The 56,825-nt window shown below is 71.5% G+C and carries 50 protein-coding genes and 2 pseudogenes (2 of these 52 only partly in view); 22 read left to right on the top strand and 30 right to left on the bottom strand.

The genetic code is table 11. The annotated features are described in order from the left end of the window. The 3 genes from ACSMXX_RS04385 to ACSMXX_RS04375 form a co-directional block, all read right to left on the bottom strand. Positions 1-422 carry the 5' end (the start) of a class I adenylate-forming enzyme family protein gene (locus ACSMXX_RS04385; protein WP_473182717.1) on the bottom strand. Its footprint begins 1,096 nt before the window's first position, so 422 of the gene's 1,518 nt are visible here — the first part of the coding sequence; the start codon lies at positions 420-422; its stop codon lies off the left edge, out of view. Positions 423-605: 183 nt separating this feature from the next. Beyond that, complete coding sequence (locus tag ACSMXX_RS04380; RefSeq protein WP_473182716.1) at positions 606-1,394, bottom strand: TetR family transcriptional regulator; 789 nt, start codon at positions 1,392-1,394, stop codon at positions 606-608. 97 nt (positions 1,395-1,491) lie between these two features. Next, positions 1,492-3,276, bottom strand: coding sequence for a 3-hydroxyacyl-CoA dehydrogenase family protein (locus ACSMXX_RS04375; RefSeq protein ID WP_473182715.1), 1,785 nt, complete (start codon positions 3,274-3,276; stop codon positions 1,492-1,494). Positions 3,277-3,666: 390 nt separating this feature from the next. Here ACSMXX_RS04375 and ACSMXX_RS04370 point away from each other — a divergent pair, with 390 nt between their 5' ends. Further along, positions 3,667-4,299 (top strand): HEAT repeat domain-containing protein, encoded by a 633-nt coding sequence (locus ACSMXX_RS04370; protein ID WP_473182714.1) that lies wholly within the window; start codon positions 3,667-3,669, stop codon positions 4,297-4,299. Here the strand turns inward: ACSMXX_RS04370 and ACSMXX_RS04365 are convergent. Next, the gene (locus tag ACSMXX_RS04365; RefSeq protein WP_473182713.1) at positions 4,277-4,870 is read right to left on the bottom strand and encodes a GNAT family N-acetyltransferase; all 594 of its coding nucleotides are present in this window, start codon (positions 4,868-4,870) and stop codon (positions 4,277-4,279) included. The genes ACSMXX_RS04370 and ACSMXX_RS04365 overlap by 23 nt on opposite strands. Before the next feature lie 150 nt (positions 4,871-5,020). Between ACSMXX_RS04365 and ACSMXX_RS04360 the strand changes: the two genes are divergently transcribed. Next, a complete protein-coding gene (locus ACSMXX_RS04360) occupies positions 5,021-5,530 on the top strand; it encodes a pyridoxamine 5'-phosphate oxidase family protein (protein WP_473182712.1) in 510 nt (169 codons plus the stop codon). Positions 5,531-5,579: 49 nt separating this feature from the next. Here the strand turns inward: ACSMXX_RS04360 and ACSMXX_RS04355 are convergent. Further along, positions 5,580-6,009: pseudogene (locus tag ACSMXX_RS04355) on the bottom strand (RidA family protein). Between the two features lie 200 nt (positions 6,010-6,209). After that, positions 6,210-7,268, bottom strand: coding sequence for an Rv2578c family radical SAM protein (locus ACSMXX_RS04350; RefSeq protein WP_473182711.1), 1,059 nt, complete (start codon positions 7,266-7,268; stop codon positions 6,210-6,212). 161 nt (positions 7,269-7,429) lie between these two features. Between ACSMXX_RS04350 and ACSMXX_RS04345 the strand changes: the two genes are divergently transcribed. From ACSMXX_RS04345 to ACSMXX_RS04315, 7 genes are all read left to right on the top strand, one after another. Further along, on the top strand, positions 7,430-7,873 hold the full coding sequence (locus tag ACSMXX_RS04345) for an SRPBCC family protein (protein ID WP_473182710.1): 444 nt from the start codon (positions 7,430-7,432) through the stop codon (positions 7,871-7,873). A gap of 262 nt (positions 7,874-8,135) precedes the next feature. Continuing rightward, positions 8,136-10,697, top strand: a complete 2,562-nt coding sequence (locus tag ACSMXX_RS04340) for an MFS transporter (protein ID WP_473182709.1) — start codon at positions 8,136-8,138, stop codon at positions 10,695-10,697. Between the two features lie 200 nt (positions 10,698-10,897). Further along, the gene (locus ACSMXX_RS04335; RefSeq protein WP_473182708.1) at positions 10,898-11,731 is read left to right on the top strand and encodes a M55 family metallopeptidase; all 834 of its coding nucleotides are present in this window, start codon (positions 10,898-10,900) and stop codon (positions 11,729-11,731) included. Then, the gene (locus ACSMXX_RS04330; protein WP_473182707.1) at positions 11,724-13,052 is read left to right on the top strand and encodes a M20/M25/M40 family metallo-hydrolase; all 1,329 of its coding nucleotides are present in this window, start codon (positions 11,724-11,726) and stop codon (positions 13,050-13,052) included. Before ACSMXX_RS04335 ends, ACSMXX_RS04330 begins: the two co-directional genes overlap by 8 nt. 56 nt (positions 13,053-13,108) lie before the next feature. Next, the gene (locus ACSMXX_RS04325) at positions 13,109-15,133 is read left to right on the top strand and encodes a S9 family peptidase (protein WP_473182706.1); all 2,025 of its coding nucleotides are present in this window, start codon (positions 13,109-13,111) and stop codon (positions 15,131-15,133) included. Beyond that, on the top strand, positions 15,130-16,134 hold the full coding sequence (locus tag ACSMXX_RS04320; protein WP_473182705.1) for a S66 peptidase family protein: 1,005 nt from the start codon (positions 15,130-15,132) through the stop codon (positions 16,132-16,134). The genes ACSMXX_RS04325 and ACSMXX_RS04320 overlap by 4 nt, the downstream gene beginning before the upstream one ends. Continuing rightward, the gene (locus ACSMXX_RS04315; protein ID WP_473182704.1) at positions 16,131-16,670 is read left to right on the top strand and encodes a DinB family protein; all 540 of its coding nucleotides are present in this window, start codon (positions 16,131-16,133) and stop codon (positions 16,668-16,670) included. Before ACSMXX_RS04320 ends, ACSMXX_RS04315 begins: the two co-directional genes overlap by 4 nt. A gap of 97 nt (positions 16,671-16,767) precedes the next feature. Here the strand turns inward: ACSMXX_RS04315 and ACSMXX_RS04310 are convergent, their stop codons facing one another. Then, positions 16,768-17,718, bottom strand: a complete 951-nt coding sequence (locus ACSMXX_RS04310) for an aminoglycoside phosphotransferase family protein (protein WP_473182703.1) — start codon at positions 17,716-17,718, stop codon at positions 16,768-16,770. Positions 17,719-17,885: 167 nt separating this feature from the next. Here ACSMXX_RS04310 and ACSMXX_RS04305 point away from each other — a divergent pair, with 167 nt between their 5' ends. The 6 genes from ACSMXX_RS04305 to ACSMXX_RS04280 all read left to right on the top strand — a co-directional run bounded on the left by ACSMXX_RS04305 (position 17,886) and on the right by ACSMXX_RS04280 (position 25,224). After that, positions 17,886-19,934, top strand: a complete 2,049-nt coding sequence (locus ACSMXX_RS04305) for a DUF5107 domain-containing protein (RefSeq protein WP_473182702.1) — start codon at positions 17,886-17,888, stop codon at positions 19,932-19,934. Positions 19,935-20,165: 231 nt separating this feature from the next. Then, positions 20,166-20,927: a DeoR/GlpR family DNA-binding transcription regulator gene (locus ACSMXX_RS04300; RefSeq protein ID WP_473182701.1), complete on the top strand. Its 762-nt coding sequence runs from the start codon at positions 20,166-20,168 to the stop codon at positions 20,925-20,927. Positions 20,928-21,024: 97 nt separating this feature from the next. Beyond that, positions 21,025-22,386 (top strand): ABC transporter substrate-binding protein, encoded by a 1,362-nt coding sequence (locus ACSMXX_RS04295; protein ID WP_473182700.1) that lies wholly within the window; start codon positions 21,025-21,027, stop codon positions 22,384-22,386. After that, positions 22,383-23,351, top strand: coding sequence for a carbohydrate ABC transporter permease (locus ACSMXX_RS04290; RefSeq protein ID WP_473182699.1), 969 nt, complete (start codon positions 22,383-22,385; stop codon positions 23,349-23,351). The genes ACSMXX_RS04295 and ACSMXX_RS04290 overlap by 4 nt, the downstream gene beginning before the upstream one ends. Beyond that, the gene (locus ACSMXX_RS04285; RefSeq protein WP_473182698.1) at positions 23,348-24,238 is read left to right on the top strand and encodes a carbohydrate ABC transporter permease; all 891 of its coding nucleotides are present in this window, start codon (positions 23,348-23,350) and stop codon (positions 24,236-24,238) included. Before ACSMXX_RS04290 ends, ACSMXX_RS04285 begins: the two co-directional genes overlap by 4 nt. After that, entirely contained in the window at positions 24,235-25,224 is a 990-nt protein-coding gene (locus tag ACSMXX_RS04280) for a zinc-dependent alcohol dehydrogenase family protein (RefSeq protein ID WP_473182697.1), read from the top strand. The genes ACSMXX_RS04285 and ACSMXX_RS04280 overlap by 4 nt, the downstream gene beginning before the upstream one ends. Positions 25,225-25,661: 437 nt before the next feature. Here ACSMXX_RS04280 and ACSMXX_RS04275 read toward each other — a convergent pair whose 3' ends face one another. From ACSMXX_RS04275 to ACSMXX_RS04255, 5 genes are all read right to left on the bottom strand, one after another. Next, positions 25,662-26,018 (bottom strand): VOC family protein, encoded by a 357-nt coding sequence (locus tag ACSMXX_RS04275; protein ID WP_473182696.1) that lies wholly within the window; start codon positions 26,016-26,018, stop codon positions 25,662-25,664. A 33-nt stretch (positions 26,019-26,051) separates the two neighbouring features. Next, positions 26,052-26,921 (bottom strand): methyltransferase domain-containing protein, encoded by an 870-nt coding sequence (locus ACSMXX_RS04270; protein WP_473182695.1) that lies wholly within the window; start codon positions 26,919-26,921, stop codon positions 26,052-26,054. Positions 26,922-27,021: 100 nt separating this feature from the next. Beyond that, positions 27,022-28,665, bottom strand: a complete 1,644-nt coding sequence (locus ACSMXX_RS04265; protein WP_473182694.1) for a phosphatase PAP2 family protein — start codon at positions 28,663-28,665, stop codon at positions 27,022-27,024. Between the two features lie 428 nt (positions 28,666-29,093). Next, a complete protein-coding gene (locus ACSMXX_RS04260) occupies positions 29,094-29,492 on the bottom strand; it encodes a DUF2795 domain-containing protein (RefSeq protein WP_473184624.1) in 399 nt (132 codons plus the stop codon). Continuing rightward, on the bottom strand, positions 29,479-30,705 hold the full coding sequence (locus ACSMXX_RS04255; RefSeq protein WP_473182693.1) for a baeRF2 domain-containing protein: 1,227 nt from the start codon (positions 30,703-30,705) through the stop codon (positions 29,479-29,481). Before ACSMXX_RS04255 ends, ACSMXX_RS04260 begins: the two co-directional genes overlap by 14 nt. 73 nt (positions 30,706-30,778) lie before the next feature. Between ACSMXX_RS04255 and ACSMXX_RS04250 the strand changes: the two genes are divergently transcribed. After that, positions 30,779-31,000 carry a DUF6158 family protein gene (locus ACSMXX_RS04250; protein WP_473182692.1) on the top strand — a complete coding sequence of 74 codons (222 nt, stop codon included), beginning with the start codon at positions 30,779-30,781 and terminating at the stop codon, positions 30,998-31,000. Positions 31,001-31,136: 136 nt separating this feature from the next. Here the strand turns inward: ACSMXX_RS04250 and ACSMXX_RS04245 are convergent, their stop codons facing one another. Then, positions 31,137-33,020 carry a thiamine pyrophosphate-requiring protein gene (locus ACSMXX_RS04245; protein WP_473182691.1) on the bottom strand — a complete coding sequence of 628 codons (1,884 nt, stop codon included), beginning with the start codon at positions 33,018-33,020 and terminating at the stop codon, positions 31,137-31,139. Between the two features lie 287 nt (positions 33,021-33,307). Between ACSMXX_RS04245 and ACSMXX_RS04240 the strand changes: the two genes are divergently transcribed. After that, positions 33,308-34,147, top strand: coding sequence for a SigB/SigF/SigG family RNA polymerase sigma factor (locus ACSMXX_RS04240; protein ID WP_473182690.1), 840 nt, complete (start codon positions 33,308-33,310; stop codon positions 34,145-34,147). Positions 34,148-34,237: 90 nt separating this feature from the next. Here the strand turns inward: ACSMXX_RS04240 and ACSMXX_RS04235 are convergent, their stop codons facing one another. After that, positions 34,238-35,641 carry a PAS domain-containing protein gene (locus ACSMXX_RS04235; RefSeq protein WP_473182689.1) on the bottom strand — a complete coding sequence of 468 codons (1,404 nt, stop codon included), beginning with the start codon at positions 35,639-35,641 and terminating at the stop codon, positions 34,238-34,240. Positions 35,642-35,831: 190 nt separating this feature from the next. On the opposite strand from ACSMXX_RS04235, the gene ACSMXX_RS04230 reads away from it, so the two are divergent. The 3 genes from ACSMXX_RS04230 (at position 35,832) to ACSMXX_RS04220 (ending at position 39,208) form a co-directional block, all read left to right on the top strand. After that, complete coding sequence (locus ACSMXX_RS04230) at positions 35,832-36,563, top strand: GAF and ANTAR domain-containing protein (protein ID WP_473182688.1); 732 nt, start codon at positions 35,832-35,834, stop codon at positions 36,561-36,563. A gap of 174 nt (positions 36,564-36,737) precedes the next feature. Further along, positions 36,738-37,865 (top strand): aminotransferase class I/II-fold pyridoxal phosphate-dependent enzyme, encoded by a 1,128-nt coding sequence (locus ACSMXX_RS04225; protein WP_473182687.1) that lies wholly within the window; start codon positions 36,738-36,740, stop codon positions 37,863-37,865. 248 nt (positions 37,866-38,113) lie between these two features. Next, positions 38,114-39,208, top strand: coding sequence for an MBL fold metallo-hydrolase (locus tag ACSMXX_RS04220; RefSeq protein WP_473182686.1), 1,095 nt, complete (start codon positions 38,114-38,116; stop codon positions 39,206-39,208). Between the two features lie 46 nt (positions 39,209-39,254). Here ACSMXX_RS04220 and ACSMXX_RS04215 read toward each other — a convergent pair whose 3' ends face one another. Together ACSMXX_RS04215 and ACSMXX_RS04210 are read right to left on the bottom strand one after the other, a co-directional pair. Beyond that, entirely contained in the window at positions 39,255-39,941 is a 687-nt protein-coding gene (locus ACSMXX_RS04215; protein WP_473182685.1) for a DedA family protein, read from the bottom strand. Next, positions 39,941-40,714 carry an MBL fold metallo-hydrolase gene (locus ACSMXX_RS04210; protein WP_473182684.1) on the bottom strand — a complete coding sequence of 258 codons (774 nt, stop codon included), beginning with the start codon at positions 40,712-40,714 and terminating at the stop codon, positions 39,941-39,943. Before ACSMXX_RS04210 ends, ACSMXX_RS04215 begins: the two co-directional genes overlap by 1 nt. A gap of 247 nt (positions 40,715-40,961) precedes the next feature. On the opposite strand from ACSMXX_RS04210, the gene ACSMXX_RS04205 reads away from it, so the two are divergent. Further along, positions 40,962-43,130 (top strand): phage holin family protein, encoded by a 2,169-nt coding sequence (locus ACSMXX_RS04205; RefSeq protein ID WP_473184623.1) that lies wholly within the window; start codon positions 40,962-40,964, stop codon positions 43,128-43,130. Between the two features lie 17 nt (positions 43,131-43,147). Here the strand turns inward: ACSMXX_RS04205 and ACSMXX_RS04200 are convergent, their stop codons facing one another. From ACSMXX_RS04200 to ACSMXX_RS04165, 8 genes are all read right to left on the bottom strand, one after another. Beyond that, entirely contained in the window at positions 43,148-44,260 is a 1,113-nt protein-coding gene (locus ACSMXX_RS04200; protein WP_473182683.1) for a fatty acid desaturase family protein, read from the bottom strand. Between the two features lie 158 nt (positions 44,261-44,418). Next, a complete protein-coding gene (locus ACSMXX_RS04195) occupies positions 44,419-44,754 on the bottom strand; it encodes a YrhK family protein (protein WP_473182682.1) in 336 nt (111 codons plus the stop codon). 28 nt (positions 44,755-44,782) lie between these two features. Continuing rightward, the gene (locus ACSMXX_RS04190) at positions 44,783-45,829 is read right to left on the bottom strand and encodes a PHP domain-containing protein (protein WP_473182681.1); all 1,047 of its coding nucleotides are present in this window, start codon (positions 45,827-45,829) and stop codon (positions 44,783-44,785) included. Positions 45,830-46,013: 184 nt separating this feature from the next. Further along, positions 46,014-47,033, bottom strand: a complete 1,020-nt coding sequence (locus ACSMXX_RS04185; RefSeq protein WP_473184622.1) for a glycoside hydrolase family 130 protein — start codon at positions 47,031-47,033, stop codon at positions 46,014-46,016. Between the two features lie 76 nt (positions 47,034-47,109). Continuing rightward, complete coding sequence (locus tag ACSMXX_RS04180; RefSeq protein WP_473184621.1) at positions 47,110-47,916, bottom strand: carbohydrate ABC transporter permease; 807 nt, start codon at positions 47,914-47,916, stop codon at positions 47,110-47,112. 42 nt (positions 47,917-47,958) lie between these two features. Further along, positions 47,959-48,951: a carbohydrate ABC transporter permease gene (locus ACSMXX_RS04175; RefSeq protein ID WP_473182680.1), complete on the bottom strand. Its 993-nt coding sequence runs from the start codon at positions 48,949-48,951 to the stop codon at positions 47,959-47,961. 17 nt (positions 48,952-48,968) lie between these two features. Next, positions 48,969-50,255: an extracellular solute-binding protein gene (locus ACSMXX_RS04170; RefSeq protein WP_473182679.1), complete on the bottom strand. Its 1,287-nt coding sequence runs from the start codon at positions 50,253-50,255 to the stop codon at positions 48,969-48,971. Then, positions 50,252-51,424 (bottom strand): LacI family DNA-binding transcriptional regulator, encoded by a 1,173-nt coding sequence (locus tag ACSMXX_RS04165; protein WP_473182678.1) that lies wholly within the window; start codon positions 51,422-51,424, stop codon positions 50,252-50,254. Before ACSMXX_RS04165 ends, ACSMXX_RS04170 begins: the two co-directional genes overlap by 4 nt. 269 nt (positions 51,425-51,693) lie before the next feature. On the opposite strand from ACSMXX_RS04165, the gene ACSMXX_RS04160 reads away from it, so the two are divergent. Beyond that, positions 51,694-51,999 (top strand): 4a-hydroxytetrahydrobiopterin dehydratase, encoded by a 306-nt coding sequence (locus ACSMXX_RS04160; protein WP_473182677.1) that lies wholly within the window; start codon positions 51,694-51,696, stop codon positions 51,997-51,999. 50 nt (positions 52,000-52,049) lie between these two features. Here ACSMXX_RS04160 and ACSMXX_RS04155 read toward each other — a convergent pair. The 6 genes and pseudogenes from ACSMXX_RS04155 to ACSMXX_RS04130 all read right to left on the bottom strand — a co-directional run. Further along, a pseudogene (locus tag ACSMXX_RS04155) lies at positions 52,050-52,453 on the bottom strand (helix-turn-helix domain-containing protein); the annotation flags it as partial. A 35-nt stretch (positions 52,454-52,488) separates the two neighbouring features. Further along, positions 52,489-53,370, bottom strand: a complete 882-nt coding sequence (locus ACSMXX_RS04150) for an alpha/beta fold hydrolase (RefSeq protein ID WP_473182676.1) — start codon at positions 53,368-53,370, stop codon at positions 52,489-52,491. Between the two features lie 17 nt (positions 53,371-53,387). Continuing rightward, the gene (locus ACSMXX_RS04145) at positions 53,388-54,053 is read right to left on the bottom strand and encodes a TetR/AcrR family transcriptional regulator (protein ID WP_473182675.1); all 666 of its coding nucleotides are present in this window, start codon (positions 54,051-54,053) and stop codon (positions 53,388-53,390) included. An 84-nt stretch (positions 54,054-54,137) separates the two neighbouring features. Next, positions 54,138-55,370, bottom strand: coding sequence for a S1 family peptidase (locus ACSMXX_RS04140; RefSeq protein ID WP_473182674.1), 1,233 nt, complete (start codon positions 55,368-55,370; stop codon positions 54,138-54,140). Positions 55,371-55,677: 307 nt separating this feature from the next. Then, a complete protein-coding gene (locus ACSMXX_RS04135; RefSeq protein ID WP_473182673.1) occupies positions 55,678-56,514 on the bottom strand; it encodes an aldo/keto reductase in 837 nt (278 codons plus the stop codon). 113 nt (positions 56,515-56,627) lie between these two features. Beyond that, positions 56,628-56,825, bottom strand: the 3' end of a protein-coding gene (locus ACSMXX_RS04130) for an AMP-dependent synthetase/ligase (RefSeq protein WP_473182672.1). It continues 1,629 nt past the right edge of the window; the window shows 198 of its 1,827 coding nt (coding positions 1,630-1,827); its start codon lies beyond the right edge, outside the window; the stop codon is at positions 56,628-56,630.

Raw genomic sequence — 56,825 nt, 5'->3', positions numbered from 1 at the left:
CCGTGTCCGTTGTGCCCGACGTGCCCACCGCGCCCGGTGACCAGGACGCGGACGCCGGCCAGAACCGTCGGGTCCACGCCGTCGAGCCGGTACGCGCGGCTCTCGTCGACGATCAGCCAGCGGGGGCGTGCGCGCCTGAGCGCCCGCTCGACCTCGGGTGGCGCGTAGCGCGTGTTGAGCGGTGCGGCGACGGCGCCCGAACGGAAGCAGGCCAAATACGTCAGGACCGCCTCGGGACAGTTCGGCAGCATGAACGCCACCCGCTCGCCCGCCAGTTGGTCCATTTCCGCCGCCAGGGCGCCGGTCGCGGCGGCGACGTCGCCGTACGTCCAGTGCCGTCCTTCGTGTACCAGGGCCGTCGGCTCGGGCGGACGGCCTTCGAGCAGGCGGCTGAGCGGGGGCGCGGCGACATTGCGGGGCATGACGACCTCCTCGGGCCTTTCCAGGCCGGTCACGCCTTCCGGCTTCCCCGCTGACGCCCGATATGCCAGGGAATCTCCGGATGCCCCCACCGAGTGTCCGGAGGTGTGCGGAGCGTCCTCAGGGGCGGGACCACCCGGCCGCGAGGCCCAGGGGGCTGCGCTCGGTCAGCGCCCGCGCGCGGCTCAGTCCCGGAGCGCCTGCTCGATCGTGCGCATGATCTCGCCGATGGGTGTGTCCGTGCGGGCGACGGTGACCAGCACCTCGTCCTCCCGGGTGGTCTCGGCGCCTCCGCCGCCCGCCGCGACCCCGCCCGGTTCCGGCGCGGCGAGGCGGTTCGCCCCGAAGCCCGTACCGAAGGTCCTGCGTACGATCGCGAACGCGTGGTCCAACTGCGCCTCCACGTCGCCGACTCCGCCGCTGCGCAGCCAGCGCCGCAGCACGTGGTTGTGCGCCGTGACGACCGCGGAGGCGGCCACCTCGGCGAGCAAGGGGTCGTCGTCGCCGTCGCGGTGGGCCGCCTCGTCGAAGTGGCCCAGCAGATAGCGCGTGAAGAGCCGCTCGTACCGTGCGACGGAGGCGATCTCGCGCTCGCGCAGCGCCGGCACGTCACGGGTCAGCTTGTAGCGCTCGACGCTTCCCTTCGGGGACGCCGCGTACATCCGCATGACTTCCTTGATGCCCCGGCACACCGTGTCGAGAGGGTTCTCGTGGGACGGCGCGGCCTCCAGCACCGCCTGGGCCCGCACCAGCGTGTCGTCGTGGTCGGGGAAGATCGCCTCTTCCTTGGCACGGAAGTGCCGGAAGAAGGTACGGCGGGCCACTCCGGCCGTCGCCGCGATCTCGTCCACCGTCGTCGCCTCGTAACCCTTCGTCGCGAAGAGTTCCATGGCCGCCGCCGCCAACTCGCGGCGCATCCTGAGGCGCTGGGAGGATGCGGCAGGCGAACGGGACGGCTTCGCGGAGTCTGACATGCGGGGAACGTTACATGCCGTGACGGACTCGGGGGGCGGGCTGCCGCCCGGCGGCTCAAGCAGCCCGCCCCACCGGTTGTCCCGCTTCACAGAAGCGTCACCGCCGTGCGTACTCGCGGAAGCCCCGCCCCGTCTTGCGGCCCAGGCACCCAGCCGCGACCAGGTGTTCCAGCAGCGGCGCGGGCGCCAGACCCGGATCGCGGAACTCCCTGTGCAGCACCTGCTCGATGGCGAGCGAGACGTCCAGGCCGACGACGTCCAGCAGTTCGAAGGGCCCCATCGGGTAGCCGCCGCCGAGCCGCATCGCGGCGTCGATGTCGTCGAGCGAGGCGTAGTGCTGCTCGACCATCTTCACGGCGTTGTTGAGGTACGGGAACAGCAGCGCGTTCACGATGAAGCCCGCACGGTCCCCGCAGTCGACGGGGTGCTTGCGTATCGCCCCGCACACCTCGCGCACCGTGGCGTGGGCCTCGTCGCCGGTCAGCACCGTACGCACGACTTCGACGAGCTTCATCGCCGGTGCCGGGTTGAAGAAGTGCATGCCGATGACGTCCTGCGGACGGGACGTGGCGCGGGCACAGGCCACGACCGGGAGGGAGCTCGTGGTCGTGGCCAGCACGGCACCGGGCTTGCACACCTTGTCGAGGGTCCCGAAGAGCTCCCGCTTGACCGCGAGGTCCTCCGCGACGGCCTCGACGGCCAGGTCGACGGCGGACAGCGCGTCCAGCGAACCGGCCGGGGTGACGCGGGCGAGTGCCGCGTCGCGGTCCTCCTCGCTCATCCGGCCCTTCTTCACGGCCCGTTCGAAGGACTTGGCGATACGGGCCTTGGCGGCCTCCGCCTTCTCCTCGCTGCGTGCCGCGAGCACCGTGTCGTATCCGGCCTTGGCGAAGACCTCGGCGATGCCGCTGGCCATCGTGCCCGATCCTGCGACCCCCACGGCGGAGACGGGACGGCCGGGCGTACGGGCGCTGCCGCCGTCCGGGGTCTCGGAGTCGGCGATGGTGACGGACGAACCGGGCGCGTCGTAGGAGTAGAAGCCGCGGCCGGCCTTCTGGCCCGTCAGACCGGCGTCGCTGAGCTGCCGGAGGATGGGCGCGGGGGCGTGGAGACGGTCGTGGGAGTCGGCGTACATGGCGTCGAGCACGGTGCGTGCCGTGTCTATGCCGATGAGGTCGAGCAGCGCCAGCGGACCCATCGGGAGGCCGCATCCGAGGCGCATGGCGCTGTCGATGTCCTCGCGGCTGGCGTAGCGCGACTCGTACATCGCCGCGGCCTGGTTGAGGTAGCCGAACAGCAGCCCGTCGGCGACGAATCCGGGCCGGTCGCCGACCGCGACGGGCTCCTTGCCCAGCTCCCGGGCCAGTTCGGTCACCGCGGTCACGGCCTCCGGCGAGGTGAGCACCGAGGAGACGACCTCGACGAGCTTCATCGCCGGCGCGGGGTGGAAGAAGTGCAGCCCCAGCACGCGTTCGGGGCGGTCGGAATCGGCCGCGAGGCGGGTGACGGAGAGCGCGTTGGTGCCCGTGGCCAGGATCGTGTCGGGCTTCACGACGGTGTCGAGCGCGGCGAACACCTGGCACTTGGTGTCGTAGTCCTCCGGCACCACCTCGATGACGAGGTCCGCCTCGGCGGCGGCCTCCAGTTCGCTGTAGGTGCGGAAGCGGGCGAGTGCGTCCCGCCGTTCGTCCTCCGTCATCCGCTCGCGCTCGACGGCGCGCGCGGTGGAGGCCTCGAAGGCGGCGGTGGCGTGCCGTGCCGCGGCTTCGCTGATGTCGATGCCGACGACTTCGCGGCCCGCGCGGGCGAGCACGTCGGCGATGCCGGTGCCCATGGTGCCGAGGCCGACGACGGCGATGGTGTGCAGAGGCGGACGGTCCATCACGGGACTCCTCTGTGTGACGACTGACGATGAGGGTGTGCCGTGCCGCGCGCACGGCTCGGAGCCGGGCGCGGCGACGGGCAGGGAAAAGAGGAAGCGGAAAGCGAGGAAGAGAGAAGCGAAGAGGAAGTCGGGAGGAGAGACGGGTCTGCCGGCCCTGTCCCGGGGCCGTTCCGTACTGCGCGGTGCCGCCCGGGCGGAGCCGCGGCGATGCGTACGCCACGGGCCCGGACCCCCGCCGAACCGACTTCACTCTCAGGCGGCTGCGTCACCAGGCCGCCTGAGCGGGGGTGCCGCTCTGACGAGCAGCTTAACTCGTGGGTAACCAATGCGCCAGGGGTATGGCACTTCCAGGGCTGTGGGACGGAGCACGTGGGGGAGGGAGCGGAAGTGGGCGACGCATTCCGATCGTTGATCGATCGCGTACGGGCGGAGGCTGACCCCGTCGAGTACGAGCGGCTGGTAGCGCTCGCCAGGGAGGACACTCCTGCGGCGCGCGACGAGCTGGCGTCCGTACTGGCGGAGAGCCAACGCCCGTTGTGGGCGCGGGAAGTGGCGGCGTTCGCCCTCGGCAGCGCGGGGGACAGGCGCAGCTTCGAGACGTTGATCTTCATGCTGAACTACCGCGATCCCGTGCGCTGTGCCACTGCCGCCCACGCTCTGGCACGCCTGCGCGACCCCCGTACGGCGCGTGCCGCCGCGGCCCTCGCGACGAACGAACTGCGCACCGGTTACGCGCTGCACGCCGTGCGGCTGCTCACGGCGTTACGGGCGCCGGAGTCCGTCCCCACGCTGATCTCCGTGCTGCAGCGGCTGCTGATGGGGCCCGTGCACTACTGGCCCATCGCGGAGGCCTGCGTACAGGGCTTGGGCGCGCTGGGCGACCGGCGCGCGGTCGCGGTGCTGGGCGCGGCGGCCGAGCACCACCGGCTGTCGCCGTTCGCGAAGGCGGCGCTCGCGCGGATCCCGGTACAGCAGGGGAGAGCCCGCAGAAGACCGGTCAGACCGCACCGCTGTCCGTGAGCGGCTGCGGCGGCAGCGGCGGCCGGGGCGGTGCGAGCGGCCGCGTGTAGTGCACGATCGGGATCTGCGTGCCGTGGCCGTCGATGTCGAAGGTGTCCTCCGTGCCGTCGGTGGTGAAGCCGGCGAGTTCGTAGAAGCGGCGGGCGCGCGCGTTGCCCTTGAGCGTCCACAACACGACGCGTGTGAAGCCCCGTTGGGCGGCGCGTTCCAGGCAGGCCGTCGTCAGGGTCCGGCCGAGGCCCGTGCCGAGCAGGCCCGGCCGCACGTAGATCGCGTAGAGCTCCGCGACCTCGGTCGCCCGCGGTACGGCGTGAGTGTGTGCGCCACCGGGCCGGTCGGGGCCGATGGCCGCCCAGCCGGAGACCGTGCCGTCGGCGCTCTCGGTGACGAGGTCGACGACCGTGCCGTCCGCCCTCGCGAACCTCTCGCGCCCGCGGGCTGCGTCCTCCTCCACGGACATCGCATCGAGGAACGGACGCGGCAGCAGATCCGCGTACGCCGACTGCCATGCCCGCACCCGCAGTTCGGCGACGGCGCCGACGTCCGCCGCGGTCATGTCCCGTACGCCCATGAACGGATGGTGGCAGAGCCGGAAGCGCATCACGACGGGTTTTCGCGGGGGTGGGCGGGTGCGGTGTCCGGCCGGGTGCCGCGCACCTCCTGCGGCGCGCCCGGCGCAATCCGGACAGCAGATGTCGGGAATCGGCGCCAGCATGAGCGTATGACAGAGAGATGGGCGGCCTTCCGTGCCGCCGAACCCGAGTTCGCCGACCTCGTACGGGCCCGCTTCGGGGCCTTCCAGCACCACGTGCTCGCCACGCTGCGCCCAGACGGCTCGCCCCGCCTGACCGGTCTGGAGGGCGACTTCCGCGGCGACGAGCTGTGGCTCGGCATGATGATCGGCTCCCGCAAGGCCCTCGACCTCCGCCGCGACCCGCGCTTCTCGATGTACGCGAACCCCGGCACGGGCACCGGCATGAGCGGTGGCGACGTCCGCGTCTCGGGGCGTGCCGTCGAGGTGACCGCTCCGGAGGAGTTCGAGCGCTACGCGGCCGGTGCGGCGCAGGGCGAGGCGCCGGAGCGCTTCCACCTCTTCCGGGCCGAGCTGTCGGAGGTCGTACGGATCACCATCGAGGAGCCGCACATCGTCTTCCAGGTCTGGCACCCGGGCCGCCCGCTGCGCACGATCCGCCGCGAGAACGAGGACAGCACGGTGTACGAGGACGCGTGAGCGGCCGCCGCCAGGAGTGAGCAGCCGCCGCGGGCGTGAACGACCGCGGCTATGCGGGCACGACCGCGAACGCCTCGACCTCCAGCAGCAGATCCGGGTGGATGAGCGAGGCGACCTGAACCGCCGTACTGGCGGGCGGCCGGGTCACGTCGATGCTGGGGGCACCTCCCGAGCCGCCAGGCTCAGGGGGAATCAAGCGCCTCGCGGACGGCGGGCAGGATGCCGACGTCGGTGGTGAAGAACGTGAACTTCACGACGTCGTCGAAGCCGGCGCCCGCCGCGGCGAGGCAGCGGCGCAGATTGGCGAAGACCTGTTCGGCCTGTGCTGCGGGGTCGCCGGGGCCGACGACGTCGCCGTTCTCGTCCAGGGCGATCTGCCCGGAGACGGCGACGAACCGGCCCTCGCCCCACACGACGTGGCTGTACCCGTTGCCCGGGGCTACGCCATGCGGGGCCCTGATGTGAGTGAGTTCGGACATGGAGGGATGCTCGCGCCCCGGGTACGGCGGCGCGAGCGGTTTTCGGCCGCCCGCACCGTTGCGGACGCCGCCTGGTGCCCCTCCCGGCAAGCTTTGCCCTGTCGCGCCGCCCTGCACGCACTCCCCAGGGGGCACCTCCCGGGCCGCCAGGCCCAGGGGGACTTCGGCCGGGGGGAGGGCAAACATTGCCGGTCACGGCACTAGAGCAGCGTCAACTGCGTGCAGTGCGGGGCGTCGGGCTCCTCCGCCTGCGTCCTGCCGGTGTCAGGTGCTCTGTCGGGGTGCACCTCGATGCGGCGGTGGGTGCCCGCAGAGGCGGGGCCGATGCCGTACTCGTCGGCCAGTTCGTGGACCTGCCGGGTGATGCGGCGCTGGTACCACTTCGGGGCGTACGCGCCGTCCGCGTACAGCCCTTCGTAGTGCCGGACCAGGCCGGGGTGGTGCTTCGCGAGCCACTGCATGTACCACTCGCGTGCGCCGGGCCGCAGATGCAGGGCGAGCGGGGTGACGGAGGTGGCTCCGGCGGCGGCTATCGCCCGCACCGTGGTGCGCAGTTGGGCCGGCGAGTCGCTGAGGAACGGGATGACGGGTGCCATCAGCACGCCGCAGGGGATGCCCTGGCTGCTGAGCGTACGTACGACGTCGAGCCGGCGTTCCGGCGCGGGGGTGCCCGGTTCGACGGTGCGCCACAGCTCCTCGTCGGTGAATCCGACGGAGACCGAGATCCCGACGTCCGTGACGGCTGCCGCCGAGCGCAGCAGGTCGAGGTCGCGCAGGATGAGCGTCCCCTTGGTGAGGATCGAGAAGGGGTTGGTGTAGTCGCGCAGCGCCGTGAGGATGCCGGGCATCAGGCGGTAGCGGCCTTCCGCGCGCTGGTAGCAGTCGACGTTGGTGCCCATCGCGATGTGCTGGCCGCGCCAGCGGCTCGACCCGAGCTCACGGCGGAGCAGCTCGGGGGCGTTCACCTTGACGACTATCTGGGAGTCGAAGCCCGCTCCGGTGTCGAGGTCGAGATAGCGGTGTGTGCCGCGCGCGAAGCAGTACACGCAGGCGTGCGAGCAGCCGCGGTACGGGTTGACCGTCCATTCGAACGGCATGCGGGAGGCACCCGGCACGCGGTTCACGACCGATCGCGCGCGCACCTCGTGGAAGGTGATGCCCGAGAACTCAGGGGTGTTGAACGTGCGAGTGACCACGTCGGTGCCGAAGAGGGCGGGATTCACCGCCGACCCGTCGCCGCTCAGATTCTCCCAGCGCATGGACCCTCCTCGTGCCTCGTGCTGTTCGTACGCAGAGAATAGAACATCTGTTCCCACGCACTCTGTCAAGCCGATTTGGGCCCCGGTCCGCGGGGTGATTGGGTTGCTTGGCGCCTGGGCCCGAGGGGCGCAACTGATGTGCCGATGAGCAGGAGGACCAAATGGCGCAGGTCGAGTCGAACACCCATCGCGAGATCGCCGCGGAACCCGAGGCGGTGCGCAGGGCTCTCGCCGACTACAGCGAGACCCGGCCGAAGCTGCTGCCCGGCCACTACAGCGAGTACGAGGTGCACGAAGGCGGCAACGGCGCGGGCACCGTCGTGCACTGGAAGATCCAGGCCACCAGCAAGCGGGTCCGTGACTGCCTGATCGACGTCACGGAGCCGGCCGGCGGGGAGCTGGTCGAGAGCGACCGCAACTCCTCGATGGTCACGACCTGGCAGGTCGCGCCGGGTGCCGGCGGAGGCGCCCGCGTCACCGTGAAGACGACCTGGCAGGGCGCAGGGGGCGTCGGGGGCTTCTTCGAGCGGGCCTTCGCGCCCAAGGGGCTGGCCCGTATCTACGACGAGATGCTCGTCAAGCTCGCAGCCGAGACGGAGAAGTAGAAGAGGGACGGTGCGGGTGGGCGGCCGCAGGGCCGCTCACCGGATCGGGTGGTTTTCGCGGTGGGACGGGCTGCGTGCAGCGGAACCCGTCCCACCGTCGCCCGTCGTCAAAGCCGCAGTTGAGGGCCCGACAGGCGCCCGGGGCAACGGACTGGGCGCTTCGGCGGACTTCTGCCGGCGCTCGGTGTCTGACTTGCTCATCCTTGTCGCGTAATGCGAGAAATGCTCCCCGAAGACGGGTGCACGCGACCAGGGGAGTGCGATGAGCGGGACGGCTCTGGGGCGCTCGGACCCTTCCCCTTCCCCTGGGCCTGGCGGCCCGGGCGATGCCCCTGCGCCCGCGGTCGTCGAAGTGAGCCTGGAGATTCCCGCGCCGGGCCGTGCAGACAACCCGCCAGGCCCCGGCGGCGATTCCCGTACCGAGCCCGGAACCGAGCCTGGAACCGAGTCCGGAACCGGGCCCTCCCCGGCCCACGAGCCGCAGCACCAGGACGGCGCCGCCGGGCTCAGCCCGCGCCGCGTACGGCTGGTCTTCCTCGGACTGATGCTCGCGCTGCTGCTGGCCGCGCTCGAACAGACCATCGTCGCAACGGCGTTGCCCGAGATCGTCGGTGAACTGCACGGCCTGGACCGGATGTCGTGGGCCGTGACCTCCTACCTCCTCGCCGCCACCATCGGCCTGCCCGTCTACGGAAAACTCGGCGACCTCTTCGGCCGCAAAGGGATCTTCCTCTTCGCCATCGCGGTCTTCGTCGCCGGATCGGCGCTCGCGGGCTGGTCGCGCACGATGACCGAACTGATCGCCTACCGGGCGCTGCAGGGCGCCGGCGCCGGCGGAGTCATGATCGGGGTGCAGGCGATCATCGCGGATGTCGTGCCGCCCCGCGCACGCGGCCGCTACATGGGTCTGATCGGCGCCGCGTTCGGCCTCGCGTCCGTGGCGGGACCGCTGCTGGGCGGCTGGTTCACCGACGAACTCTCCTGGCGCTGGTGCTTCTACATCAACGTCCCCTTCGGCCTCGTCACGCTGCTCGTCACCGCGTTCGTGCTGAAGCTGCCCCGTCCGCGCGGCCGTCCGAAGCTGGACGTGGCCGGGACCGTCCTGCTCGGTGCCTTCTCCACCTGCCTGGTGCTGCTGACGAGCTGGGGCGGCACGGAGTACGAGTGGGACGACACGGTGATCCTCGGGCTGGCGGCCGGCGGCGCACTGAGCGTGGTGCTCTTCCTCGCCGTCGAACGCCTGGTGAGCGAACCCGTCCTGCCGCTGCGCCTCTTCCGCGACTCCGTCTTCAACGTCACGGGCGTCGTCGGAGTGGCCCTCGGCGTCGCGCTGTTCGGCGCAGCGAGCTATCTGCCCGGCTTCCTGCAGATGGTCGACGGAGTGACCGCCACGGAGTCAGGCCTGCTGATGCTGCCCATGATGGGCGGCGTCGTGCTCTCCTCCACCGTCTCGGGCCAGCTCATCTCCCGTACGGGGCGCTACCGGATCTTCCCCGTGCTGGGCTGCGCCCTCTCCGCCGTGGGCATGTGGCTGCTGTCGCGGCTGGAGACCGGCACGTCCCGCACGGACTACAGCATCTGGATGGGCGTCTTCGGCCTCGGGATCGGGCTCGTGCTGCCGGTGCTGGTCCTCGCCGTGCAGAACTCCGTGCCGGTCCGCGACCTCGGCGCGGCGACCAGCGCGAACAACTACTTCCGGCAGATCGGCGGCAGCGTCGGCGCCGCCGTCTTCGCCACCGTCTTCATCCAGCGGCTCACCGACTCCCTCGCGGACAGGCTCCCGCACGACGTGCCGCGGGGGCTGCCCGACCCGTCGTCGCTGACCCCGGCGGCGGTGCACGCGCTGCCCGGCCCGCTGCGTGAGATCTACGTACAGGCCTACGCCGACGCCATGCCGCGCATCTTCCTCTACCTGGTCCCGGTGCTCGTACTCGGGCTGCTCTTCAGCTTCTTCCTCAAGGAGAAACCGCTCGTGACCGAGAACGCTCCCGTGCCCGAGGCACGTACCCCCGCGCCCGCACACGCCCTCGCGCCCGAGGCGGCCACGGCAAGTGCCCCGCACGTGACGGGAGTTCCCGTGTGCGGAAGCGTGCGCCACAGCGACGGCAGCAGCGTGCCGCGCGCCGCCCTCACCGTCATCGACACGTCCGGGAAGCAGGTCGGACGTGGCGCGACGGGGGAGGACGGCCGGTACGCGCTGAGCACGCCCGCCACCGGCTCGTACGTCCTCATCGCCGCGGCGAGCGGTCACCGCCCGCAGGCCGTCAGTATCACCGTGGCGGAACGCCCCGTGGAACTGGACGTGGTGCTGGGCGGCGCCGGACGGCTCGCGGGCTGTGTGCTCACCCCGGACGCCCAGCCCGTACGGGAGGCGTCGGTGACCCTCACGGACGCACGCGGCGAGGTCGTGGCCGCCACCCGCAGCGGTGCGGAGGGGAACTACGTACTCGACGAACTGGTGGACGGCGAGTACACCCTCGCCGCGAGCGCCCCGGCGTACCGTCCCGCCGCGCTGCCGGTGTCCGTGCAGGCCGCCCGCGAGACGAGGCAGGACATCGAACTCGCGGGCGGCGCGATGCTGCGCGGGACCGTACGGGCAGCCGGCGGACGGCCCGTGGAGGACGCCCGAGTGACGCTGCTGGACGCTGCGGGCAACGTCGTCGACACGGCGACGACCCGCGCCGACGGGGTCTTCCGCTTCGTCGACCTGGCCGCCGGCGAGTACACCGTCATCGCGGCCGGCTATCCGCCGGTGGCGACCGTGCTCCAGATCGCGGGCGGAGGGCGCACGGAGCGCGATCTGCAACTGGGGCACGAGAACTGACGGTTGGCGGCGGGGCCGCCGCGGTGGCGGCCCCGCCCTCGCGGGTTGACGCGGAGCGTGTCGCGCCGGGGCCGGGACGACGCCCGCCGGACGGTGTAATGCCTGGTCGGTGATGGGGGTAGCAGGATTCCAGTGGTAGAGACCACAGGAGTTATCCACAAGGGTGTCACCGGGTATGCGTACCGCGTAACGTTCCGGACATGAAGATCCTCATCAGCGCCGACATGGAAGGCGCCACCGGCGTGACATGGCCCGCGGACGTCCTGCCGGGCACCGCCCAATGGGAGCGCTGCCGCCCGATGTTCACCTCGGACGTCAACGCGGCGGTCACCGGCTTCTTCGACGGCGGCGCCGATGAGGTGCTCATCAACGAGGCGCACTGGTCGATGCGCAATCTCCTGCTGGAACAGCTCGACGACCGGGCGCAGATGCTCACCGGCCGGCACAAGTCGCTCAGCATGGTCGAGGGCGTGCAGCACGGCGACGTGGACGGCATCGCCTTCGTCGGCTATCACACGGGCGCCGGCACCGAAGGCGTCCTGGCGCACACCTATCTGGCCAACTCCATCACGGGCGTGTGGGCCGACGGGGCACGCGCCAGCGAGGGCCTCCTCAACGCCCTCGTCGTCGAGGAGTACGGGGTGCCGGTCGTGCTGGTAACGGGCGACGACCGCGCAGTCGAGGACGCGAAGGGCTATGCCCCGGACGCGTTCGGCGTTGCCGTGAAGGACTACGTCTCGCGCTACGCGGCGGTCTGCCGCACACCGGGCCGCACGTCGGCGGACATCAGGGACGCCGCCCGCAAGGCCACCGGTCTGGCCGTCCGCGCGGACCCGGCACAGCCTCAGGAGCACACGGTGGAGCTGGAGTTCGACGCCGAGCACCTGGCGGGCGCCGCGACCGTCGTGCCGGGCGTGCGGCGCACCGGGGAGCGTCGCGTCGCCTACACGTCCCCGGGCATGTACGAGGGGATCCGCACATTCAAGGCGGTCACGACCGTCGTGTCGGCCGCCGTGGAGGAGCAGTATGGCTGAGCACATCGACCAGGCGGCGCTGGACGAGGCGGTGACCTTCACCTCGGAGCTCATCCGCATCGACACCACCAACCGCGGCGGAGGCGAGGGTTCCGAGCGCGCGGCGGCCGAGTATGCCGCCGAGCGCCTCGCCGCCGCGGGCATCGAGCCGCAGATGCTGGAGAAGGCCCCTGGGCGTACGAACGTGGTGGCCAGGATCCCCGGAAGCGATCCAAGTGCCGACGCACTGCTCGTGCACGGCCATCTCGACGTGGTGCCGGCCGAGCCCGCCGACTGGAGCGTCCACCCCTTCTCGGGCGAGATCCGCGACGGAGTGGTCTGGGGCCGCGGCGCCGTCGACATGAAGAACGCCGACGCCATGGTGCTCGCCGCCGTGCGCGCCTGGTCGCGGGCCGGGCTGCGGCCGCGCCGCGACATCGTGCTGGCCTTCACCGCCGACGAGGAGGACAGCGCCGAATACGGCTCGGACTACCTCGCAGACCAGCACCCGGGCCTCTTCGAGGGCTGCACGGAAGGCATCAGCGAGTCCGGGGCCTTCACCTTCCACGCGGGGAACGGGCTGCGGCTGTATCCGGTCGCCGCGGGGGAGCGCGGCACGGCCTGGCTGAAGCTCACCGCACTCGGCCGGGCGGGGCACGGCTCGAAGGTCAACCGCTCGAACGCCGTCAGCAGGCTCGCCGCCGCCGTCGCCCGCATCGGGGAGCACGAATGGCCGCTTCGGCTCACACCGACCGTGCGCGCCGCCCTGAAGGAGATGGCCGCGGTGCACGGCCTGCCCGAGCCGGACCTGGACGCCCCCGGCTTCGACGCCGACAAGCTCCTCGCCGAACTCGGCCCGGCCGCCTCCCTGGTGGAGTCCACCGTGCGCAACAGCGCCAACCCGACCATGCTCGACGCCGGTTACAAGGTGAACGTCATCCCCGGCAGCGCCACCGCCTTCGTCGACGGGCGGATGCTGCCCGGCGGCGAGGAGGAGTTCCACCGCACTCTGAACGAGCTCACCGGGCCGCACGTGGACTGGGAGTTCCACCACCGCGAGGTCCCGCTGCAGGCCCCCGTGGACTCGGCGTCGTACGGCGTGCTGCGAGAGGCGCTGGAGCACTTCGACCCGGACGCCCATGTGGTGCCCTTCTGCATGTCCGGCGGCACCGACGCCAAGCAGTTCTCCCGACTGGGCATCACGGGATACGGCTTCACTCCGCTGAAGCTCCCCGAAGGCTTCGACTACGGGGCGCTCTTCCACGGCGTGGACGAGCGGGTCCCCGTGGAAGCCCTGCACTTCGGCACCCGCGTCCTCGACCGCGCCCTGCTTGCTCTCTGAACACGACGGCACGGCTCCCTCACCCTCACCCCCGCCCCCACGGAGGTTCACAGCACATGGCGAAGACCACTGCGCCTTACGGCAGTTGGCCGTCCCCCATCGACGCCGCCCTCGTCGCGTCGCACGACGGGCGTCCCGAATATCTCGGCGCCGTCGGCGAGGAGATTTGGTGGACCGAGCCCCGCCCCGCGGAGGGCGGCCGCCGCGCCCTGATGCGGCTGCCTGCCGACGGCGGCGAGGCGCAGTCCGTGCTGCCCCCGCCGTGGAACGTACGAAACCGCGTCATCGAGTACGGCGGGCTGCCATGGGCGGGCACTCCCCGCACGGAGGGCGGAGTGCTGATCGTCTTCACCCACTTCGCGGACCAGCGGATGTACGCGTACGAGCCGGACAGCCCCGGACAGGCACCGAGGCCGCTCACACCCGTGGCGGAGGGCGTCGCGGGCGGACTGCGCTGGTGCGATCCCGTCCTGATGCCGGAAGGTCCCGCCGGGCCCGAAGTGTGGTGCGTCCTGGAGGAGTTCACCGGCGAGGGACCCACCGATCTGCGGCGTCTCATCGCGGCCGTGCCGCTCGACGGCTCGGCCGCGGACGACCGCGGTCTCGTACGTGAACTGACCGATGACGCAAGCCGGTTCGTGACCGGGCCGCGGATCTCGCCCGACGGCGGCCACGCCGCCTGGCTCGCCTGGGACCATCCGGCCATGCCCTGGGACGGCACCCTGGTCAAGACGGCCCGGATCTCCGCGGACGGCTCCTTCGAGGGCGTACGGAGCGTGGCGGGCGGCCCTGAGGAGTCCGTGGCGCAGGTCGAATGGGCCCCCGACGGAGCCCTGTTGCTCTGCTCCGACGAGTCCGGCTGGTGGAACCTGCAGCGCCTCGGTCCCGGCGCGCCCGGCTCCGGGCCTGCCGTCAGACAGGCCCTGTGCCCACGCGAGGAGGAGTTCGCCGCAGGTCTCTGGCGCATCGGACAGAAGTGGTTCGAGCCGCTGGAGGGCGGACTGATCGCGGCGCTGCACGGACGGGGCTCCATGCGGCTGGGCGTCCTCGACCCGGAGACCGGCGAACTCGCCGACGCCACCGGCCCCTGGACGGAGTGGGCGGCCCTGGCGGCGGCGGGCAGCCGGGTCGTAGGCGTCGCCGCCGGGCCGCACAGCTCCTACGAGGTCGTCGAACTCGACACGCGCACCGGCCACAGCAGAGTCGTCGCCGCACACCACAAGGACGCCGTCGACCCGGCGCATTATCCGAAGCCGCGCGAACGCACCTTCACCGGTCCCGACGGCCGCGACATCCACGCCCAGGTCTACCCACCGCACCACCCCGGATACGAGGCGCCCGCAGGCGAGTTGCCGCCGTACGTGGTCTGGGCGCACGGCGGTCCGACCGGCCGGGCTCCGCTCGTACTGGACCTGGAGATCGCGTACTTCACCTCACGCGGCATAGGCGTCGTCGAGGTGAACTACGGCGGCTCGACGGGCTACGGGCGCGCCTACCGCAACCGGCTGCGCGAGCAGTGGGGCGTCGTCGACGTCGAGGACTGCGCCGCCGTCGCACGCCGCCTGGCCGACGAGGGCGAGGCCGACCCGGCGCGGCTCGCCGTGCGCGGCGGCAGCGCCGGCGGCTGGACGAGCGCCGCCTCCCTCACCTCACCGGCCACCGAAGGCCTGTACGCGTGCGGGACGATCAGCTATCCCATCCTCGACCTGGCGGGATGGGCCACCGGCGAGACCCACGACTTCGAATCGCAGTACCTGGAGTCCCTCGTCGGCCCGCTGGAGCGCTTCCCGGACCGCTACCGCGACCGTTCCCCCCTCCACCACGCGGACCGGGTCACCGTGCCCTTCCTGCTCCTTCAGGGGCTGGACGATGTGATCTGCCCGCCCGTCCAGTGCGAACGCTTCGTGGAGCACGTGGACGGCAGCCGTGTCCCGTACGCGTATCTCACGTTCGAGGGCGAGGGGCACGGCTTCCGCCGCGCGGAGACGATCATCCGCACCGTCGAGGCCGAACTCTCCCTGTACGTACAGACCTTCGACATCGCACGCGACGACGTACCCGTACTGGAGCTGAACCGATGAGCAGCAACGCCCCGGCGCCCGCCGCTGAAGCCTCCGCCACCGAAGCAGCCGCACCTGTGTCCGCGCCCGCGCCCGCGGCTCTCACCAGGCCGCGCCGTCTGCGGTCCGGCGACCGTGTCGGCGTCGTCGCCCCCAGCGGGCGCGTGCCGGGGGAGCGCCTGGCGGCGGGAGTGGCCGTTCTGCGCGACTGGGGCCTGGAGCCCGTCATCGGACCTCATGTGCTGGAGCCGCATCCTACGCTCGGCCACCTGGCCAGCGCGGACGAGCACCGGGCCCGCGACCTGGAGGACGCCTGGTGCGACCCGTCCCTCGCGGGAGTCGTCTCGGCCCGGGGCGGCTACGGCACGCAGCGCGTCCTCGACCTGCTCGACTGGGACAGGATGCGCGCGGCGGGCCCGAAGGTGTTCGTCGGCTACAGCGACCTCACCGTCCTGCACGAGGCCTTCGCGCAGCGCCTCGGCCTCGCCACGCTGCACGGCCCGATGCCGACCACGGGCTCGTTCCTCGACGACGAGGCGACACGAGACCACCTGCGCCGGTCGCTCTTCACACCGGAGAGCGTCCTGCGGATCGGCCCGTATGACACGGCGCGCACGCTCGTTCCGGGGCGCGCCCACGGTGTCACCCTCGGCGGGAACCTCAGCCTCCTCGCGTCCGAGCGCGGCACCCCGCACGCCCGGCCCTCCGCCGCGGGCGGCATCCTGCTGCTGGAAGACATAGACCAGCCGCCCTACAGCCTCGACCGGCTGCTGACGCAACTGCTGCGTTCGGGCTGGTTCGACGGCGTCGCCGGTATCGCCCTGGGTTCCTGGACGGCGTGCGGCGAGCCCGAAGAAGTCGGCGTGGTGCTGCGCGAGCGGCTCGAACCGCTGGGCGTGCCCGTCGTCGAGGAGCTCGGCTTCGGGCACGGCCCCTCGACACCCACCCTTCCGCTCGGCGTCCCCGCCGTACTGGACGCCGACGCCCGTACCCTCACCTACGACGAACCGGGATTGCTGTGACCGCCATCGAAGCCTCCATCCCGCCGTTGCCGCCGGGCGAGCCGGACCCGTCCGTCTCCGACCCGCAAGCGCTGCTGCGCGGCTATCTCGACTACTACCGCGACACTCTCCTGCGGAAGACCGACGGCCTGTCGGAGGAGGACCTCCGGGGCAGCCGCGTGCCCTCGGGCTGGTCGCCGCTGGAGCTGGTGCGGCACCTGACCTATGTCGAACGCCGCTGGCTGTGCTGGGGGTTCGAGGCGGAGCGTGTTCCGGACCCGTGGGGCGACAGGGGCGGCGACGACAGATGGCGCGTCCCCGACGGCATGCCGAGCGCCGACATCATCGACGCCTTCCGGGCGCAGTGCGACCGCTCCCGCGAGATCGTCCGCGACGCGCGGCTGGACGCACACGCACGGCTCGGCGGCCGCTTCCCCACCGAGGACGAGGCTCCGTCGCTGGCGTGGATCCTCTTCCATCTGCTGCAGGAGTACGCGCGGCACGTGGGCCAGCTCGATGTGGCGCGGGAGCTGGCGGACGGCGCGACGGGGGAGTGAAGCGGCGCGACGGGGACGCGAACGGGCCCGCGTCCGGGCCCTGTTGGGGCCGCGTCCGGGCCCGCTCGAGCCGCGTCGGGGCCGAGTCCGGGCGCGCTCAGAGTCCCGCGAGGTCCGCCACAGTCCGCACCTGCCCCGACAGCCGCACGCTGTCGGACAGATCGCCGCTCCCGTCGACCCGCCACAGCAGGAATTCGACGAGGCGGGCCACGGCCCACGCGCGTACGCGCGTCACGTCCTCGCCGAGCGCGTCGGCCACGAGGGCGGTACGCCGGCTGAGCACGCGGTGCGGATCGGAATGCGCGAACGGGTCGTCGACCTGCTGGATCAGCGGCCAGGGGTCGAAGGCCGGGTCCCCGAGCATCGGCTTGGTGTCGATCGCCAGCCACGGCTCGCGCTCGGCGGCCAGCAGGTTGCCCGGGTTGAAGTCGCCGTGCAGGACGGTCTCCCGCCGGGCGGTGAGCGGGAGTTCGCGCAGCAGTTCCGCCCCGACCACGAAGAGACCGGTGTCCACGCCGGCGGGCCAGTCGTGACTCGCCACGCGTTCCTCAGCTCGTACGGACCAGTCGGCCGACACCGCTGACAGCCGCTCCACGGACGGCACTTCGCGGTCGCGGCCCGCGTCCCACAGCTGCCGGAGCACACGGGCAGCCGTCAACAGCCGTTCCTCGGCCGGGATTTCGCCGGCCTGCCGCAGCTCGGTGCCCGGCTCGCACCGCTCCAGCAGCAGCGCGTAACGCTCCGGGTCGTGCTCATGGACGAGCACCGAACCGCGGCCCGCCCACAGCTGCAGCACCTCGCCCTCGGGCCGTGCCTCCCGGTGCGGCCATGTCACCTTCAGCACCCCGCGCGTGCCGTCCGCCCGCAGCGCCGGAGCGACCCACGAGCAGCTGCCGCCGTGGTACGGGGCACCGAGCCGCAGGTCCCAGCGGTCGCGGAACTCCTCGACCAGCGTGGGCAGTTGATCCAGCCACTCGCGTCCGCTCGCGGTGCGCCGCATGTCGTTCAGCACGGGGAGTGAGGGCGGGAAGAGCGAAGGGTCGGTCACGCCACGTTCGTACCACGGCCGCCCGTTCTCCAGCGCCCGCATTTCCCGGCAGGCAGCCGGGCCCGCCCCTGCCCGTGCGGCCTGTTCAAGGCGCCGTACAGCGTGTTCCATGGTCATCAGGGGGTCCCGGGAAGGCGGCGGCGCCCACGGAGAGGATCGAGGCGACCGTGCCTGCGACGCTGCGACGCACCACCCTGAACATGCCCGTCGCGCCCGTCGGTCCGGAGAATCCGCTGCCCGCGCTGGCGCCGCTGGACGAGATGCACACGATCGACGAGCGCGAACGGGCGGCGCTGCCGCCCGACATGGCGCGTCAGGTCGGCTACGCTCCGCTGCGGTCCGTGCTTCCGGCCCGCATCCTCGACGGGTACACGCGCGAGCGCGCACCCGCGGCCCTCGACGCCCTCGTCCTGGAGAACGACCGGCTGCGCGCGACCGTGCTGCCGGGCTTCGGCGGCCGCGTCCACTCCCTCCACCACAAGCCCACCGGGCGCGAACTGCTCTACACCAACCCCGTCTTGCAGCCCGCCGACTTCGCCCTCAACGGCGCGTGGTTCTCCGGCGGCATCGAGTGGAACATCGGCGCGACCGGCCACACCACGCTGTCGGTCGCCCCCGTGCACGCCGCCCGGGTGCCCGCCCCGGACGGCGGCGGGGACATGCTGCGGCTGTGGGAGTGGGAACGGCTGCGCGACACCCCGTTCCAGGTGGACCTGTGGCTTCCGGAAGGATCCGACTTCCTCCACGTGGGCGCCCGCATCCGCAATCCGCACGACCACACCGTGCCCGTCTACTGGTGGTCCAATATCGCGGTGCCGGAGCAGGAGGGCACCCGCGTACTCGTACCGGCGGACGAGACCTGGTATTTCGCCTACGAGCGGCGCCTGCGCCGCATCCCAGTCCCCGAGTGGGACGGGGCGGACCGCTCGTACGCGCTGCGCAGCGAGTTCCCCGCGGACTACTTCTACGAGGTGCCCCGCGAGGAACGGAAGTGGATCGCCTCTCTCGACGAGCGGGGCGCGGGCCTCGTGCAGACCTCCACGGACCTGCTGCGCGGCCGGAAGCTGTTCGTATGGGGCCACGGGCCCGGCGGGCGGCGCTGGCAGCAGTGGCTGACCGAGCCCGGAACCGGCGGCTACATCGAGATCCAGGCAGGTCTGGCACGTACGCAGCTGGAGCATGTCCCGCTGGAGGCGGGCGGGGAGTTCGCGTGGCTGGAGGCGTACGGGCCGCTCTCCGCGGACCCGTCCACCGTGCACGGCGACGACTGGAGCGCCGCCCGCCGGCACACCGCCGCGCGGCTGGAGGAAGCACTGCCGCGCGCCGGTGTGGACGCGGCGTTCGCGGCCTGGCGCGCCTGCGCGGACATCGAGCCCGACGCCGTGCCCGGCCCGGGGTTGCTCGCCACCGGCTCCGGCTGGGGCGCGCTCGAAGTGGCCCGCGGCGGTTTCGGGTTGCCCGGTACGCCCTTTCCCCGCGAGACCCTCGGCGAGGAGCAGCGACCCTGGATGGAACTGCTCACGCAGGGCCGCTTCCTCGACGACGCCACCGCCTCCCGTACCGGCTCCGGCGGCCCCCGTACCGGCTCCGGCGGCCCGCGGAACGGCGCCGCCGCCCTGACCTCGTCCGAACCCGGCCCGTCCCTCGTCTCCGCCCCCTGGCGCGACCAGCTGGAGTGCGCGCCCTCGGGACCGCTCACCGACTACCACCTGGGCGTCGCCCAGTGGCATGCCGGCGACCGCGCGCAGGCGGTACGCAGCTGGGAGCGCTCCGCCGCGGCGGCGCCCACATCGTGGTCGCTGCGGTGTCTGGCCTTCGCCGACGCCCACGACGCCGCGACCGGCCTGCACCCCGAACGTGCCGCCGACCGCTATCTGGCCGCCCTGGACCTGGCGACGGCCGCGGGCGCCCCCGCCCTGGCCGCGCTCGTACGGGAGGCAGTCCCCGTGCTGCTCGCCGCCGGCCGCCCGGCCGCCGCAGCCGAGGCCCTGGACGGACTGCCGTACGCGTACGGCAGGCGCGGCCGCTTCCAGCTTCTGCGCGCCCAGGTGCTGTTGGCCCAGGGCGAGAAAGAGGCGGCACGGGCGATCTTCGACGCGGGCTTCGACGTGGACGATCTGCGGGAGGGCGACGAAGTGCTCGGCGACACCTGGGCGGCGGCCGGCACCGGGCCGCTGCCCGCTCGGTACGACTTCCGGATGCGCCCGGCCCGGTGAGCCGGGCCCGGAACGGGCACCTGCCGCCCCGGAAACAGACACAGCCGACTGCCGCAGGAGCCGTGCCGTCGCAGGGCACAGGGGCCCGCCTTCCGCAGGTGAACGGGCAGATACGGTCACGATCCAGTCGGTACTTGGCCTGGTCCTCGCCTTCCACGAGCTGTACAACTCTCCACACGAGCCCGAACGGGCAGATCCGTGACCGTACGGAGAAGGAAGGGAGCGCCGCCCATGAGCGCGGAGGAACGTCAGCGGGAGATCGTCGGGGCCGCCCGGCGGAGCGGATCCGTGGACGTCGCCGAGCTCGCCGCCGAGCTGGGGGTGGCGAAGGAGACGGTCCGCCGAGATCTGCGCGTACTGGAGTCGCACGGGCTGCTGCGCCGCACACACGGCGGTGCGTATCCCGTGGAGAGCGCGGGCTTCGAGACGACGCTGGCGTTCCGCACCACCATGCACGTCCCGGAGAAGCGCCGCATCGCCGCCGCCGCGGTCGAACACCTCGGTGAGGCGGAGACGGTCTTCATCGACGAGGGCTTCACACCGCAGCTCATCGCCGAGGCCCTGCCCCGTGACCGTCCGCTGACCGTCGTGACCGCCTCATTGGCGGCGGCGGGTGCGCTGGCCACGGCCGAGGAGATCACGGTGCTGCTGCTCGGCGGACGTGTGCGGGGCGGCACGCTTGCCACCGTCGATCACTGGACGACGAAGATGCTCGCAGGCTTCGTCATCGATCTGGCCTTCGTCGGAGCCAACGGCATCTCCCGCGAACACGGCCTCACCACTCCGGATCCGGCCGTCAGCGAGGTCAAGGCGCAGGCTCTGCGTGCCTCCCGGCGGCGGATCTTCGCGGGGATGCACACGAAGTTCGGTGCGGTGAGCTTCTGCCGGTTCGCGGAGGTCGGCGACTTCCAGACGATCGTCACCTCCACGGGCCTGCCCGCCTCCGAGGCCCACCGCTATTCGCTACGCGGACCGCAGGTGGTCCGGGCTTGACGGCCCGCACGCACCCCACCCTTCCTGGCCCGTCCGACAACCGACCACCCCGCGCATCTCACGCCCGTTTCGCCCCCTTATGACCAGGAGACCGTTCATGCGCAGTCACAGCCGCCGCAGGACACGCGCAGTGATAGGAGTCGCCACGGCCAACGTGCTGCTCGCCGCCTGTGCCGGCGCCGGCAGCCTCGCCACCGGCGGCGACACCATCAACGTGCTGATGGTGAACAACCCGCAGATGGTCGAGCTGCAGAAGCTGACCGCCAAGCACTTCACGAAGAAGACCGGCATCAAGGTCAACTTCACGACGCTGCCGGAGAACGACGTCCGCGACAAGATCGGACAGGACTTCGCCAACCAGGCCGGCCAGTACGACGTCGCCACGATCAGCAACTACGAGGCGCCGATCTACGCCAAGAACGAGTGGCTCAAGCCCCTCGACGGCTATCTGAAGAAGGACCCGGCCTTCGACCAGAAGGACATCCTTCCGCCCATCCGCGAGTCCCTTAAGGGGGAGGACGGCAAGACCTACGCCGAGCCCTTCTACGGCGAGTCCTCCTTCCTGATGTACCGCAAGGACGTCTTCAAGAAGAAGGGCCTGAAGATGCCCGACAAGCCCACCTGGCCGCAGGTCGCGAAGCTCGCCGCCGAAGCCGACGGCGCGGAGAAGGGCATGAGCGGCATCTGCCTGCGCGGACTGCCCGGCTGGGGCGAGGTGATCGCACCGCTCACGACGGTCGTCAACACCTTCGGCGGCACGTGGTTCGACAAGAACTACAAGGCGAAGCTGACCGACCCGGCCTTCGTGAAGGCCACCAAGTTCTACGTCGACCTGGTGCGCAAGCACGGCGAGTCCGGCGCCACCCAGTCCGGGTTCGCCGAGTGCCTGAACAACATGACGCAGGGCAAGTCCGCCATGTGGTACGACGCGACGTCCGGCGCCGGCTCCCTCGAAGCGGAGAAGTCCCCCGTCAAGGGCAAGATCGGCTACGCGCCCGCACCGACCGTGAAGACCAAGTCCTCCGGCTGGCTCTACAGCTGGGCCTGGGGCCTGCAGAAGTCCTCACGCAATCAGGACAAGGCGTGGAAGTTCATCTCCTGGGCCTCCAGCAAGGAGTACGAGCGGCTCGTCGGCAAGGAGTTCGGCTGGGCCAACGTCCCCGCGGGCAAGCGCACTTCGACGTACGGCATCCCGGAGTACAAGAAGACGGCCGGCGCCTTCGGCGAGACCACCCGCAAGGCCATCACCGAAGCTGACCCGCGCAACCCGGGTGTGCAGCAACGGCCCACCATCGGCATCCAGTTCGTGGACATTCCGGAGTTCTCCGACCTGGGCACCAAGGTCTCCCAGGAGATCAGCGCGGCCATCGCCGGACGCCAGTCCGTGGAGACGGCCCTGAAGAAGTCGCAGCAGCTGGCCGTGGAGATCTCCGAGGAGTACGAGGGGCGAGGACAGTGACCGACACGACGACCACCACGACCACACCACCCGGTGCCCCCGCGGACGGCACAGGACCGTCCGCACCACCGGCGACGCCGCCCGCCAGGCTCCGCGCCTGGGTCACCCGCGCACCGCTGCTGCCGGCGCTGATCTTTCTGATCGTCGTCACACAGCTGCCGATGGTGGCCACGCTGGTGATCTCCGTCTTCGACTGGAACGCGCTGTACCCGGAGGCCCGTTCCTTCGCCGGACTCGCCAACTACGGCGAGGTGCTGAGCGATCCGGAGCTGCGCAAGTCGGTGTTCACGACGATCATCCTCACGGTCACCGTCGTGCTCGTCAGCCTCGTGCTGGGGATGCTCCTCGCGTTGCTGCTCGACCGCCGCTTCAAGGGCCGCGCCGCCGTCCGTACGATGCTGATCGCACCGTTCCTGCTGGTGCCCGTGGCCGCGGCGCTGCTGTGGAAGCACGTGCTCTACAACCCCGAGTACGGGCTCTTCAACGGCCTGCTGCACGCGGTCTTCGGTGACGGCGCCGCCCAGCCCGACTGGGTCGCCGAGATGCCGCTCGGCGCGGTCGAGGCGTCACTTGTGTGGCAGTGGACGCCGTTCATGATGCTCATCCTGCTGGCCGGCCTGCAGAGCCGCCCCATGGAGGCCGTCGAGGCCGCGTGGATCGACGGCGCGAGCGCATGGCAGGTCTTCCGCTACATCACGCTGCCCCACCTGCGCCGCTACCTCGAACTGGGCGCCCTGCTCGGCACCGTCTACATCGTGCAGAACTTCGACGCCGTCTTCACCATCACCTCCGGCGGGCTCGGCACCGCCAACCTGCCGTACACGATCTACCAGACCTTCTACCAGGGCCACGAGTACGGAGTGGCCTCGGCTGCCGGCGTGCTGGTCGTGATCGGTTCCATCATCATCGCCACCTTCGCACTGCGGGTGGTCTCGTCCCTCTTCCGCGAGGAGGCCCGGTCATGAGCGCCGCCACGTCCGCATCGCCCGCCGCGAAGACGGCAACCGCCCCGAACACCCTGCCGAGGAGCGTGCGCCGCAGGAACGCGGGACTGGGCCTGATCGCCTGGCTCGTCGGCATCCTCTTCGTACTGCCCGTGCTGTGGATGGTCCTGACCTCGCTGCACTCCGAGGCCGACGCCGCCACCAACCCGCCGTCGCTGGCGGCACCGCTCACTCTCGACGGCTACCGCGAGTTCTTCGGCGCCGGGGGAGGACCCAGCCCCTGGTTCTCACTGGCCAACTCGATGACCGCGTCGGTCGTCTCCACCGTGTTCGTGCTGCTGCTGGCGCTGCCCGCCGCGTACGCGCTGTCGATCCGGCCCGTGAAGAAGTGGACCGACGTCCTGTTCTTCTTCCTCTCCACGAAGATGCTCCCGGTCGTCGCCGGCCTGCTGCCGATCTACCTGTTCGCCAAGAACTCCGGCATGCTGGACAACATCTGGCTGCTCGTCATCCTCTACACCTCCATGAACCTGCCGATCGCGGTGTGGATGATGCAGTCCTTCCTCGCCGAGATCCCCACGGCGCTGATCGAGGCCGCGCAGATCGACGGGGCGCGCCTGCCGGTGATCCTCACCCGCGTCGTCGCCCCGATCGCCATGCCCGGCATCGCCGCGACCTCGCTGATCTGCTTCATCTTCAGCTGGAACGAGATGCTCTTCGCCCGGGTCCTGACGGGTGTGATCGCGCAGACCGCGCCCGTCTTCCTGACCGGATTCATCACCAGCCAGGGCCTGTTCCTGGCGAAGGTGTGCGCCGCGTCGCTCGTGATCTCCCTGCCGGTGCTCGCGGCGGGGTTCGCCGCCCAGGACAAGCTGGTCCAGGGCCTGTCTCTAGGAGCCGTGAAATGAAGGCAGCTCTCGTCGAGTCCGTGGGCAAGGTCGGACTCACCACCGTCCCCGATCCGACGCCCGGCCCGCGTCAGGTCGTCGTACAGGTGGCGGCGTGCGGGCTGTGCGGCACCGATCTGCACATCCGGCAGGGCGAGTTCGCCCCGTCGTTGCCGCTCGTGCCCGGCCACGAGTTCGCCGGCGAGGTCGTCGGCACCGGCAGCGAGGTGAGCGAACTGGCCGTCGGCGACCGCGTGGCCGTCGACCCGTCCCTGTACTGCTACGAGTGCCGCTACTGCCGCACCGGGCACAACAACCTGTGCGAACGCTGGGCCGCGATCGGCGTCACCACCGCCGGCGGTGCCGCCGAGTACGCCGTCGCGCCGGCGGCCAACTGCGTCAAGCTCCCCGAACACGTACGCACCCAGGACGCCGCCCTCATCGAGCCGCTGTCCTGTGCGGTACGCGGCTACGACGTCCTGAGCAGCCAACTCGGCTCACACGTACTGATATACGGCTCCGGCACGATGGGCCTGATGATGCTGGAGCTGGCCAAGCGGACCGGCGCCGCCGGCGTCTACGTGCTCGACCTCAACGAGGAGCGGCTGGCCACCGCGAGGCGGCTGGGCTGCTCCTCCGCAGCCGCGAGCGCCGACGAACTGGACCGCCCCCAGGGCTGGGACCTCGTCGTCGACGCCACGGGCAACGCCGCCGCGATCCAGGACGGTCTCGGCCGCGTCGCCAAGGCCGGAACGTTCCTCCAGTTCGGGGTCTCCGACTACGCGACGACCGCCACCATCGAGCCGTACAAGATCTACAACCAGGAGATCACCATCACGGGCTCCATGGCGGTCCTGCACAGCTACGAGCGCGCGGCCGAACTCTTCGCGGGCGGCGTACTGGACCCGGAGATCTTCATCTCCGACCGTCTGCCGCTCGACGAATACCCGGACGCGCTGGACCGCTTCGCGGCGGGCAAGGGGCGGAAGATCGTCGTGGTGCCGTGACCTGGCCGGTCCGGCGCTGAGCCGAACGTCGGTTCTCGTCGCCTGGACCTCGCGGCCCGGGCGGGGCCCCTGGGGGCACCTCCCGGACGAAGTCCCCCTGGGCCTGGCGGCCCGGGAGGTGCCCCCAGGGGGAGTGCCGTGCCGGGCGTCGCGAGCCGGTGAACCTTTCCGGTCACAGCACTAGGGGCGTCGACCGTGCTGCCGGACCTCGCGTGGGGCGGGTTTCGCGCTGCGGCGGCAGGTTGCCCCGGGAGCCTCCGGCCTGGGGCGGGGACCCGGGGGCACTCCCCCCTCGCCCCCTGAGGCCCCACCCGGGGCCGCGAGCCAGGGGAGGTCCACCACGCCGGTTGGGTGCTCCCCGCCGCAGGCAGGGCAGGGGACGGTCCCGCCGGGCAGGCCTCCGGCACCAATACCTTCGGTCAAGTGCCGGACACGGCTCAGCCGTCCGCGCCCTGACGGTCGACGTACTCGAAGACACTGCCGTCAGGGTGGCGGGCGATGACGCTGCGCCCGATCGGGGTCTCCTTCGGGCCCGCGACGACCTGGGCACCGACCGCCTTCAGATCGGCGACGGCCTCGTCCACGTCCTTCACGGCGAGCGTCGCGGCGATCTTCCGCAGGATCTCCAGATGCTCCGACGGGCCGCTCATCAAGAAGAACGGCCCCACGGCCGCGACCTCGACAGGGCCTTGCGTGAAACGCACCGCCTCGGTGCTCGCCAGGCGCTCGTACGCCGGAACCGCGGCGTCCAGATCATCGACGCAGACGCGCAGTGAAGTCCCCAGAATGTCCATGCCCCGCACCCTAGTTGGGCGGCTCAGCGCACGTCAGGCCCGGCACAGGATCTCCCCGTGAGGCACCGCGAACCAGCCGTCCTCCCGCGCTCCCCACTCCAGCCACGCGTCCGCCGCCGTCCGCAGTTGCTCGTGCGTGGCGTGCCCGCCGTCCACGGCGGACGCGGCGAACGACGAGGCGAGCGTGCGCTCCGCCCACGACTCGCTCCACCACGCCCGCTCCTCCGCGGTGGCGAAGCACCACGTCGTCGACGACGCGGTGACGTCCCGGAGCCCGGCCTCCCGTGCCCAGGCGTGCAGCCGGCGTCCCGCGTCCGGCTCGCCGCCGTTGGCGCGCGCCACCCGCCGGTACAGCTCCAGCCAGGCGGCCAGCCCGTAGACCTCGGGATACCAGAACATCGCGCCGTAGTCGGCGTCGCGTGCGGCGATGACGCCACCGGGCGCGCATACACGGCGCATCTCCCGCAGCGCCCGCACGGGATCGCCGACGTGCTGCAGCACCTGATGCGCGTGTACGACGCCGAACGCACCGTCCGGGTACTCCAGGGCGTGCACGTCGCCGGTCTCGAACGTCACATTGTCCAGGCCACGGGCGGCCGCCGTCTCCCGTGCCTGCTTCAGTACGCCCGGTGCCGGGTCGAGACCGGTGACATGCCCGTCCGGTACGAGCGCCGCCAGGTCGGCGGTGATGGTGCCGGGCCCGCATCCGATGTCCAGCACCCGCGCGGCGGGCTTCAGTTCGTCCAGCAGATACCCGGCCGAGTTGGCCGCGGTACGCCAGGTGTGCGAACGCAGCACCGCCTCGTGGTGCCCGTGCGTGTAGGTCGCGGTCTCCGCATGGCGGACCCCGCCCGCCGGGGCGCGTGACTCCCGCCCTGCTTCTACAGCTCGTCCATCGGCCATATCCGCAGGCTATTGCGTTCCCGGGGCGGGTGAGACCGGAGACCGCCATGCGGACGGGCGCGGGGCGGGCGGTACCCGGCAGCGGCGGATCAGTTGCCCTTCACACGTCCAGCGGGCGGTAGACGACCAGTGCCTCGTGCTGCTTGTCGAGCAGCAACCGCCGTGGGGCGGGCGCCACTTCGCCGTCGTACGACAGGTGCGTGTCCGGCGGGACGTCGGTGATCATCAGGCGGCGCAGCCGGGTCGAGCTGTGCATCGGCGAGCGGTCCACGGCGCTGGTGAGAGCAGCTATGAACAGCCGCGTACGGGCCCAGCGGCCCGCCTTGACGATGCGGACGTCGAGCATGCCGTCGGCGAGGTCGTGCCGCCTCACCGGTGCCATGCCGACCCGGTAGGCGCAGTTGCCGGCGAAGAGCAGCCACAGGTCGCGTTCCTTGCCGCCCAGCCCGGCCTCCACCGGTCCGCTCGTACGCAGGACCTGCAGCGCCGCCAGAACGCCGGCGGGCCAGGGGCCGACGCGGTGGGCCCAGCGTTCGCGGATACGGACCAGTTCCGGGTAGGCGCCGAGGCTGAAGGTGTTGAGGAAGTACCCCGGTTCCTGCGGCACTTCGGCATCCGGACGCGCGCCCCCGTCGGCCCCCGACTGGGGCCCCGGCTGGGGTGTGAAGCGCCCCACGTCCACAGCGACCGCGTCACCGGACTGCACGGCGCGGCACGTGTCGGCGAACTCCTCGACTCCCAGGTCGAAGGCGAAGTGGTTGTGCGTGCCGCCGGGCAGGACCGCCAGCGGGACACCGGCCCGTACGGCGCAGGACGCTGCGGCGTTCACGGTGCCGTCACCGCCGCAGACACCGAGGGCGCCGCCCAGCTCCGCGGCCCGCTGGGCGGCCTCCTCCAGTGCGTCGGTCAGACCGCCGGACTTCGGGTCGCAGGGGATGATCTCCGTCTTGGGCAGCATGTTCCGCACGACGCTCAGGGCCGCCGGTTCTTCGGGCTCCGCGGGCCCGGTCCGCTCGGCGACCGGGTCGGAGTCGTCCATACGCGACCCGGACGTGGAGTTGGCGACCAGCACCAGCCCCGATCCCTCCGGCATCGCGGGGGCATGTGCCAACGGGCGCCCCGGGGAGGGCAGTTGGGAACGAGTGGGGGCGATGCCCCGGACCGCGAAGGCCGAGCCGATGCCGAGCGCCGAGCCGACGAGGACGTCGCTGGGGTAGTGGACGCCGGTGAAGACACGGGAGAAGGCCACCGCCGCGGCGAGCGGCGCGACCGCGGCTCCCCAGCGGGGCGACTCCAGCGCGACGCCCGTGACGAAGGCCGCGGCGGACGCGGCATGACCCGACGGGAAGGACGTGGTCACGGGCTGACGGTGCAACTGCCTGATGAGCGGCACTCCGTCCAGCAGCGGACGGTCCCGTCGCACCGAGCGCTTGCCCAGGGTGTTGACCGTCGCCGAGGCGACAGCCAGCGACGCGAGGCCGCGCGCCGCGCTCCGGCGGGCGCGAGGGGTGTTCGACAGCGCGATGGCGCCCGCCACCGCGAGCCACAGCCGTCCGTGGTTCGCGCTCCGGCTCAGGCGGGGCAGCACCCGCTCGGGGAGCGGCCAGTCGCGGGTGGCCACCAGCTCGAATACGCGGCGGTCCGCCGAGGACCAGGCACGGGACGCGGGCCAGTTCCGCCAGGACGCCGCACCGGCCGCCGGCCCGGGGCCTCCCTTGTGCTGGAAGAACGGCGCCTGGAACACCGCCGGGAGCTGAGCCGGGAGCCGGGCCGGGCGCTGTGCCGGGCGTTGTCCCGGGCGTTGTCCCGGGCGTTGTGCCGGGCGTTGTGCCGGGAGTTGAACCCGCAGCCAGTTCGGCAACGGAGCCCTCCGTCCGGGGCGCACGGCCGTCACCGGTTTCGCCGGACCGGGCCGGCTCAGGAGCCGCTGACGGCGGAGGGTGCGCAGACTCTGCCCCACGCGGGCGGTGAACGTTGCCATGGAGCTTTGCCTTCTCTGACCGGGTTGTCGGTAAACCTTCGCCGTCCGTGACCGTGGGGGTGGCCCGAGCCCGTGACCCGGCGCCTGACCTGCGCGTCAGCACCTCCCAAGCAAGGAGGCGGGCCGCAAGAAGCGGCCCGCCCGGGCACCCCGGACCGGAGCCGCTCCCGCTCGGACGCGGAACACCCGCGTCACGCCTGAGGCTTCCGCCCCAGCGCGGCCATCACCTCCTGCACGTTCCCGTACGTCTCACCGCCCCTGGGCAGCTCCCGTACGGTCTCCACCAGGGAATCCGGCGCGTACTGGTCGGTCAGCGCGCGCTTGAGCCCCTCCCGGTCCGAGGGGAACGCGCCGCGGCCGAGGTGCCGGGCGAGGTCGGAGCGCAGAGCCTCGTCCTCCGCCTCCTCCCGGCCGGCCGCGTCCAGCACCGGAACCGGCCGCTCCGTGACCTCCGGGTCGTCGTCGGCGCCCGGCTCGGGGTCGTCCCACTCCTCGGCCCGCGTGGGGTGCCCGGACCGGATCCGGCCCTGCATCTCCCGCTTGGCCTCGTCGTCCCGGTGAACGTTCAAGCGGTCGCTACCGCGTTGCATGTTGTCCGCCACCGGCTCCACCTCCTTCCGGTGCTCCTCCGTGCGGCCAGCGCAGCAGTGCGCCGAGGCCGCCGTCTGGGAGGTCCTGCGGCACGCCTTCGGGGACGGCGGAGTCCCGTACGCACAGCACGTCGGCACCCGTCGCCGCCACGGAACGCAGCAGGGCGTCATCGGCGCGCGCCGACCACGGCTCTGTCGCACCCAGGTACTGGGTTTCGCTGCGGCGCACCGCGAGCTGGCCCGGTTCGCCGCCCGCCCAGACCTCGCGGCGCAGATCCGCGCCCGCCGGCCGTACGAGCAACACACCGATGCGGTGCTCGCGGGCCGCCTCGACCAGCGCCGGCACACCCTCGGCGGCGTCGATGCTGCCGTCCTCGCTCGGCGCGCGTCCCGCCTGGAAGCGCTCCAGCGCCTTGGCGACACGTCGCCGTGCGTAGTCCGAGCGCGCACGTGCGATCTCTTCCGCCAGCAGCCGGCGGCCGCCCGCGGTGTTCGTGGCCGGTCCCTCGGCCGCGGCGTCGGCGCGTACGCCGTGCTCGGCCTGGACGGTACGTTCACGCAGGTCGGGCGGGAGACGGTCGTGGACGGAGTTCCGCTCGCGCGCGTCCCCGGCCAGTACGAGCACTTCCGCGCCGCACTTCTCCCAGCGGAGACGCAGATCCTCGGCGATCTCCGCCGCGTTCTGCTCCCATGTGTTCTCGACCGCCGTCTGGAAGTGCCGCTCCGACCAGTCGCCCGTGGGCGTGCGGTGCACGGGCCAGTCACTGCCGGTGACACGGCCGGCGGTCTCCGCGCCGAGGGGGCCCTTCAGCTCGAATTCGGCTCCCTTGCGGTCGATGTAGGCGACGAGGCAGAGAGGATCGCTGTCGGCGAGTTCGAGGAGCGGTCCCGTGCGGGGAAGCGCCTGCCATGCGACGAGAGGGCCACCGCCGGGCGGCGGAAGCGTCAATTCCGTCTCCAGTACGACTTCACCCTGTGTGGCGAAGACCGCGTGACCGGGCGGTTCCTGCCCCCGGGGCAGCGATACGAGCCTGTCGTACACGGCGTGGCACGTGGCGTCGTCGGCCCCTTCGTCCTTGAGCTGTTCGCTCGCCGACTTGGCGCCCAGCTTCTGACGGGCGGCGGCGTCCTCGGAGGCCGTCGTGGTGTCGAAGTAGACCGACGCCCAAGGGCCCTGGCGCTCGAAGAGCGGACCGAGGAATCCGAGTTCCATTGATTCCCTCCTTGGATTGCCGGGGCCGGGTACCCGTACGGTCGCGGACCACACGACACCGAGAGGGAGCCCCATGGGAATCGACCCACGCCAGTTGTCCGACGCGGACCTGCTCAAGGAACTGGAGACCATTCACCGCACCCGGCACGACACGCTGCTGCACGCTCCGGATGACGCGCTCTCCGCCCACAGCGTCCGGATGACCGAGCTGGAAGCGGAGTATCTGCGGCGGCACCCGGAACGCCCGGTCACGCCAGGCCGCACACGGGAGGGCGCCCGCGCCCGGAACACATGAAGGGGTGACGGGCGGTGTGCGGGCGGGCCTCCGCGCCTGCCCGCACATCTCGCCGGACACCCGCCCGCACACCCCTCCGCCGCCTGGTTCCGTGCCCTGAAACGGCGGGGGCGGACGTACGGGCGGAGCCGGTCGGTCAGCCGTCCGCGTTCCCCTTGGCGCCGTCGCCCTCCTCGGCCTTCCGGCCCTCCTCGCCCTCGGTCCGCCCGTTCCGCTCCTCTGCCGGATGAGGCCTGCCGCCCGGCAGGAAGTCCTGCAGCTTCGCCTTGATGCCCTGCTTGACCACCGACTTGCGGGCGCTGTCGCCCTTGACGATCGCCGCGGCCGTCGCCTCGATCTGGTCCCAGTCGGCGTGCGGCGGGATCGGCGGGACGGACGGGTCGGTCATGAACTCGACGACGGCGGGGCCGCCCGATTCCAGGGCCTCACGCCAGGCGTCCGCCACCTCCTCCGGCTTCTCGGCCCTGATCCCGGTCATGCCGAGCGAGCGGGCGAAGGCGGCGTAGGAGACGTCCGGCAGGGACTGGGACGGAACGAACTGCGGAGACCCGCTCATGGCGCGCATCTCCCAGGTCACCTGATTGAGGTCGCGGTTGTTCCACACTCCGATCACGAACCGCGGATCCTCCCAGGACATCCGGTACTTGGCGATCGTGATCAGCTCGGCGAGTCCGTTCATCTGCATCGCACCGTCGCCGACCAGCGCGACGACGGGCCGGTCCGGGTGGGCGAACTTCGCGCCGATCGCGTACGGAACGGCGCAGCCCATCGTCGCCAGCGTCCCCGACAGCGAGCCGCGCATGCTGCCGCGCATCGTCAGGTGCCGTGCGTACCAGTTGGTCGCCGAGCCGGAGTCGGCGGTGATGACCGCGTCGTCGGGGAGCAGGGGGTCGAGGCAGTGCGCGACGTACTCCGGGTTGACCGGGTCCGCGCTCACCTGGGCGCGGCGCCGCATCACTTCCTTCCAGCGGTCGACGGAGGCCGTCAACTCCTCCTGCCACTCCGTCCCTTCGTCCTTCTGGCGGAGCTTGGGCATCAGCCGCCGCAGCGTGGAGCCTGCGTCGCCGATGAGGTTCACCTCGTACGGGTAGCGCATCCCGGCCATGTGCGGGTCCAGGTCGATCTGGACGGCGCGGGCCTTGCCGTAAGGCGGCAGGAACTGGCTGTAGGGCAGGCTCGACCCGATGGTGAGGAAGGTGTCGCAGTCCCGCATCATCTCGTAGCTGGGACGGCTGCCGAGCAGTCCGATGGGACCCGTGACGTACGGCAGGGTGTCGGGCAGCACGTCCATGCCGAGGAGCGCCTTCGCCACCCCGGCTTGCAGGATGCCGGCGGCCTGCTGCAACTCGGTCTGTGCGCCGCGAGCGCCCTGCCCGGCCAGAATCGCCACCTTCTTGCCGGAGTTGAGCACTTCGGCGGCATGGTCGAGCGCCTCTTCGGTGGGTTCGGTGCGCCAGCCGCTGCTGCCGAGGCTGGACGGCACCATCTTGAACTCGTGGCCGGGGGGCCGGTAGTCGAGCTCCTGCACGTCGGAGTGGACGATGACGGCTGTGGGTGCGCGGCGCGCGTAGGCGGTGCGGATGGCACGGTCCAGGACGTTGGGCAGCTGCTCGGGGACGGTGACCGTCTCCAGGAACTCCGAGGCGACGTCCTTGAAGAGGGAGTGCAGATCGAGTTCCTGCTGATAGGAGCCGCCCATGGCGGAGCGTGCGGTCTGGCCGACGATCGCCACGACGGGAACGTGGTCGAGCTTGGCGTCGTAGAGGCCGTTGAGAAGATGGACCGCGCCCGGACCCGACGTGGCGGTGCACACACCCAGCGTGCCGCTGAACTTGGCGTAGCCGACGGCGGCGAACGCGGCCATCTCCTCGTGCCTCGCCTGGACGAAGCGGGGCTCGTTCCGGGCGCGCTCCCAGGCGGCGAGGAGACCGTTGATGCCGTCGCCGGGGTAGCCGAAGACGTGCTCGACCTCCCACTCGCGCAGCCTGCGCAGGATGTAGTCGGAAACCTTCTCGGACATGGATGTGCGCTCCTCTTCTGCGGGGCGGGGGCCCGGGGCGGGTTACCGGGCCACAGGGCCGGAAACCCGGGCGGTGGTACAAGCCACAAGGCAGAACGGGGCGTTGAACGTTTGCTGCCGGAAGGCAGGGGCAAGCGAAACATCAGTGCTTCGGCAAGAAGGCACATCCGCGGGAGTGAGACCTGTGAGTCCACTCGGGACCGTCAAGGTCCGACCGCATGTGCCTCTCCCGCGGTGTCCGCTCGGACGCAGTACACCGATGGGATTGGGAAGAGGTCGAAAGCACCATGACTCCCGTACAGACCCGCACCAAGCGTGCGCGTCACCCGCACGATGACGCACCCGACACCGCTGCCGACTTCCGACGCATCGTCTCGCTCCCCGAAGGGCCGGAGAAGGAAGAGCTCCAGCAGGAGGTCGTGAGGGCCTGGATGCCGATGGCCGAGCGCCTCGCGCAGCGGTTCCGCAACCGCGGAGAGGCACTGGAGGATCTGCAACAGGTGGCCTCGCTCGGGCTGGTCAAGGCCGTGGGACGTTACGATCCCGACCGCGGCAGCGCCTTCGAGAGCTTCGCGGTGCCCACGATCGTCGGCGAGATCAAGCGTCACTTCCGTGACCACATGTGGGGGCTGCACGTGCCGAGGCGCGTGCAGGAACTGCGCAACCGCGTCCGCATCAGCCGACGGGAACTGAGCCTGTCCATGGGCGACCGCAGCCCGTCCGTCGCGCAGATCGCCGACCACGCCCGGATGTCCGAGGAGGACGTCCTGATCGGGATGGAGGCGCTGGAGAGCTACAGCACCCTCTCCCTCGACGCGGAGCTGCCCGGCGCGGACGACGGCTACTCCCTCGCGGACACGCTCGGCCGCAGCGAGCCCGGCTTCGACCACGTGGTCTACCGCGAGTCCGTCAAGCCGCGGCTGGAGCGGCTCCCGGAGCGCGAGCGCCGCATCCTCTACCTGCGCTTCTTCTGCGACATGACGCAGACGAACATCGCCGACCGGCTCGGCATCTCCCAGATGCACGTCTCCCGGCTCATCAGCCGGACCTGCGACAAGCTCCAGCGTGAGGTCGACGCCGACATCGAACGGGAGCGCGAGGAGGAACCGGTGCTCGCTGCGGCGTGACGCCGTGACGGCTTGACAGTTCGACGGCGTGACCTGTGACGGGTGACGGGCGGCCGGTGCCGGTGCGTACGCCCGGGGCCCGGCGGCCCGTCACCGCTCCAGAGCCAGCGCGATGTGGCGGGCCATGCGCTCCGCGGCGCCGGCCTCGACGAGTTCGAAGACGCGCCCGCTGCCCGTACGGAAGAGGGTCAGCACCCCGCACGCCGTGCCGGCGTCAGGGCCGTGGCCGGAACCGGAACCGGAACCGGAGCCGCCGGACACCGAGCCGTGGCCGGAGCCGTGGCCGGCGCCCGCGTTCGTACCGGACGTGCCCGGCTTCCGCCCGGGCGAGAGCGGTACGCAGACCAGCGAGCCGACCCCGGCACGTACGAGCACTGCCGAACCCGTGGCGTCCCGGCCGAAGGCCTCCAAGTCCTCGGCACGCGCCCACAGCGTGGTCGTGCCGTGCTCCAGCGCCTCCTTCACCAGGGGTGCCGAGAGGGGGTCCTGCTGAGTGAGGGCTTCACGGGTCTCCGTGTCGGGGCCGAGCACGACGGTGCGCACCAGCGGCGCGCCGTCGCCGATGTCGACGACGACCCAGTCCGCGAAGCGCTCATGGAGCACCGAGGCTGCGCGTTCCGCCACGAGTTCGCGGGGGCCGTCCGCGGTCAGTGCGAGCAGCTCGGCGGCCAAGTCGTCGACGAGATCGAGGAGTTCGGTGTGCCGCGACATCTCCTCCAGCGCCGGTCCGGGCGCGGTGCCCGGCTCGACCGGAGGCACGTTCGCGGGCGTTGCCCCCGACGGGCCGTCGACGACGGGCTGGAAGAGGGCGAGCACGCTGTTTCCCGGGTCCTGCGGCGCGCGGAGCGGGGTGAGCGTCACGCGCAGGGTCGTGTGGGCGGCCGCCTCGGAGCCGGCGGGTGCACCCCCAGCGGCTCCGTCCGCGGTGCGGGCCGTGGCGGGGGCCCCGGTGCGTGCGGTGGTGCGGTCGCCGTCGCCGTCGCCGTCGCCGCCCGCCTCGCCGTTCCCGGCACCGGTCGTACGGCCGCCGCCCGGACGGCGCGGCATCCGCAGCCGCAGGCTCCGGGCACCCTCGTCGCGCGCAACGGCAGCGACCTGCGTACGAAGGACGGGCCGGCCGTCATGCGTGAGCACTCCGGTGAGTGACCGCCCTGCGGCGTACCCCGCGCGTACGCCGAAGAGCTGAGCCGCCGCGACGTTCAGGCGCCGCACGACCGCGTCCTTGTCCAGTACGACCACCGCGACGGGAAGCCGGTGGAAGAGGGAGCGCAGCAGCTGCTGTTCGTTCCCTTCGCTGCGGCTGCTGCGCCTTCCGGACGCGGCCAGCTCCTCGTAGCGTGGCCACAGCACTTCGGCGACGTGCCGGAGTTCGAACAGGGCAGCGTCGAGGGAGAGAAGTCTTTCTCCTTCGGGCAGCGAGCGCGCGGCTTGGAGTTCGTCGACGCGTCTGCGGAAATCGGCGAGTTCGGCGCCGAAGTCCTCAACATCCGTCATGCGAGTCAACTTAGCGTGGAGCCTCAGGCCGCGGCACCACCAGGGGCGCTCTGCGCGATGTTCACGAAGCCTGCCCGGTCTGGGCACATCTGCCAGTTTCCCGTCCCTGTTCCCGGGCAGCCGAACGCCTGTGGAAAACCCGCATCCGCTTGGCGCCCTCGACCGGGCTCACACCGCTCCTCACGCCCTGATGCCTCTGGAGGACGCGGACGAGCGCGGCGGGGAGATATCCCTCGCCCGTGGCTTCACCGAACTCGCGGAGCAGGCCGTCGCCTGCATCCCCGGCAGCTGTGCGGCCGCCGTCACGCTGACCGACGCCGCGGGCGATCCGCTCGTCGACTCCCCGGAGGGCACGGCTGCCGCCGTCACCCATCCCGACGTGGCCGAACTCGTCGCCGTCCAGTGGGAGTCCGAGGAAGGCCCGGTGCCGTCGGCGCTGGAGAGCGGCGAGCCGGTGCTGACCGGCGACGTGCTGCACGAGACGCGCTGGCCGCGCTTCAGGGCCATGGCGCTGCAGCGGGGTCTGCGTGCGTCCGCGACGCTGCCCTACCGTCACGAGGGCGCGGTGCTGACCCTGTCCGTCTACGCCTTCCGCCCGGAGAGCCTGGCCGGTGTGGTCGAGGAGAAGGGCGGGGAGCTGGCCGAACTCGCCGCGGGCGTGCTGGGCCGGGACCGCCGATACCGTGACGCGCTCGCCGAGGTCGAGCAGCTCAACTACGCGCTGCGCTCGCGGCCGGTCGTGGACCAGGCCTGCGGGATCGTGATGGGGCGCGAGGGGTGCTCCGCCCAGGAGGCCTTCGATCTGCTGCGCGTGCTGTCCCAGCGGACCAACCGCAAGCTGGCCGAGCTCGCGGAGGCGATCGTGCGCAACCGCGGGCGGGGCGTCGAGGAGCAGCTGGGGAAGCTGCGGCGTCAGCGCTGAGCGGTACGTGTCGTCGTACGGCACCGCTGAAGCATCTGCGAAGCTGGACGCGTTGTGCATTTGTCCGATTAGTGCCCTGACGGGTGACAGACAGCCGATGACAGAGGACAAATGACAAACGGCAGATTCTGTCAGCCGTCGGCGGACGGCGGCCCGACGGCGGAGGCGTGAGCTATGGAGGGCAGCGACAGACACCGGCGCGGCGACAGCTACCGGCAGGGCCGCACCGCCAGCGCCGTCGCCGCCTGCGGTTACTGGCAGCGCCGCGGTATGGACACCTGCCCGGAGCAGGTCGTCGCCGCGCCCGGAGCCGCACTCGCCCTCTTCGCCGTGCTCGCCGCGGCCGGCACCGGCGCCGTTCTGACGCCGAGACCCGCCGACCCCTGGTACGCGTGGCCGGCCCGGCTGCTGGGACGCCCGCTGCACACCGTCCCCGTACCGGCCGAGTGCGGGGGAGTGCCCGACCCGGTGGCGCTGCGCGAGACGGTGCGCCGTGTACGGGCCGACGGGCACGAACCGCGGGTTCTGGTGCTCTCCGTCGCCGACGACTGCACCGGTACGGCTGTGCCGCCCGAGCTGCTGCACGAGGTGACGGAGGCGGCGGGGGACGAGGGACTGCTGATCGTCAGCGACGAGACCTGGCGCGACACGTCGCACGCACCGCACAGCACGGTCGTCGTCAGTCCCGCCCAGATGGTCCACGGAGGCCGGGAGTCCGACGCGGTCGTCGTGCTCGTGGAGCTCGGCGAGACGCTGCTGCCGCAGGGCCGTGGCGCCGGGATCGCCCGCTTCCCGGACAGCGGACGCGGACGCGGTCTCGCCGAGTCCGTACGAGAGGTGCTGACGGTGCTGCGCACCGGGCTCACCGGCCCGGACGACGCCGCCGTCGCCGACGCGCTCACCGAGCCGGAGCCGCTGCGGACCCGCCGCACCGGCACCGCACGCGCGTACGGCGCGTTCCTCACCGAACTGCACCACGCCGTCACCGCAGCCGGAGCGCTGTGCCGCCCGCCGCGCGTCGGGCGGCACGTCTACGCCGACTTCGAACCCGTACGGCCGCGTCTCGACGCCCGCGGCGTACGCGACTCGGAGGGCCTGGAGGCACAGTTGGTGCGGATGTTCGGCCCGTACGTGTGCGGCGGACACCGTCTCGGCGACGATCCGAAGGCGCTGCGGGTGCGGTTGTCCACCGGGCTTCTCACCGGCTCGGAGCCGCCCGTGACTCCGGCATCGCCCGGAGCGAGCCGGGTACTGGACTCGGTGAAATCTGCCCTTGCCGAACTGACGGCCCTCCGGGAGTGACTGTGGAACCGGAACGGACGCTGCCCGATCAGGACACGGAGAGCACGACGAAGTTGAGCCCGCGCCGGCCGGCGGCCGGGCGCGGCCGTGCGGATCGCGAGCGTGCGGTTCGCGAACCTATGGACCGCGACCCTGCGGATGTCGAAGGTGCGGGTCGCGAACCTACGGATGTCGAACCTACGGATGTCGGACGTGCGGGCGGGACGTCCGGGGAGCCGGGCCCCGGGTACCGGCCTCCCGAGCCCCCGGTGCTGTGTCCTGTCGGCGCCAGACGGTTCTGGCCGCGCAGCTTCGCCGCCCGGCTGACCGCGCCGCTTCCCGACGTTCGCGCACTGGTGCGGGCCGCGCGCGAGGGGGCGATGCGGCCCGCACCACAGGCGCTGAGCGGCATCGCGCGGCTGCCGTACGAGCCCGGCCCGGTGCCCGTAGCCCGTCCCGGCACCGTCTCCGTGACATGGGCGGGGCACGCCAGCTGGGTCGTCCGCATCGGCGGCCTGACGGTGCTCACCGACCCGGTGTGGTCACGCCGCATCCTCGGCACGCCCGCCCGCGTCACGCCCCCGGGTGTGGCCTGGCCGGACCTGCCGCCCGTCGACGCCGTGGTCATCTCGCACAACCACTACGACCACCTGGACGCCCCCACTCTCCGCAGGCTCCCGCGCCGCACCCACCTGTTCGTCCCCGCCGGGCTGGGCCGCTGGTGCCGCAGGCGGGGCTTCACGAGCGTGACGGAGCTGGACTGGTGGGAGGCGGCGGAGCTGCCCGCGCGGGACGGGACCGGCAGCGTCCGCTTCGAGTTCGTGCCCGCCCACCACTGGTCCCGCAGGACGCTGACGGACACCTGCCGTTCCCTGTGGGGCGGCTGGGTGCTCACGGGCCCGGAACGCGGCCACGGGCACGACGGAGAGCCGAACGGACACCAGAACGGACAGCAGAACGGGCAGCGCAACCGACACCAGAACGGGCAGCGCAACGGACACCAGAACGGGCATCAGGCCCGGCGGCAGCGCGTCTACTTCGCGGGCGACACCGGCTACGGCCACTGGTTCGCGGAGATCGGCCGCCGCTGCCCCGGCATCGACCTCGCGCTGCTGCCGGTCGGCGCCTACGAGCCGCGCTGGATGCTGAAGCCGGTGCACACCTGCCCCGAGGAGGCCGTGCGCGCCTGTGCCGACCTGGGGGCGCGTGCCATGGCGCCCATGCACTACGCGACGTTCCTGCTCTCGGCCGAGCCGCCGCTGGCACCCCTGGAGCGCGTACGTGCGGCGTGGGCCGCGGCGGGACGGGCGCGCGGCGACCTGTGGGACCTCCCGGTGGGCGCCTCACGCGTACTGGGCGGGTGAACGGAGGCGGGGGAGCCGGTCAGGCCGGTGAGGTCGGTCGAGCCGGTCAGGCCGGTCCACTCGTGCGGAACCGGCGCCAGGCCGTCGGCGCCACGCTGATGATCACGGTGAGCCCCACCGCCGCCGCGATCCCTTCCCACGGTTCGGGGAAGACGGAGCCGCTGAGCAGCCCGACGAGCTGGTAGGCGACGGTCCAGACGAGGCAGGCGGGCAGATTGCCCCGTACGAATTCGCGCAACCGCATCCGCGCGAGCAGGCAGGCGAGCATGACGGGTATGCGTCCCGCCGGTATGAGCCGCGAGACGATCAGTACCGCCACCTCGTGTTCCCGGAGCTTGTCCTGGGCCTGACGGAGCCGTTCCGGCGGTGCGTGCTCCCGCAGCCGCTCCAGCCAGCGCGATCCGCTCCGCGAATCGATTCCGCGCCTGCCGAGCCAGTACAGCGTGACGTCCCCCAGGAACGCCGCGGCCGCTCCCACGACGAAGACCGCCCCCAGGCCCAGCCCCGGCAGGCTCTGGTGCAGGGCCACCACCGCGGCCCCGCTGACGAGGGCGCCGGTCGGCACCACCGGGACCAGCGAGCCCAGCACCACCAGCAGGAACAGGGACGGGTAGGTGACGGCCTGCTGCGTGGACTCCGGCGGTATCACCGCGCCCGCACCGGTGCCGGTGACGCCCGCCACTCCCGACGTGCCCGCCACGCCCGCCACCGCACCGAGCTGCTCGAGGAACATCAGGCCGCCTCCAGCGTCACGCTCTCGCCGTGCGCGAGCCGGTGCACGGTGACGCCGGGCGCCATCGCCCCGGCCTTCCGCATGAACTCGTCGCCGGGCGCGTGGAATTCGTGCGGCCGTACCGCGTCCATGCCGATCGGCCAGTACGTCCCGTAGTGCACGGGCACCGCCGTGCGCGGGCGCAGCCGCACCAGGGCCTGCGCGGCGCGCTCCGCGTCCAGGTGCTCCTCGCCCAGCCACGGGCCCCAGCCGCCGACCGGCAGCAGCGCCAGGTCGACTGGCCCGACGGCCTCCGCCATGCCGTCGAAGAGACCGGTGTCACCGGCGAAGTACGTACGGGCGGCGCCCTCCACCACGTATCCGAGCGCGGCTGCGCGGTGCGGCCCGTACGGCAGCCGCCGTCCGTCGTGGGCAGCGGGCACCGCACGCACCGTCACGTCCCGCTCGGTGACGCACTCCCCGGCGGCGACCTCGTGGAAGCGCAGCACCGGTGCCAGCCGCCGCAGCCGCGGCACCGCCCGCAGCGCTCCGCGGGGCACCACGACGCGGGTGCCGGGCGACAGCAGGGCGAGCGAGCCGAGGTGCAGATGATCGGCGTGCAGATGGGAGACGAGCACCATGTCGGCGAGGGCGGCCGAGGGCGGCGGCAGCGGTCCGCGGCGCCTGCGCAGGTGAGCCATGCGCCGCACCAGCAACGGGTCGGTCAGGACCGTCACACCGGAGTCCCGCACCGTGGCTGTGGCATGCCCCCACCATGTGACCTCCACCGGCACGTGTGCTCCTCCCTGCCTGTGCGGACGGCCCCTGCTGACTGCTTGTACCGGCCGCGTGTACTCGCCGCCGCGGGCACCCCCTCCGCCGGGCCTGTGCTTCGAGCGTATGCGCCCGGCGCACCGGGACGGGACGGGCGCTGTGTCACGAGCCGGGCGCAACATGGAGAATTGGAGAATATCCCGCGCATCGGGTGGGTTCTCGTGTCTCCGAGTGCGCGAGCGGAGCCGGGAGGAGTTGGGAGTCAGGATGCGGCTGCGGGTCTTCACCCCTGCCCTGCCGGGGGCTCTGCCGAGGCACTGGCGGTCCTTCGGCGCCACAGTGCTACGGGTGCTGGCGGTGTGGGCGGTGAGCACCCTCACGCTGCTGGTTCTCGCGGGCATCCTCCCCGACTTCCGGCTCCAGTCGCCGGACGGCGACAGCGCCACCTTCGTCGCCACGACCGCCGCCATAGGAGCCGGTGTCTTCGGTCTGCTCGGCGCGGTGGTGTGGCCCGTGCTCGTACGGGCTCTGCTGCTGGTGCCCGCTCTGGTGCTGGGCACGCTCGTCTTCTTCCTCAACGGCTCGCTGCTGTGGCTCGCGCTCTCCCTGGTGCCGTACGGGAGCGGCTCGGCCGAGCCCGGCACGGCCGTGGTTGTCGCCGCGGCCATGTCAGCCGCGTCCTCCGCCACGAGCACGGCCCTGGCGGTACGGGACGACGGCGCCTACCGCCGCCGCCTGGCCCGTCTCGCCGACCGCCGGCGTCGCCGCGAAGGGCTGGGCCCGGCGCCGCGCACACCGGGCACGGTCTTCCTGCAGCTCGACGGCGTCGGCCACGGGCTGCTGCGCGAGGCCGTCACCGGCGGTGCCGGCGGCGAGCCGGCGCTGATGCCGACCGTCGCCGCGATGTACGGCGCCACGCACCGGCTGACCCGCTGGCGCACCGACTGGCCGTCCCAGACCGGCGCCAGCCAGCTCGGCATCCTGCACGGCAGCAACAAGGACGTGCCCGCCTTCCGCTGGTACGAGAAGGAGTCCGGGGAGGTGCTGGTCAGCAACCGCCCGTCCGGAGCCGCCGAACTCCAGCGCCGCGCCGTCGAGGAGACCGGAGACCGCGGGCTGCTCGCCCTGGACGGCGCCAGCCGCGGCAACCTCTTCAGCGGCGGCGCCGGCCAGGTCGCCCTCGTGGTGGCGGTCGCCGCACGACGCGGCCGTGAGAACCGCTCCCGCGCGGGTTACGTCGCCTACTTCTCCGACCCGGCCAACGCCACCCGTACGGCAGTCTCGTTCGTCGCGGAGCTGGTGCGGGAACTCATCCAGTCGACGCGGTCGCGGCTGCGCGGCGACCGGCCGCGGGTGCGGCGCGGCGGGCTGTATCCGCTGATCCGTGCCTTCGCCACCGTCGTACAGCGCGACGTGGTGGTGGCCGCCGTGCTCGGCGACATCTTCAGCGGCCGCAGCTCCGTCTTCGCCGACCTCGTGGCCTACGACGAGGTGGCTCACCACTCCGGACCGCGGGGCACGGACGCGAAGAAGGTGCTGCGCCGGCTCGACAGATCGGTGGCGCTGATCGCGAAGGCGGCGCGGCGCGCGCCGCGCCCGTACCGCATCGTCCTGCTCTCCGACCACGGGCAGAGCGCGGGGCAGACCTTCCGCGCCGCCTACGGGCTGACGCTGGAGGACCTCGTACGGGCCGGTTGCGGGCTGCCCGTCTCGCGCCGTGTGGGCCGCACGCCCAGCGGCGCGGAGGCGCGGGCCGCGGCGCGCGCCGCGCTGCACAGGCCGGAAAGCGGGCCGCAGAGCGAGGAGCTGACGCCGTCGACGAGCTCGGGGCCGGTCGTGCTGGCCTCCGGCAACCTCGGGCTCGTCTCCTTCCCGGACGTACCGGGCCGGATTTCCAGGGAGCAGCTCGACAAGCGGCACCCCGCGCTGCTGCGCACGCTCGCCGACCATCCCGGCATCGGCTTCCTCCTGCTGCACAGCGAGCAGCACGGCCCTGTCGTACTGGGGGGAGGCGGCGCCGAACACCGCCTGGACACCGGCGAGATCACCGGCGGGCCCGACCCGCTGGCACCGTTCGGACCGGGCGCCGCGGCTGCCGTGCGGCGCACCGCCGGGTTCCGTAACGTGCCGGACATCATGATCAATTCGGTGGTCGATCCGGACAGCGGCACCGTCCACGCCTTCGAGCAGCAGATCGGCTCGCACGGCGGTCTCGGCGGGGAGCAGAACGACGCGTTCCTGCTCTCGCCGCTTGAACTGTCGGTGCCGTCCGGCGAAGCGGAACTGGTCGGGGCGGAGCGGGTCCATCTGGTTCTGCGCCGCTGGCTGCGGGAGACGGCGGTCGCCCCCGTACCGGCCTCGCGCGTACGGGACGAGGGCGCCCCGGAAGTTCCGCCGGCACCGGACCGGGAGTCCCCGGCGGCCCGTCCCGTCTGAGCGGCCGGTGCGCGTGGTCAGCCGCGGATGGGGGCGCCGACCTCGCGGAGGTGCCTCAGTGCCTCGCGCCATGAGGTGATCAGGCCCGTCTCGTGGTAGCCGATGCCCAGTTCGGCGCAGTAGTCCCGGACGATGACGCGGGCCTGGCGCAGATGCGGCGAGGGCATGCTCGGGAAGAGGTGGTGCTCGATCTGGTGGTTGAGACCGCCCATCATGAAGTCGGTCAGCGGGCCGCCCCGTACGTTGCGGGAGGTGAGGACCTGTCGGCGCAGGAAGTCCGGCCGGTCGTCGCCGGTGAGCGTGGGCATGCCCTTGTGGTTCGGGGCGAAGACCGAGCCGAGGTAGACGCCGAAGACGGCCTGGTGGACGAAGAGGAACGCGAACGCCATTCCCGGCGGCAGCACGAGGAAGAGCGCCGCGAGATACGCCCCCAGGTGCGTGAAGAGCAGTAGCGCCTCCAGCCCGCGTCGCTTCATGTGCGCCTCGCGCAGGGCGCGGACACCGGAGACGTGGAGGTTGAAGCCCTCCAGAGTGAGCAGCGGGAAGAAGAGCACCGCCTGGTGGCGTCCGATGAAGCGCGGCAGCCCTTTCGCGGCGCGCGCCTGGTCCTGGGACCAGATGAGGATGTCCGGCCGCACGTCCGGGTCGAGTTCCTCGTGGTTGGGGTTGGCGTGGTGCCGGGTGTGCTTGTTCATCCACCAGCCGTACGACATTCCTATGCCGAGGTTGCCGACGATGCGGCCGCCGGTCTCGCTCGGCCCGCGCCTGCTGAATACCTGACGGTGCGCGAGGTCGTGGGCGGCCAGGGCGAGCTGACCGAAGACCAGCCCGAGGAAGCCCGCGACCGCGAGCTGCCACCAGCTCTCGCCGAGTGCGAAGAACGCGGCCCAGCCGGCCGCGAACGCCAGGCCCACCAGCGTCAGCCGGAGGGCGTAGTAGCCGGGACGGCGCCGCATCAGGCCGGCCTCCTCGATCCGCGCGTACAGCCGCGCGAAGTCGCTGCCCTGCCGGCCGGTGCGTGGTGGGGGCGTGTGCGTGTCTGCTGCCTGTGCCGGGGCCTGTGCGGGTTCCGGTTCCGGTTCCGGTGTCGCTGTCGGTCTCGCTGTCGTCTGAGTCGCCGGTGTCGTCATGCACTGAAGCCTCCCGCCGCGGGGGAGGGTGCCGACAGCCGCGCAGCACGCCTCTCACCAGGGGTGTCCGCCGCAGGGGCGGGGGTGTGGCCAGGTGCACCCCCGTACGGGGGCGGGCCCGCTTACGGCCGTCCCGGGACGTATCTCCGGGAGCGTGGTCAGAAGTCCTGCGAGGTCTCCTCCGCGGCGTAGTTCCCTCCGTGCATGCGCTGCAGATGTACCTGACGGGTCAGCCGGATCACCGGCCTGATCAGCAGCTCCACACTGCCGAAGACGAAGCACCAGGTGCCCGCCGTCTGCCAGTCCGGGGAGAAGAACATGACGCTGCCGACGAGGAACCACACAGCGACGAGAAGGTCGTTGGCGATGCTCGCGACGGCGTAGCGCTGACGGATCACCAGTTCCGCGTCGCCGACGCGGATGGTCACCGGTGGCAGGCCCTTTCCCCGCTGAGGCTGTCCCTGCTCAGGCTGTCCCTGGTCGGGCTCGGGCACCGTCGTCCTCCTGTGAACATGGGTGCGGTCACGCGCCGCGCGATCCGTGTGCCCAGCTCAGCAGTTCCGGGGCCGTCCATGTGGTGATGACGCGCTCCGCGGGCACGCCGCACTCCGACGCACGTACGCACCCGTTGATCTGCCAGGCCAGCTGGCCCGGCGCGTGCGCGTCGGTGTCGATGGAGAAGTACACCCCGGCGTCCACTGCCTGCCGCAGCAGGCGACGCGGCGGATCGAGCCGTTCCGGGCGGCAGTTGATCTCCACGGCGGTGTCCGACTCCGCGCACGCCGCAAAGACCGCCTCCGCGTCGAACTGGGACTCGGGGCGGCTGGAGCGCAGCCTGCCCGTGCAGTGCCCCAGCACATCGACCAGCGGATTACGGACGGCGGCGACCATGCGCCGCGTCATCTCCGCCGCGGGCATCCGCAGTTTGGAGTGCACCGACGCCACGACCAGGTCGAGGCGGGCCAGCAGCTCCTCGTCCTGGTCCAGCGACCCGTCGAGAAGGATGTCGCACTCGATGCCCGTGAGCAGCCGGAACGGCGCGACCTCCTCGCGGACCTCCGCCACCACGTCCAGCTGCTCCCGGAGCCGCTCGGCGCTCAGGCCGCGGGCCACCGTCAGACGGGGCGAATGGTCGGTCAGCACCGCCCAATCGTGGCCGAGTTCGGCGGCCGTACGTGCCATCGTCCCGATGGGGCTGCCGCCGTCCGACCAGTCGGAGTGCATGTGGCAGTCGCCGCGCAGCGCCGCGCGCAGGCGCCGTGCCTCCTCCGTGACGGGCGCATCGTCCACGGTGGTCGCCTCCGGCTCGGACTCCGCGTCCGCCTCCACCTTCGCGAGGTAGCCGGGGACATCCCCCCGCAGCGCCTCCCGTACGACCTGCGCGGTCTTCGGTCCCACACCTTTGAGTGACTCCAGTGCGCCGCTCGTGGCCGCACGCCGTTCGACCTCCTGCGGGTCCAGGCCCGCGAGCACCTCCGAGGCGGTACGGAAGGCCCGCACCCGGTAGGTGGGGGCCTGCGCGCGTTCCAGCAGGAAAGCGATCCGGTCCAGTGCCGTGAGCGGGTCCACGGGTGCCCCTCCTCGCAGTGCCTTGTCTCTGCTCGCCTTGCCTCGCCGTGCCGTCATCTTCCACCGTGGCGCAAGGCGGCGGTGAGCGCGCGTCCCGGGCGTGCCCGGCGGACCCGGATGTCCTCGGCCCGGGCGCGCCCGGCGGACCTGGGCGCCCGGGTCCGCGATTCCGCGGACCGCGGTGTCAGCCCGTCCTCTCCAGCCGGGCGACGCCGATGTGCGCGTCCGCCATGCCGTAGAAGACGTACCGGACGCCGTCGATCTCCTCGACGGCCGTCGGGAAGACGACGTTGGGGACGGTGCCGGAGCGTTCCTCTTCCGTCTCCGGCGCCATCAGCGGTTCCGCGGAGCGCGCCAGCACCCTGGACGGGTCGGCCGGGTCGAGGATCATCGCGCCCGCCGCGTAACTGACGTGTTGCTGCTGCTCCACGAACGGTTCGTCCATCCGCCCGGAGACGCCGTGATGGATCAGCAGCCACCCCTCCTCGACCTGGACGGGGGCCGGACCCGCGCCGATCTTCAGGCTCTCCCAGGGGTGTTCGGACAGCGCGACCAGACGGTGGTCGCGAGGCCTGGTCAGCGCGGTGATGTCCGCCTCGGCCTCGGCGACCGGCACGTAACTGATCCAGATGCCGGGCCGCTCGTCGGTGACGCCGGCCGGAAGGTGGACGCCCTCGCCGGGACGGAACCAGCCCAGATCCCACATGGGCCGGTGCAGCATCGCGTACGCGGGCGCACCGTCGGGGCCGGGCACCGGCACGGGGAAGTGCACCACGTCCTTGTTGGGGAAGAGGTTGAGGTCGGTGTCGAGGTCCGGCTGGTAGGCGAACTGGAGGGGGCCGATCCGGCGCCAGTTCCGCAGGTCCGCCGAGACGGCGAGGGCCGCCCTGGGACCGAGCGGGCCGTAGGCGACGTAACTCATCACGTACTGCCCGAGGCTCGGTATCCATGTGACCCGCGGGTCCTCCACGCCCGCGTTGTTCTTGCCGCGCTCCCAGCCGGCGTCGGGTGCGAGGACGACTCCGCGCCGGGTGACGCCCGTGGGCACTCCTCCGCTCAGGTTCACCTCGGCGAGGCCGACGCGGGAGACGTTGCCCTCGGCGACGAGGCGGGGCAGCAGATGCAGGGCGCCGTCCTCGGTGCGTCCGGACGCGGGGTTGAGCACGCCCTCCGCCTCCAGCGGGTCGCCGGGGGAGGGCGACATCACGACGCCCTCGCGCACGAGGCGGTACGGGATGCGGGCGGAGGCGGTGTCTGTGGAGCGGTCGTGCACTGTGGGATCAGCCCTTTGTTCCGGAGTCGATGTTCGTCTGGGTGAAGTGGCGCTGGAAGAGAAGGAAGAGCACCACGGCGGGGACGGCCAGCACGCACGCCCCGGCCATCACGGCGCCCATCGGGTTCTCGACGGTGCCGCGCAGATTGCTCATGAATCCCGCCAGCGCGACGGCGAGCGGCTGCATGCCGGCTTCCTTGGTCACCAGGAACGGCCAGAGGAACTCGTTCCAGGGGCCGATGAAGGCGATCAGGGTGCCCGCCAGCAGCGCGGGCCGGGCCATCGGCAGAGCGACGCGCCACAGGATGCGCAGCTCGCCCGCTCCGTCGATGCGGGCGGCCTCGAAGAGTTCGGCGGGAAGCTGCAGGAAGAACTGGCGGAAGAGGAACACCGCCGTGGAGTTGACCGCGAAGGGAAGGATCATCCCCAAGTAGCTGTCGCCCAGCCCGTAGTCCCGCACCACCAGCACGTACAGCGGCAGCATCAGCAGCTGGAACGGGATGGTCTGCACGAGCAGAAGGGCGGCGAAGACCGTGCCGCGCCCGCGGAAGTGCAGCCGGGCCAGACCGTACCCGGCGAGCACACCCATCACGAGGGTGCACAGCAGCACCCCGATGGTGAAGACGCCGGAGTTGAAGAGCGAACGGCCCAGCGAGATGGCCCCGTTGACGGCTTCGTAGTTCTGCGTTCCGCTGCTGCCGGGGCCCGGAATCACCGACCCGAGGTCGCCGGTCGTCTGCTTCTGCAGAGACGCGGTGAACATGTACGCGAAGGGGAAGAGGAAGACGACGGCGCCCAGCACGAGCACCACCATCCGCAGCCACCAACCCCCGGAGACGCGGCCTGCGTTCACAGCTCAGACCTCCTTCCGCTCGGTGAACTTGCGCGCGATGAGGGACAGCGACACCACGACCAGCACCAGTACGACACCCAGCGCCGCCGCGAAGTCCGGATGCGCCTGCTCGATGCCCTTCTGGTAGAGGATCAGCACCGGTGAGGCGGAGGCGTGGTCCGGGCCGCCCCCGCCGGTGAGCAGATAGGGCTCCGTGAAGAGGTTGGACCCCTTGATGACGGCCAGCACCGTGACGAGGGTGGTCGCGTGGCGCACGCCCGGCACGGTCACCGTCAGGAAGGTCCGCACCCGCCCCGCGCCGTCGACGCCCGCCGCCTCGTACAGCTCCCGGGGCACGCCCTGCAGCGCGGCGAGGTAGAGCATCACGAAGAACCCCAGATTCGTCCACGTGACGAAGACGGCCACCACCGGCATCGCGAGCGTGGAGTTGACCAGCCACGAGGGGTCCGGTGCCAGGCCGCCGAGGGCGTGGTTGAGGAGCCCGTCGGTGCCGAAGATGTAGCCCCACACCGCCACCAGCGCGACGCTCGCCGTGATGTACGGCAGGTAGTAGGCGGCCCGGAAGAAGGAGCGCAGCGGCAGACGGGAGTTGAGTGCCGACGCGAGCACGAGCGAGAGCACGACGGTCAGGGGGATGTTGATGACGAGGAACACCGCGATGTTGAAGAACGAGCGCAGCACCACCGGATCGGTGAAAACCGCCTGGTAGTTGCTCAGTCCGACCCACGGGGCGTCCACGTCCGTGCCGGGAGCGGTGAAGTAGAAGCGGTGGAAGGACATCCAGACCGTGTAGCCGAGCGGCACGGCGAAGACGACGACCAGGAAGAGCGCGTACGGCGTGACGAACAGCGCGCCGAGCGGCGGCCTGCTCCCGCGCGGGCCGCGGCCGTGTGGACCGCGCCCGGGCCGGCCGTGCGGACCGTATCGCCCAGGACCTTTCCGCCCGTGGCCTTGCGGATCGCGGCCGCCGGCACGCGACATGAGGGGGACACTCATCGGAACCTCGGCAATCGTCAGTATTCGTCGAGGAGTTCGGAGATCTCACCGGAGGCGTCGCGCAGCGCGGGCTCCGGCTCTTCGCGGCCGAAGACGACGGACGCCGTCCAGCGGTCCCGCAGCGCCTGCCACACGTCGACGGAACCGGCGACGCTCGGCACCTCGACGATGCGGTCCGCCTGGTCGCCGAACTCCCGGTAGGCGGGGTTCTTCTCGAACCACCGCTCGTACGTGCCCAGCAGGTCCGGACGCATCGGCATCTGGCCCGTCGCGTCGAGCAAGGCGCGGTCCTGCTTCTTCGACGTCGCGAACTTCAGTACGTCCCAGGCCGTGGCCCGGTTCCTGCAGGCGCTGAACATCGACACCGACTTCTCGTCGGAGAAGGTGTGCGTCTTCGACGCCGGCAGCCCCTTCGAGGTCGGTACCGGCGCCACGCCCCAGTCGATGCTGTCCTTGTACATCGCGACCGCCCAGGGCCCGGCGATCGTCATCGCCGTCTTGCCGGCCGCCATCGCGTCACCGGGGAAGAGCTCGGGCTGCGCCAGCTTCTCGCGGTAGACGGAGCGCCAGAAGTTCACGACGCGGCGGCCCGCCGGAGTGTCGAACTGCGGCTTCCCGTCCTTCACGAGCTGCTTGCCGCCCGACTCCGCGATGAAGGACGGATAGAAGTCGAACCACGCCTGGAAGAACTCGGAGCTGGGTGCCGGCCAGATCGCCGACTTCGCCGCGCCGCTGCGCACGATCTTGCGCGAACTGTCCAGGAACTCCTCGTGAGTCGACAGCTCCGGATTCTCCGGGTCCAGGCCGGCCTTCTTGAAGAGCTTCTTGTTGTAGAGGATCATCACCGGGTTGCTCTTCCAGGGCAGCTGGTAGAACCTCCCGTCCTCGCTGCGGTATTGAGCGGCACGTTCGCCCGTGCGCTCGGTGACGTACTTCTCGCCGCCGGGGAAGTCGTCGAGCGGGACGAGGCCCGCCTGCTTCTGGAACTGCGGCACGGACGCCGGTGAGGTGTTGAAGACCAGGCATGCGCTGTTGCCGGCGACGATGGACGCGCTCAGCGCCTCCTCGGAGGTCTTGCCCGCCGGTATCTGCTGCGCCTTGATCCGCTGCCGGGGGTGCTTCGCGTTCCACTCGGCGACCATCTTCTCGCCCCAGGCGACCTCCTGGGCGTTGTTGGACAGCCACACCGTGATGGGACCGCGTGCCGAGGCCGCGGCGGTGCTGTCTGGCGCGGTGCGGGCGCATCCCGTGCTCACGCCCGTCAGGGCGAGCGCCAGCAGGACCGCTCCGGTCTTCCTCCTCAAGGTTCTCTCCGTACTGTCGGTTCCGGCGTCGGTTCCGTCGTCGGCTCGTGCTGCGACTGCCCCTGCGGCTGCGGCTGCGGCTGCCGCTGCGGCCGGACGGTGGTGCTGCCGGGACCGGACGTGGTGCTACGGGCCGGATCCGGCGCGGGCCCCATCGAGGCACGCGGCAGCAGCTGGGCGGGGGCGAGTTCGACGTCGTCGGCACGCCCTTGCGCGATGACCTCGTCGAGCGCGCGGGCCGCCGCGGCGCCCCAGCCGAGGGCGTCGGCGCGTGCGGAGGCCAGCGGCGGGTGCGTGTAGGCGGCGAGCGGGGTGTCGTCGTAGCCGACGACGGAGAGGTCCTCCGGTACGGACAGGCCCAGTTGGTGCGCCACGGCCAGACCTGCCGTCGCCGACAGGTCGTTCGCGAAGACGATCGCCGTGGGCCGCTCCTCGCTGCCGAGCGCCATCAGTTCGCGCGTCGCGGCGGCTCCGCCGTCGGCGGTGAAGCCGCCCGGCAGCACGGGCCCCGGCGTCAGCCCGGCTGCACGTACGGCCTGTTCCCAGGACTCCTGACGGCGCCGCGAGTGCCGGAACTCCCGCGGCCCCGCCACATGCGCGATGCGGCGGTGGCCGAGCTCCGCCAGGCGCGCGACGGCCGCGGCGAAGGCCGGCTTGTCGTCCAGGCTCACCGCGCACAGACCGCCCGCGCAGCCCGGATCGCCGACCACCACGGCGGGCAGCCCGATTCCGGTGGTGAGCTCCGGGCGCGGATCGTCCACACGCATGTCGGTGAGCAGCACGCCGTCGACGCGGCGGTCGGCCGCGAGGCGGTGGTAGGCGGCAGCCTCGTCGGCGGGGTTCGTCACATGCAGCACGAGCGAGTCGCCGCGCGGCGAGAGCACCGATTCCACGCCCGCGATGAAGGCGGGGAAGAAGGGATCGGCCCCGATCGCGTCCGTCTCCCTCGACAGCACCAGGCCGAGCGCGCCCGCCCGGCCCTGTGAGAGCGCCTGCGCGGGACGGCTGGGGCGCCAGCCGAGTTCGGCCGCGGCGGCCAGGATGCGGGACTTGGTCGCCTCGGCCAGGCCGGGACGGCCGTTGAGCGCGAAGGAGACGGCGCTGGGGGAGACCCCGGCGAGCCTCGCCACGTCCGCGATCGTGGGCCGTCTCTCCCGTGCTGCCGCCATGCCCTCAAGTCCGTCCGTCCGGTGGAGCGTTGAAGCTTGCGCGCTATGAGCTGTTATCAGTTGTTTAAACCGCTTTAACAGCTCGCGCGATGCGTGAACTCAACCGGAACTGCGCCGGGGGTGTCAACGGGTGTGCCGGGAAAAACTCCTGCGGAGCGGGCGGCGGCAGGGGGGGGGCGGTGGGACCGGCGGGGCCAGTCGCAGCGGCGGGCCCGGCGCCGGGCCCCTAGGCTGGCGGTACGCCACCGACAGGAAGCGAGAGAGACGTCATGGCTCCTGAAGCGCTGACCCGGCAGCAGACCGACGAGGCACTGGCCGGCCTTCCCGGCTGGAGCACGGACGGCGACAGCATCGCCCGTACGTACTCCTTCGCCAAGCACCTGCCGGCCGCCGCGATGGTGATCCATGTCGCCGCGATCCAGGAGGAGTTGAACCACCACTCCGACATGGGGCTCGGTTACAACAAGCTGTCCGTCACGGTGAACACGCACAGCGTCGGCGGACAGGTCACCGAGAAGGACATCGAACTCGCCCGCCGCATCGAGGAGATCGCCGCGGGCCACGGCGCGAGCTAGCTGTATGAGGCCAGCAGTTGTCGACGCGCAGCGGCGTCACTGTCGCGGGCAGCGATGATCCGTTGAGGCTCACGGTTGACCTCGCCACCCGGGTCGATGAACGCCTGCGGTTCAGGCCAAGCTGCGCGAGCAGGCGAGTGACGGTGCGGGGACTGACCAAGGTGCCGTCCCGCTGGAGCTCGAACGCGATGCGAGACGCCGACCGACCACTTGTGCTCCCATCCCATCGATTCGATCCGCTCGACCACAGAACCATCGGTCGCGGGCGGTTGGCGTGATGGGGTTGACGAGCGGTCGACGAGGCCGAGGTCTCCGAACTGGCGGTAGCGTTTCACCCGCTTCGACGCGGTAGCTCGCGAGATCCCCATCTCGGCTGCACTTGAGCAATCGGGCGCGTGCGGCGACGCTCGACCAGTCGTTGCCGCCCCTCAGGCGTTAGGGGGCCTGTTCCGATGGGTCACGGTGTGAACGCCCGCAGCATGGAGCCGACTATCGGGTCAGGAGTTGTCGTACGAACGCGGCGACGCGGGTGGGCTTCTCTTCGGCCATGAAGTGGCCCGCGTCGATCGCTTCGTAGGTGAAGTCGGGTGCCCACGCGCCCCAGATCTGGGTGGGGTCGAAACCGAGCTGGCTTCCCCAGTCTTGGGAGATCGCCGCGACCGGCATCGTGAGTTGGGTTCCGTTGGCGCGGTCTGCTCGATCCATGTCGAGATCGATGCTCGCGGTTGCCCGGTAGTCGGCGACGATCGATGGCACAGCGTTCGACGAAGCCTGTACGTAGTGCTCTCGAAGCTCAGGCGAGAAAGTCGTCCCGGTGGGATCCCAGGCGTCGAGGAACGATGAGAAGAACTCGTCAGCCACGGCGCCGATCATCTTCTCGGGCAGTCCTTTGGGCTGTGCCATGAGGTAGAGGTGCCAGGCGACTTTGGCGTCGACGCCGCGCAGGACGTCCCACGTGTCCATCGTCGGAAGCACGTCGAGGATGCCGATGTGCGTGATCGTGTTGGGGTGGTCAAGGCCCGCGCGGACGGAGACGAGTGCGCCACGGTCGTGACCGACGATCGCGAAGCGGTCGTGCCCGAGCTGTGCGACGGCCTCGACGACGTCTGCGGCCATGGAGCGCTTCGAGTAGGTGTCGGGAGAGGCTTCGCCGGGCTTGTCGCTATCGCCGTAGCCGCGGAGATCCGGCGCGATGACAGTGTGGTCGTGGCTGAGGTCTTGGGCGACAGCGCTCCACATGCGGTGCGTCTGCGGGAATCCGTGCAGGAGGACGATGGGTGAGCCTTGACCTGCGTGGGCGACGTTGAGTTTGATCCCGTCAGATCCGCTGATGCGGTCGTAGGTGAAGCCGGGGATGGTGAGGTCGGTCATAGTGGTGGGTCCTTCGTTCACTGATTTTGAGCGGGGGCGGCAGGGGTAGGGCGGCCGGAGAAGATGCCGTGCTGGCCGGCGTCGATGCCGCTTTGCAACGCGGGGATGAGGATGGAGTCGACCAGCGCTTCGCGATACGCCTCGTCAGTGGTGAGGCCGTTGAGCTTGCGAATGACGAGCACCGCCGCCGCGACCTCCTCGTACGCGAACGGGTCGGCAGATGCCGGGAGTTCGCCTCGGTCGATCGCGGCTTGCAAAGCGGCATCCGTGAGCCGAGCACCCGTGGGACCGGCGGATTCCTCGATGTGCTGGCAGAGTTCGGGATCTCGAAGGCCCGCTTGCAGGATCGTGAGGCTGACCGGCGAACCGGCCTCCATCGTGGCCTCCAGCCGGCCCAGTAGCTCGAGCAAGTCTCCACGGAGAGAACCGGTATCGATGGGTTCAGGCCTGTTACCGGCAGCGGGGCCGGCCTTGATCGCCGCGACCACCATTTCCTGCTTCGTCGCCCAGCGACGATACAAGGTCCGTTTCGAGGCCTGAGCTCGACGGGCCACTTCCTCGAACGTCACCCCATCGATGCCTGCCTCACTCAATAGCGAAAGCACGACGCTGAGGATCTCGGCTTCTCGGCCTTCGTCGCGAGGGCGCCCCGGTCGCCTCGGCTCATAGATAGGATACGACACGGGTCGTATCCTATCTATGAATGGCCTTCGGCTCTAGTCGCAGCCCTCGAGCGGCTCTGTCAACAACTTCATGGCCAGCAACAGCTAATCGGTGCTCAGCGTCAGGCCGTACTCGGAGAGGGGTTCCGCCACGGGCTGGTAGTAGGTCGTACCGCCCGTCGAGCAGTCGCCCGAGCCTCCCGACGTCGTGCCCTGCGCCTGGTCGCCGGAGATGAACGGGCCGCCCGAGTCGCCGGGTTCGGCGCACACGGACGTACGGGTCAGGCCCCGCACGGTGCCCTGCTTGTAGGTGACCGTGGCCTCGTGCTGCTCGATGGTTCCGCAGCGCCAGCCGCTGGTCGACCCGGAACGGCAGACCGAGGAACCGGCCGGGACCTCCTTCGATCCGGCGACCGACAGGTTCGCGGAGCCGGGGCCCTTCACATACGGCCTCGCCCGCCAGTCGCTGTTCGCCTCGACCCATCCGTAGTCGTCGCCGGGGAACGAGCGGGCCCGTACGGTGCCCTGCGCGGCCCGGTTGTGGCCGGTCGTCTTGCTGCCGGCGCTTCCGCAGTGGCCGGCCGTGACGAACCCGTCCGCGTCGCCCTTGGTGACCGCGAAGCCGACGGAGCAGCGGGTGGAACCGCCCGAGTAGTACGCGTCGCCGCCGCGCAGATCCTCGGCGTACGTGCGCGGCTTCTCGGCGGACTGCGTCACCCGCACCAGCGACGCGGACGCCCCGCTGCGGTTGAGGAAGTCCTTGGCGGCCCGGGGTTCGCCCGCCCGTACGATCACGCTGTTGGTACGCACGTTCACCGCCCACACCGCGGTGCCCCGCGGTGCGCGCTTCGTCGCCGAATTGTCCAGGGCGCGCTTCGCGGCCTCGAGGACGGCGAGGCTGTTGTCGACGACCTTCGGTGCGGCACCCGCGGCCTTGATCGCGGCGGTGTCGCCGCGGTCGGTGGTCCCCACGACCAGCTTCGACGTCGATCCCGTGACCCAGGCTCCCGCGTAGCGCGTCCCGAGCTTCTTGCGGAGCTTCTCCACGACGGCGACGGCGCGCTGCTCGTTGACGATCCGCTTCTTCGCGTCCGCGGTGGTGATGCCGAGGTCCTTGCTGACGCTCTCCAGCATGCCGGGTGCGATGTCCGGGACGGGCGTCGCGGCGTCTGCCGAGCCTGCGGCGCTCGCTGAGCCGGAGCCGGTTCTGGAACCGGACTGGGCGCCTGGCTCGGAGCCGGGCGGGGAGGGTTCACCCGCGGTCGCGGGCATCACGCCGAGGCCGAGGGCGCCGACGGCCACGGCCGTGACGGCGAGGACTGGGAGCTTACGGGGCATCGGTGCTCTCCTCGTGTCGCTGGTGCACAGGCGTTCTCGACCCAGGGGCCTCTCGTTTGGATCTGGCTGGATCACGATCCAGCCAGATCCAAACGACAGACCCTTGCCCCAGCGTCCGGCCGCCGCACGGGGCGCACCACCCGTGAGAGGGCCGGATGGAGGTACCGGAACGCCCGTACGAACACGGGCCCGTGCGGTGGCGGCCGTCGGTGCCGCGCGCGGTCGTGGTGAAATCACGGACGCCGCCGCCCGGTGTCCCGTGCGGCGGCGTCAGGCGGGCCTCGTGGCCCCGGGCCGGGCGGTCTGCTCAGCCCAGGAAGTTCATGTCGTCGGGGTCGTCGCCGAGCCGGGAGTCGGTGTTGAGCCCGGCGATGTCCTCCATGTCCCCGGCGTCGAGTTCGAAATCGAAGACGTCGATGTTCTCCCTGATGCGGGACGGCGTCACCGACTTGGGGATCACCACGTTCCCCGTCTGCAGATGCCAGCGCAGCACGACCTGCGCGGGCGACTTGCCGTACTTGCCGGCGATCGCGTTCAGCTTCGGCTCCTGCAGCAGCTCCTTGCCCTGCCCGAGCGGAGACCACGCCTCCGTCGCGATGCCGTGTTCGGCGTGGAAGGCGCGCGGCCCGCTCTGCTGCAGATGCGGGTGGAGCTCGATCTGGTTGACGGCCGGCACGGTGCCGGACTCCTTCAGCAGCCGCTGCAGATGCGACGGGTGGAAGTTGGAGACCCCGACGGCCTTGGCGCGGCCCTCCTGGTGGATCTTCTCGAACGCCTTCCAGGACTCGGCGTACTTGTCCTGCCGCGGCACCGGCCAGTGGATGAGGTACAGATCGACGTAGTCCAGGCCCAGCTTCTCCAGGGAGGCGTCGAAGGCTCGCAGTGCGGAGTCGTAACCCTGGTCGGCGTTCCAGAGCTTGGTGGTGACGAAGACCTCGTCACGGGGCACGCCCGACGAGGCGAGACCACGGCCGGTTCCACGCTCGTTTCCGTAGATGGCGGCCGTGTCGATGCTGCGGTAGCCGGCTTCGAGGGCGGTGCTCACCGCACTCGCCGCCTCGTCGTCGGGCACCTGCCAGACGCCGAAGCCGAGTTGGGGCATGACGCTGCCGTTGTTGAGGGTGATGGCGGGAACGCTGCTCACGAACGATCGGTCCTCACATGTCGACGAAGGATTCCGCTTCCACTCTGTCAACGATCACCTGGAGCAGGGCATTCCGGCGCGGGGCACTGCGCTGATGCGACCCCGGCGCGCGTTCACTGGTGGTACAGCGCCTCGATCTCGACCGCGTACGCCGTCTCGATCGCCTTCCGCTTCAGCTTCAGCGACGGGGTCACGTACCCCGCCTCCTCGGTGAACTGCGCGGCCAGTATCCGGAACGTGCGTATCGACTCCGCCTGCGAGACCTGCGTGTTGGCGGCGACGACGGCGCGCCTGACCTCCGTCTCCAGATC

The sequence above is a fragment of the Streptomyces sp. DSM 116795 genome (genome assembly GCF_055792905.1).
The sequence above is the reverse complement of the archived record's forward strand: the minus strand, read 5'-3'. Positions and strand labels throughout refer to the sequence as shown.

Bases quoted from the DNA above. Each gene is read 5' to 3' on its own strand.
- ACSMXX_RS04380 (WP_473182716.1), bottom strand. From the start codon at position 1,394: ATGTCAGACTCCGCGAAGCCGTCCCGTTCGCCTGCCGCATCCTCCCAG.
- ACSMXX_RS04375 (WP_473182715.1), bottom strand. From the start codon at position 3,276: ATGGACCGTCCGCCTCTGCACACCATCGCCGTCGTCGGCCTCGGCACC.
- ACSMXX_RS04365 (WP_473182713.1), bottom strand. From the start codon at position 4,870: ATGGGCGTACGGGACATGACCGCGGCGGACGTCGGCGCCGTCGCCGAA.
- ACSMXX_RS04360 (WP_473182712.1), top strand. From the start codon at position 5,021: ATGACAGAGAGATGGGCGGCCTTCCGTGCCGCCGAACCCGAGTTCGCC.
- ACSMXX_RS04350 (WP_473182711.1), bottom strand. From the start codon at position 7,268: ATGCGCTGGGAGAATCTGAGCGGCGACGGGTCGGCGGTGAATCCCGCC.
- ACSMXX_RS04345 (WP_473182710.1), top strand. From the start codon at position 7,430: ATGGCGCAGGTCGAGTCGAACACCCATCGCGAGATCGCCGCGGAACCC.
- ACSMXX_RS04340 (WP_473182709.1), top strand. From the start codon at position 8,136: ATGAGCGGGACGGCTCTGGGGCGCTCGGACCCTTCCCCTTCCCCTGGG.
- ACSMXX_RS04335 (WP_473182708.1), top strand. From the start codon at position 10,898: ATGAAGATCCTCATCAGCGCCGACATGGAAGGCGCCACCGGCGTGACA.
- ACSMXX_RS04330 (WP_473182707.1), top strand. From the start codon at position 11,724: ATGGCTGAGCACATCGACCAGGCGGCGCTGGACGAGGCGGTGACCTTC.
- ACSMXX_RS04325 (WP_473182706.1), top strand. From the start codon at position 13,109: ATGGCGAAGACCACTGCGCCTTACGGCAGTTGGCCGTCCCCCATCGAC.
- ACSMXX_RS04320 (WP_473182705.1), top strand. From the start codon at position 15,130: ATGAGCAGCAACGCCCCGGCGCCCGCCGCTGAAGCCTCCGCCACCGAA.
- ACSMXX_RS04300 (WP_473182701.1), top strand. From the start codon at position 20,166: ATGAGCGCGGAGGAACGTCAGCGGGAGATCGTCGGGGCCGCCCGGCGG.
- ACSMXX_RS04295 (WP_473182700.1), top strand. From the start codon at position 21,025: ATGCGCAGTCACAGCCGCCGCAGGACACGCGCAGTGATAGGAGTCGCC.
- ACSMXX_RS04285 (WP_473182698.1), top strand. From the start codon at position 23,348: ATGAGCGCCGCCACGTCCGCATCGCCCGCCGCGAAGACGGCAACCGCC.
- ACSMXX_RS04280 (WP_473182697.1), top strand. From the start codon at position 24,235: ATGAAGGCAGCTCTCGTCGAGTCCGTGGGCAAGGTCGGACTCACCACC.
- ACSMXX_RS04275 (WP_473182696.1), bottom strand. From the start codon at position 26,018: ATGGACATTCTGGGGACTTCACTGCGCGTCTGCGTCGATGATCTGGAC.
- ACSMXX_RS04270 (WP_473182695.1), bottom strand. From the start codon at position 26,921: ATGGCCGATGGACGAGCTGTAGAAGCAGGGCGGGAGTCACGCGCCCCG.
- ACSMXX_RS04260 (WP_473184624.1), bottom strand. From the start codon at position 29,492: ATGCAACGCGGTAGCGACCGCTTGAACGTTCACCGGGACGACGAGGCC.
- ACSMXX_RS04255 (WP_473182693.1), bottom strand. From the start codon at position 30,705: ATGGAACTCGGATTCCTCGGTCCGCTCTTCGAGCGCCAGGGCCCTTGG.
- ACSMXX_RS04250 (WP_473182692.1), top strand. From the start codon at position 30,779: ATGGGAATCGACCCACGCCAGTTGTCCGACGCGGACCTGCTCAAGGAA.
- ACSMXX_RS04245 (WP_473182691.1), bottom strand. From the start codon at position 33,020: ATGTCCGAGAAGGTTTCCGACTACATCCTGCGCAGGCTGCGCGAGTGG.
- ACSMXX_RS04240 (WP_473182690.1), top strand. From the start codon at position 33,308: ATGACTCCCGTACAGACCCGCACCAAGCGTGCGCGTCACCCGCACGAT.
- ACSMXX_RS04235 (WP_473182689.1), bottom strand. From the start codon at position 35,641: ATGACGGATGTTGAGGACTTCGGCGCCGAACTCGCCGATTTCCGCAGA.
- ACSMXX_RS04230 (WP_473182688.1), top strand. From the start codon at position 35,832: ATGCCTCTGGAGGACGCGGACGAGCGCGGCGGGGAGATATCCCTCGCC.
- ACSMXX_RS04225 (WP_473182687.1), top strand. From the start codon at position 36,738: ATGGAGGGCAGCGACAGACACCGGCGCGGCGACAGCTACCGGCAGGGC.
- ACSMXX_RS04215 (WP_473182685.1), bottom strand. From the start codon at position 39,941: ATGTTCCTCGAGCAGCTCGGTGCGGTGGCGGGCGTGGCGGGCACGTCG.
- ACSMXX_RS04205 (WP_473184623.1), top strand. From the start codon at position 40,962: ATGCGGCTGCGGGTCTTCACCCCTGCCCTGCCGGGGGCTCTGCCGAGG.
- ACSMXX_RS04200 (WP_473182683.1), bottom strand. From the start codon at position 44,260: ATGACGACACCGGCGACTCAGACGACAGCGAGACCGACAGCGACACCG.
- ACSMXX_RS04185 (WP_473184622.1), bottom strand. From the start codon at position 47,033: ATGTCGCCCTCCCCCGGCGACCCGCTGGAGGCGGAGGGCGTGCTCAAC.
- ACSMXX_RS04180 (WP_473184621.1), bottom strand. From the start codon at position 47,916: ATGGTGGTGCTCGTGCTGGGCGCCGTCGTCTTCCTCTTCCCCTTCGCG.
- ACSMXX_RS04175 (WP_473182680.1), bottom strand. From the start codon at position 48,951: ATGAGTGTCCCCCTCATGTCGCGTGCCGGCGGCCGCGATCCGCAAGGC.
- ACSMXX_RS04165 (WP_473182678.1), bottom strand. From the start codon at position 51,424: ATGGCGGCAGCACGGGAGAGACGGCCCACGATCGCGGACGTGGCGAGG.
- ACSMXX_RS04160 (WP_473182677.1), top strand. From the start codon at position 51,694: ATGGCTCCTGAAGCGCTGACCCGGCAGCAGACCGACGAGGCACTGGCC.
- ACSMXX_RS04150 (WP_473182676.1), bottom strand. From the start codon at position 53,370: ATGACCGACCTCACCATCCCCGGCTTCACCTACGACCGCATCAGCGGA.
- ACSMXX_RS04140 (WP_473182674.1), bottom strand. From the start codon at position 55,370: ATGCCCCGTAAGCTCCCAGTCCTCGCCGTCACGGCCGTGGCCGTCGGC.